The organism is Mesorhizobium sp. L103C119B0 (assembly GCF_000502235.1).
GTDB lineage: Bacteria > Pseudomonadota > Alphaproteobacteria > Rhizobiales > Rhizobiaceae > Mesorhizobium.
In genome coordinates this window covers 1-54,433 of sequence record NZ_AYXE01000017.1, presented here as the reverse complement: position 1 = coordinate 54,433, position 54,433 = coordinate 1, and the positions used below count along the sequence as shown (strand labels likewise).

The window sequence follows — 54,433 nt, the reverse complement described above, 5'->3', positions numbered from 1 at the left end:
CCTCGGCTTGAAGAAACCGCGCCATCCTTCTGGTCGTGACATTGATATGGTGGAATATAGTACCTAACTGGCGACGAAACTGCTCTAGATCGTAGAGGGGACGACCTCCATGCAGCTCGTTGAGTTCCTGGCGCCGCATTTTCAATTTGTTGCCGATCCAACCGCGTGGGTCGCGTTGCTGACGCTGATCGTGCTCGAGGTCGTGCTCGGCATCGATAATCTGATCTTCATCTCGATCCTGACCAACAAATTGCCGGAAGCGCAGCGCGCCCGCGCCCGGCGTCTCGGCATCTCGGCGGCGCTGATCATGCGGCTGGTGCTGCTCGCAACCATCTCCATCATCGTGCAGCTGACGACGCCGGTGTTCACAGCGTTCGGCCATGGCTTTTCCTGGCGCGACCTGATCCTGATTGCCGGCGGCCTGTTCTTGGTCTGGAAGGCGACCAAGGAAATCCACCACACCGTCGATCCCGACGACCACAAGGATACGATGATGGGCGAGACGCTGCAGATCTCGCTTNAAGGAAATCCACCACACCGTCGATCCCGACGACCACAAGGATACGATGATGGGCGAGACGCTGCAGATCTCGCTTGCCGGCGCCATCTTCCAGATCCTGCTGCTCGATCTCGTCTTTTCGATCGATTCGATCATCACCGCCGTCGGCATGACCGACGAGATTGCCATCATGTACATCGCCGTGATCGTGGCCGTGAGCGTGATGATGCTGGCGGCCGGGCCGCTGGCCAACTTCATCGCCAAGAACCCGAGCATCGTCATGCTGGCGCTGGGCTTCCTGCTGATGATCGGCATGACGCTGATCGCCGACGGCATGGGCTATCATGTGCCGAAGGGCTACATCTACGCCGCGATGGGCTTTTCCGCCCTGGTCGAGGGCCTCAACATGCTGGCGCGGCGAAGGAAGAAACCCAGCGGTGGGCATTGAGGCTGGGCGATCGGGGCGATCCTAGCGCCCCGGCACGCCCTTCGGATAACGGTCGCCGATCAGGCCAAGCGACAGGCCCTGTTCCAGCCATGCTTTGGCACCAGCCAACACCAGTGCGAAGCCGTCGGTCGAGCCGACCGCCTGCTTGACCTGCTCGTCGGCGGTGCCGGCGAAGCCGAAATTGCTGACCTCAAGAAAGGTCGCACCGTCAGGCGTTTCGGCGCCGGGCATCTCCGTGAATGTCCAGACCACAGTGGTCGGCGGATCGCTCCATTGCATGACGATCTTCTTGTTCTCGACGATCTCGCTGACATTGACCATCGCCGAGGCGCCGTACATGCGCCACTCCCAGCGAACCTCTTTGCCGCTATCCAGCCGGCCGCTACTGTGGGTAAACCAGAATTTCGTGGTGATGGCCGGGTTGACGATCGCCTCGAAGACCTCGTCGACCGGCCGCCTGATCAGCATGCCGGCTTCGGCAGTCGGCGTTTTGTGAATTTCCATCGATGCTCCTTCTTGTCCGGTTTGCGCTCACCAGGCGTCAGGCTCGCGCACCATGTGAACGATGCTGGCCGGGTTGGCGATCCAGAAGCCGCGAAAGCCTTCGCCCAGGGGCTCGACCGCGTCGCAACGGACGACGCCGGCCTTGGCGAGATGATCCGCAATGGCTGCAGAATCGTCGGTGAAAAGCTCAAGCCAGACTTCGGCCTGGCTCAGCATCGGCGCCTCGTCGATCCACAGACGGTTGGGGCCGAGCTCGAAGCCGATGGCCGGCGCCTTGGCGGTGAATGGATTCAAGCCGACGACGTCGCGATAGAAGGCGATCGTCGCCTCGTACTGATGCGACGGGACTTTCATGGCGATGTTGATTCCACCTGTCATTTTCGCGGTCATTGCGGGCTCCGTTGCGCGGTTCATCTGTTTGTCTCGTTGGCCGGCTCGCCCCTCATCTCGCCGCGGTAGTAGCCGTCGCGCAGGTTGATGCCGTATTCGACATAGGCCTTCATGCAGGCCAGCATCTGCGACCAGCCCTCGCAATTGAGGTAGGATTTCTGCAGGCCGACCACGCCTTCCGGCCAGCCGGATTCAGCAATGGTCACAAGGGTGCCGCCATCGTCCAGCGGCTCGAAGTTCATCTCGATGCGTGTCTTGTAGGCGGGCTTGCCTTCGGCATCGGTGGCATCCCAGCGCAGCACGATATGGCGGTCCTTGATCACCTCATCGACTTCGACGGGCACCTTGCCCCACCAGACCACCCCGGTGCCGGCCTTCAGCGGCGCGCTGGCGCCGCCGATGGTGGTGAAATAGCCACTCAGCTTTTTGGGATTGACGACGGCGTCGAAGACTTCGGCGACCGGTTTGCCGATGCGCCCGGAAACTCTGAATCCAAGAGACATATCCACAGCTCCTCCTTGATTGGCTCGACGATATGTTATAGAAACATAACATGTCAAGCCAAACCCCAGACGATCACGTTTTCAAGGCGTTGGCGCATCCGCGCCGTCGCGAATTGCTGGATCGGCTGAAGGATGCGCCGCAGACGACCGGCATGTTGTGCGAGGCGTTTCCCGACATCGATCGCTGCACCGTCATGCTGCATCTCAAGGTGCTGGAAGAAGCCGAACTGGTGGTGGCAAAGCGCCAAGGGCGAGAGCGCTGGAACCATCTCAACGCGCTGCCGATCAAGCACATCCACGACCGCTGGATCAGCCAGTATGCCGGCCATGCGCTCAGCATTATCGACCGGCTGAAGTCCGATCTGGAGGGCTGAACCGGCGCGGCTGGACGAATTGAGCCGATTTATCTATAAGCCGGCCATTCCGACAGAGAACGCCGTGCATCCATCGCGTTGCACCTTGGACGGCTCTGAAAATTTGAATTCGAGTACCCGGGAGGACGAGGTGAGACCACCTCGCTTCGGGATGCTCTAGCCGAAGACGACAGGGGTGCCATGGCCGGCCATTCACAGTTCAAGAACATCATGCACCGCAAGGGCCGGCAGGACGCGGTGCGGTCGAAAATGTTTTCCAAGCTGGCGCGCGAAATCACCGTCGCCGCCAAGAGCGGAACACCGGATCCGTCGATGAACCCGCGTTTGCGCCTGGCCATTCAGAACGCCAAGGCGGTGTCGATGCCGAAGGACAACATCCAGCGCGCCATCAACAAGGCATCGATGGGCGATGCCGAGAATTACGAAGCGGTGCGCTATGAAGGCTATGGGCCAGGCGGCGTGGCGCTGATCGTCGAGGCGCTGACCGACAACCGCAACCGCTCGGCCTCGAACGTGCGCGCCGCCTTCACCAAAGCCGGGGGTGCGCTTGGTGAAACCGGCTCGGTGTCGTTCATGTGGAACCGCGCCGGCGAGATTTACTATCCGGCATCCGCCGGCAGCGCCGACAAGGTGATGGACGCGGCGATCGAGGCCGGCGCCGATGACGTCGAGTCCGACGAGGAAGGCCACACCATCTACTGTGCGTTCGAGAGTATGGGCGAAGTGTCTAAGGCGCTGGAAGCCTCGCTTGGCGAGGCCGAATCGGTGAAGCCGATCTGGCAGCCGCAGAACAATGTCCCGGTCGACGAAGAGCGGGCGCAATCGCTGATGAAACTGGTGGCAACGCTCGAGGACGATGACGACGTGCAGAGCGTCTACGCCAATTTCGAGGTCGACGACGAGACCATGGCCAAGCTCAGCGCGGCATGATCGACCAGGACATTGGCGGAACTCAATCCGACATGAGCGAGCTGCACATCATCCGCATCACCTATTGCACGCAGTGCCAGTGGCTGTTGCGGGCCGGCTGGATGGCGCAGGAACTGCTCTCCACCTTCGGCACGGATCTTGGTGAAGTGACGCTGGTGCCGGGCACAGGCGGCATCTTCACCGTTTCCTGCAACGATGTGCTGGTCTGGGACCGCAAGCGCGACGGCGGCTTTCCCGATGCCGCCAAGCTCAAGCAGCTGGTGCGCGACGTCATCGATCCGGGCCGCGATCTCGGTCATTCCGACCGCAAGGGTCACACGCAAAAGGACCCCGCTTGAGGCGAGGTCCTTGCGTTTGCGAAGTGTCATTTTTCAGAGCAATGCGAAGATGAAGCAGGCCATCGACACGATGGCGGTGATGGTGCGGATGTGGTTCCACATCACCCATTGATTTAGATGGTTCGCCCACACGGCTGCGCCATTGGCGCTGGCCGGGTCGACGGCGGCGAGCGCATCGTTGAGCGGCACATTGAAGACCATGGTCACGATCGGGTTGCCGATCAAATAGATCACGGCGCCGGCAAGCAGCCAGTATGAACCGGACTGGCTCCAGCCCATGATAACGGCGGCGATAAGCACCAGACAGAGCAGGCCGGTGCCGAACAGCGCCGTCATGAAGGTGGGCGTGATCACCGTGATGTTGATCGAATTCATCGCTGCGATGCCTTGGGGGACCGGCAGCCGGGCAAGCGCCGCCATGATAAAGTTGGAAAAGGCGAAGAACACGCCGCCGACGACGCCCGAGCCGATGGCGGCGATGATGGTGAGGGTGGGAAGAAGCTTGATCATCTCAGTTGCTCCAGATGCCGGTTGCAGCGGTTTCATTTGCGTAGGCGGAAAAGTCTTTCGGCGCGCGGCCGAGCACACGCTGGACGCCGTCGGTCAGCGTCTCGTTGCGGCCGTCAAGCACTTCGGTGAACAGCTCGTTGAGCAGCCAGGCGATTTCGGGCGGCAGTTCGTATGCCGCCGTCGCGGCGGTGAATTCGTCATGCGAGATCTTGATATAGCGGATGTCGCGGCCGGTCGCCTTGGCGATCTCGGCAACCGCGTCGGCGAAGCTTAGCAGCCGCGGCCCGGTCAACTCATAGAGCTGGCCGACATGACCCGGTTCGGTCAGCGCAACGAAGGCAGCATCGGCGATGTCGTCGACATCGACGAAGGGCTCGCCAACAGGGCCGACAGGCAAAGCCACTTCGCCTTGCCGCAAGGACTCGACGAGAAAACCTTCACTGAAATTCTGCGAAAACCAAGCGCAACGCAGGATCGTCCAGTCAGCGCCCGAGGCTTTGACCATCTCTTCGGCGCGCTGGGCTTCGGTCTCGCCGCGGCCGGAGAGCAGCACCATGCGGGTGACGCCATTTGCCACCGCAAGCCTGGCGAAGGCGCCGACGGTCTCGGCGGCGCCCGGCACGGCGATGTCGGGATAGTAACTGATGTAGACGGCGCCCACGCCCTGCATGGCAGGCTCCCAGGTCGCCGGAACCTCCCAGTCGAAGCGGGGGCTGCCGGAACGCGAGCCGATGCGCACGGGAATGCCCTGTGAGGTCAGCCGCCCGGCGAGGCGACGGCCGGTCTTGCCAGTGCCACCGAGAATCAGGACTGGTTTGGTGTCGGTCATGGTGGTTTTCCTTTGTTACAAATATGAATAATCCTCACATTTGCAAAATGTGATAAACCCTCGTATTTTGGGAGTCAAGCCGTTTGTTGGCAGATTTTGTCGAGACCGGAGGCCGTCATGGAAGACACAGCAACGCCCGCATCTGAGGAGCAGGTCGCATCGCCGCGACGGGCGCCCACCCAGCAGCGCAGCCGCGAGCGGGTCGAGCGCATGCTGGCCGCAGCCTCGGCGCTGATTGCCGAGCAAGGCAGCGACGCCATGCGCATGGGCGAGGTAGCGGAACGGGCCGCGGTGTCGATCGGTTCGCTCTACCAGTTCTTTCCCGACAAGCGGGCGATCGTCTGGGCGCTGGCCGAGCGATACACCGCCGAAAGCCAGGCCTGCATCTCCTCGGCGCTCAAGGATGTCGTCGACGCCGAGGGCCTGCGGCAGGCGTTTTCGGAGCTGGTGGATATCTACTATCAGCTGTTCCTGGCCGAGCCGGTGATGCGCGACATCTGGTCGGGCACCCAGGCCGACAAGGCGCTGCGCCAGCTCGAACTCGCCGACAGCCGGGCGAATGCCGAATTCCTGACGATGGTGCTGAAGCGGCTGCATCCCGGCGCCGATCCGGTGGCGCTGGAGACCACAGCGTTTCTGGTCTGGCAGATGGGCGAGGCTGCCGTGCGGCTGGCGATCTCGGTCGACCGGCAGGAGGGCGACAGGCTGGTCGCCGCCTACAAGCGCATGGCGCTGCGGGAATTGGTGGACGGGTAGGCTCGCACCACTCTGGGAAGGGTCGCTTCGAAGCAGCAGGGTGGAGGCGTCGGACCGCACCCGACCCTGGGCGACCTCCCCACAAGCGGGAGGTATCGGCGCGTTAGCTCGAAGCGACTGACTTTGGCGGCAACAAAAAAACCCGCCACAAAGGCGGGTTCTTGATTCAGCGATACAGGTAAACTTTAGAGGCCGAAGCCTTCGAAGCGCTTCTTGAACTTCGACAGGCGGCCGCCGCGGTCGAGCAGGGTCTGCTGGCCGCCGGTCCAGGCCGGGTGCGTGGTCGGGTCGATATCGAGGTTCATCGTATCGCCTTCCTTGCCCCAGGTCGAACGGGTCGAGTATTCGGTGCCATCGGTCATGACGACCTTGATGGTGTGGTAGTCGGGATGGATATCGGCCTTCATTGTCGTGCTTCCTGGCTTGCGGCGCTACAGACGGGCCCGCGGCCTGCGTCGATGCGCCCCTTTTTAAAACTCGAAGCCGCAGCTATTGAAAAGCCACGGCTTCTAAAACGGTCGGCGAGCCTATACATCAGCCGGAATTGAATCACAAGGCCACGGCAGGCGCATATTGAACGCGCCCACCTGGAGCGGCCAGAGGAAACGGTCATGGCGGACATCAGCGGCGAGCAAGACGGGCGCAGGCGCTCGCTCGGGCCGCTCAGGCGCCTATATCCCTACATATTCCGCTACCGCAAACTGGTCATAGGCGCCCTCATTTCGCTCGCCATCGCCGCAGCGACGACGCTGGCGCTGCCGCTGGCCGTGCGGCGCATGATCGACCACGGTTTCAGCGCTTCCGGCACCGTCTTCATCGCCGAATATTTCGCCGCTTTGGTGGCGATGGCAGCCATTCTGGCGGCGGCATCGGCCGGACGCTACTACTTCGTCATCACGCTCGGCGAGCGGGTCGTTGCCGACATCCGCAGCGACGTGTTTTCGCATGTCACGACGCTTTCGCCGTCCTTCTTCGACACCGCCCAGTCGGGCGAGATCGTCTCGCGGCTTGCCGCCGACACCACGCAGGTGAAATCCGCCGTCGGCGCCACCGCCTCCGTGGCGTTGCGCAACGTCATCCTCGGCCTTGGCGCGGTGGCGATGATGGTCGTCACCAGCCCGAAACTGTCGGGCCTGGTGATCGCGGCCATTCCGCTCATCGTGCTGCCGCTGGTCGCGTTCGGCCGTTCGGTGAGGCGCCGGTCACGGCAGGCGCAGGACACGCTGGCGCAAGCGACCGCCTATGCCAGCGAGCAGATCGGCGCGGTGCGCACGCTGCAGGCGTTCACCAACGAGACGCTGGTCACCGGGCGGTTCTCGGCCGCGGTGGAAGCCGCCTTCCAAGCGGCGCGCTCGTCGATCTTCTCCCGCTCGCTGCTCACCTTCTTTGCCATCTTCATGATCTTTTCCTCGGTCGTGGCGGTGTTGTGGTTCGGCTCGCGTGACGTGCTTGCCGGCACGATGTCGCCCGGTACGCTCGGCCAGTTCCTGCTTTACTCCGTGTTTGCCGCAGGCGCGCTGGGCGCACTGTCGGAAGTCTGGGGCGAGCTTGCCCAGGCGGCGGGTGCGGCCGAAAGGCTGACCGAGATACTCGACGAGACGCCGGCGATTCAACCGCCGGCCAATCCGCTGCCGCTGCCCGCCAAGGCGACAGGCGCGATCAGCTTCGACGACGTCTCCTTCTCCTACCCGGCAAGGCCGGACCGTGCCGCCGTCCACGGCTTGAGTTTTCAGGTCAAGCCCGGCGAGACGGTGGCGATCGTCGGCCCGTCGGGCGCCGGAAAGAGCACCGTCTTTTCGCTGATCCTGCGCTTCTACGATCCAGAAACCGGCCGCATCGCCATTGACGGCGTCGACGTGCGCGAAGCCGATCCGGCTGAAGTGCGGGAGCGCATTGCGATCGTGCCGCAGGATGTCACCATCTTTGCGGCAAGCGCGCGCGACAATATCGGCTTTGGCCGGCCGGGCGCGACGAATGCCGAGATCGAGGCCGCCGCCAGGGACGCGCTGGCCGACGAGTTCATCCTCAGGCTCGACAAGGGCTACGACAGCCAGGTCGGCGAGCGCGGCGTCACCTTGTCCGGCGGCCAGCGCCAGCGCGTGGCGATCGCCCGCGCCATCCTGCGCGACGCGCCGATCCTGCTGCTCGACGAGGCCACGTCGGCGCTCGACGCCGAAAGCGAAACGCTGGTGCAGACGGCGCTGGAACGGCTGATGCAGGGCCGCACCACCATCGTCATCGCCCACCGGCTGGCGACCGTGCTGAAGGCCGACCGCATCCTGGTCATGGATGGCGGCCGCATCGTCGAGGAAGGCACGCACCAGAGCCTGGTCGCCAAGGGCGGAATCTATGCAAGGCTGGCCAAGCTGCAGTTCGAAACCGGAGCAAGCGCCTTCAGGGGTGCCGCGGAGTAGCAACCCGCAATCAGGCGGGACCATACCGCTTGCGGAGATGCTCGGTGAAATGCGCGGCATTCAGTTTCTCGCCGGTGGCGCGCTCAAGCAGTTCGGGCGTCGACCAGCGCGATCCCTGCGACCAGATCTTGTCGCGGCGCCAGTCATTGATGGCGGCGAAATTGCCCCTGGCGAGATCGCTGTCGGCTGAAGGATGGTCGCGCGTCAGCGCAGCCCATTGCTGCGCCGCCATCATGGCGCCCAGCGTATAGGACGGGAAATAGCCGAAGGCGGCGCCCGGCCAATGCACGTCCTGCATCGGTCCGTCGGCTGGGTTGTCGATGGTCGAAAGGCCAAGATACTCCCGCATCTTGGCGTCCCACGCTTCGGGCAGGTCGGCCGCCTGCAGCCGCCCCGAGACCAGCTCCTGCTCCAACTCGTAGCGCAGGATGACATGCAGCGGGTAGGTTACCTCGTCCGCGTCAACGCGGATCAGGCCGCGCTCGACCCGGTGCACATGCGGCAGGATGTCGTCGAGCGACCAGGCTTCGCCGAGATGCTTTTCGACCACGGGCAGCGCCCAGCGCCAGAATTCGGGGTTGCGGCCGACCTGTTTCTCGACGAACAGGCTCTGGCTTTCATGCACCGCCATGCCGCGCGCCTTGCCGAGCGGCCAGTGCGCCCAGGCCTTCGGCAGGTTCTGCTCGTAGAGCGCATGGCCGGTCTCGTGCAGCACGCCCATCAAGGCCGACAGGAAGTCGGACGTTTTGTAGCGGGTGGTGATGCGCACGTCGCTCGGCACGCCGCCGCAGAAGGGATGGTGCGATACGGACAGAGAACCGTGGGTGAGGTCGAAGCCGACCGAAGCCATCATGGCGAGACCAAGCTCGCGCTGCCGGTCGATCGCATAGCTGCCGGAGAGCGGCTTCACGGGATGCCTGGCCAGGCGCGCTTCCTGCGCGGCCAGGGCTTCCGGCACGAAGCCCTTCAGGAATGTCTTCAGCTCGGTGAAGACCGGCGTGATGTCGGCGGCGCGGTTGCCAGGATCGTATTGCTCCATCAGTGCGTCGTAGGGATCGAGGCCGAGCGCGTCGGCGCGCAAAGCGGCTTCCTCGCGCACCAGCGCGATGACACCTTCGAGCGCCGGCAGGAAGCCTGCCCAGTCATTCTTGGCGCGCAGGGCGCGCCAGAGCTGCTCGGAGCGCATACGCGCCACCGTCTGGCGCTCGACGAATTCGACCGGCAGGCAGGTCAGGTTGGTGTATTGGCGACGCAGTTCGCGGACCGCCGCCTGCTGCTCCTCGTTCAGCGCCTCCTGTTCGGCGGCGGCGAGCCAGTCGGCGATCTCCGGCGCGGTAGCCCTGATATGCAGCATCCCGGCCAGGGACGACATGGCTTCGGCGCGCTTCTCGCCGCCGCCGACGGCCATGTGGGTCGCCTCGTCGGCGCCGAGGATAGCGAGCGCATGTTCCAGCGCTTCGAGCTTGTGGCCGAGATCATCGAGCTTCTGAAAAGACATGGCAGGTTCCGCGTTTTGGACCGCGGGAAAAGATACCAACGCGCCAGGATTGGCAACCCTCAAAGGTGGCTTTCGCCGATGCAGCTTGCGCCGATGAGCTTGTGCGTGGAATGCTGGCTGGCGGTGGAACACCGCCATGCAGGGGAGACTAAGATGATCGGCAATATCCTGGTCGGGCTGGTGGCCCTGATCCACCTCTACATCGTCTATCTGGAGATGGTGGCGTGGGACACACCGCGCGGGCACAGGGCGTTCAACCTCAAGCCGGACTTCGCCAGCGCATCGAAGGTGCTCGCCGCCCATCAGGGGCTCTACAACGGCTTCCTTGCCGCCGGGCTGATCTGGGGCCTCTATCTCGGCGCAGCCGGATTCCAGATCAAGGTGTTCTTCCTGCTTTGCATCGCCGTCGCCGGCCTCTATGGCGCGGCGACTGCCAGCCGGAAGATCCTCTATATTCAGACCGTGCCGGCGGTGCTGGCCCTCGCTGCGCTGTGGCTGGGCTGGTGACAAAAAAGACGCCCTCGGAGCCAGATCCGGGGGCGTCAGACAGTCCCTTCCTCATTCCTGGAGATATCAGAGCGGATCTCAGCCGTTCGGATAATTTCCGCCGTCGGAGCCATCACCGATCATGAAGCCGCTGCCGGTGTCGGACATCAGCCTCTGATCGACATTGTCGAGGCGGCGCAGCAGATCGTGATATTGCGCGGCCGGGATCCGGCCATGGTCCGAAGCGGCGACCCGTTCGGCGGCCTGGCCGATATGCGCAGCACGCAGATGCAGCCACTGCGCTTCCGAGGTCGAGATGCCCTTCGTCTCGCGCGCATCCGTGATGCCCTGTTCGACGCCCCGCACCTGCTCGATCAGGCCGGTCACGCGCGGACCGGTCATGTCGGTCCGGTCGCTGGCGTCGAGGGCGCCCTTGTGATGTCCGGCGGCATAGGCGCCGGCGAGTGGAACAGTGATCAGAAGTGTCGTGAGGGTTGCGGTCCTGAGAGTCTTCAAAGAGCGCATGATGTGCGTCTCCTCCTGCTATGGAAGGGGCAAGCGCTTTCGCTCCGCCTTCCGGAAGCGGGCCGTCCGGTTCCGTCGCGTCGCGATGGGAGGCATCGCCGGCGGTTCTCGGCCCTGCGCGTCAAAGTAGGAGCCCGGAAACGCGAAGTGTAATTAAAGAAAGATAATGTTTTCAGGCCTTGCCGGCCTGGCGTTTCGCCCTAGAGTTGAGCTGGCAAACAATTTCGCGTGACTGAAAATCACCGTTCGGTGAGCTTCAGTTCAATGCGTCGGTTCTTGTTGCGGGCGTCTTCGGTGTCGGCGGGGTCGAGCGGCTGGAATTCGCCGAAGCCGGCCGCAACCAGCCGGTTGGCGGGCACGCCGTTCTCGATCAGGAACTTGACCACCGAGGTCGAACGCGCCGTCGACAATTCCCAATTGTCGCGATAGCGGCCGGCGCCGGACAGCGGCTTGTTGTCGGTGTGGCCGTCGACGCGCAGCACCCAGTTGATCTCGGGCGGGATTTCCTTTTGCAACTCGATGATGGCGTCGGCGAGCTTCTTCATCTCGACCTTGCCGGCATCGTTGATCACTTCGGAGCCGGTCGGGAACAGAACTTCCGACTGGAAGACGAAGCGGTCGCCGACGATGCGGATGTTCTCGCGATCGGCGAGGATTTCGCGCAGGCGGCCGAAGAAGTCGGAGCGGTACCGGTTCAGTTCCTGCACGCGCTGCGCCAGCGCGACGTTGAGCCGACGGCCGAGATCGGCGATCTTGGTGTTGGAATCGCGGTCGCGCGTTTCGGACACGTTGAGGGCGTCCTCGAGCGCGCCGATCTGCTTGCGCAGTGCCGCGATCTGCTGGTTCAGGATCTCGACCTGGCTCAGCGCCTGCTGGCTGATCTGGCGCTGGCTGTCGAGTTCGCCGCCGAGCTCCGCGGCGCGCTGGTTGGCGGCGTCGCCGGCGCCGGCGCCTTGCGCCAGCAACTGCTCGAGCCGGCTCCTTTCTGCTTCCGCCGCCGACAGCGACGCCTGCAGATTGGCCAGCGAATCGTCCTTGTCCTGCGCGGTCGAGCGCTCCAGCGCCAGCAGCTGCGTCAGTTCGTTGATCTGCGAGTTGAGGCGCGTGAGCGCCGTATCCTTGCCGGAGAGTTCGCGGCCGAGCAGGAACTGCGCCAGCACGAAAACGGTAAGCAGGAACATGATGGCGAGCAGCAGCGTCGACAGCGCGTCGACGAAGCCCGGCCAATAGTCGATCCGGCGATCGGTGCGCCGGCCCCTGGCGAGAGCCATGCTAGTGGACCCCGGGTTTCTTTAGCGCGTCGGCGATCTTTTCCAGCGTGTTGCGCATCGCCTTCTGCTCGTCCGACTGGGCCTCGACCCAGTCGCGCATGATCTGCTGCTCGGAGCGCATGTTCTTGACCAGGCCGGAAATGCCGTCGGCGAGATTGGCCATGGCGGTGGCGACGCGCGGATTGGAGCCGCCGCCGCTTTCCTGCATGCTGCGCAGCCGTTCCGACAGGACCCGGATCTCGTCGGAGGATTCAGTCTTGGCCGGGTCGGCGACGGCGATGTCGGAGGAGAGATCGGTGACCGAGGACAGCCAGTTTTCAAGCTCGGTATAGAATCGGGTCTGGGCGCGGCCGGCCTGCAGGTCGAGGAAGCCTAGCACCAGCGACCCGGAAAGACCGAACAGCGAGGACGAAAAGGCCGTGCCCATGCCGGCCAGCGGCGCCGACAGCCCCTGCTTCAGCGAATCGAGCACGGCGGCGGCGTCGCCGGTGCCGGGATCGAGCGATTCGATGGTTTCGCGGATCGAGCCGATGGTGTTGAGCAGGCCCCAGAAGGTGCCGAGCAGACCGAGGAACACCAGCAACCCGACGAGATAGCGCGAGGTGTCGCGGCTTTCGTCGAGGCGGGTGGCGATCGAATCCAGCATGGTGCGCATCGAAGACGTCGAGAAGGCGACCGTCGAGGAGCGGCCGATCATCGCCTTCATCGGCGCCAGCAGCACCGGCTCGGTGGTTTCGGAACCGGCGCGGAAGGAATTGACCCAGCGCACTTCGCGAAACAGTCGTCCGACCTGGGCGAAGGCGAGCAGGATGCCGACCACAAGGACGCCGACGATGAGGCCATTGAGGCCGGGATTGCTCCCGAAAGCGGTCGAGATCTGGCGGGTGAGGATGGCGGCGATGAAGGCGACGATGACCAGGAAGATGACCATGGTCAGGAGGAAGACCTGCGGGCTCGACAGTTTGTGCGGATCGTACATCAGGACATCAGAACGCCTGCCCACGCCGAAGGATCTGAGAAAAGCCATCCGTGCCCCGTTTCCGATGCTCTATTTGCCTTGACGCAATTCCGAACGGGAAGCCGCTCATACTTCCCTGGAACCGCTCCATTGCCGCCGATCACGTAATTCGCGACTCTAAACGGAATTGTGACCAAATTGAATGGCGCTTGGCAATATTGCCCGACTGTCGGGCCGCACCACGCCGTTCAGAGGCGGTTGACGACCAGGCAGTCGACCATGGCGGCAAGATGCAGCCCGGCGCCGGTGACGACAAAGCCGTGCCAGAGGGCATTGTGGAAGCGCAGGCGTTTCCAGGCGAAGAAGATGACGCCGCAGGAGTACACGACGCCGCCGGCGACAATCAGCGCGATCGAAGTCGTCGGCAACGTCGCCACCAGCGGCTTGACCAGGACGACGCCGCTCCAGCCGATGGCGAGATAGAAGACAATGGCCAGACGATCAAAGCGGCCGGGCAGGAACACTTTCATGGCAATGCCGGTCAAAGCAGCGGTCCAGACAAGGACAATCATCGGCAGCGCCAGCGGCGAGCCGTCGAGCTGGGCCAGAAAGGGCGTGTAGGTCGCGGCGATCAGGAGGTAGATCGCCGCATGATCGAAGCGCCGCAAGATCCACTTCGCCGGCGACGTCACCGGCCACAGATTGTAGGTCAGCGAAATCAACAGCACAGTCAGCAGCGACACCACGAAGAAGGCGGCGGCGATGTATTCGCCGGGACCGGCATGGAAGGCGGCCAGCGCCAGCAAGGCCGAGCCGGCTGCTATCGCCAGCACGATGCCGACCGCATGGACGATGCCATCGGCGATCATCTCCGCACGCGAGTAGTGCCAACGCCCGACAAAAGGGATTTCAATTGGCTGGTCTGGCTGCGCCTCTCGCGAGGATAGTGAAGGTATGCTCGTCATAAAAGATCCTGCGTCCCCTTATCTGGGCGGCCGCCGGGCAGTATTTCAAGCTTTGATTGCGGTTTTGCGACTGCGGCGCTTCAGCACGCCGCGCCGGCATGCCAAGTGATCAGCGCGCCGAAAGCGGCTTCTTCACCGCCTTGAGCAGCGCGCGCTGGATGACCTCGTTGCCGGCGACGAGCGAACCCGCCTCGAGCATATCCTGGCCGCCATCCATGTCGGAGACGAAGCCACCGGCCTCGCGGATCAGCAGCAGGCCGGCGGCAATGTCCCAGGCCGAAAGGCCGGTTTCCCAAAAGCCGTCCATGCGGCCGGCGGCGACATAAGCGAGATCGAGCGCGGCGGAACCCAGGCGGCGCACGCCCGAGACCTCGGCCATCACATTGCGCAACTCGACGAGGAAATTGCCGTGCTGGCCGCGGCCGAGATGCGGCACGCCGCAGCCGATGACGCAGTCGGTGAGCTTGCTGCGGCCGGCAACGCGCAGCCGGCGATCGTTCATGAAGGCGCCGCCGCCGCGCTCGGCGGTGTAGAGCTCATCCATTGCCGGATTGTAGATGACAGCGGCGACCAACTGGCCCTGTCGCTCCAGCGCGATCGAGATGGAAAAGATCGGAATGCCGTGCAGGAAATTGGTGGTGCCGTCGAGCGGGTCGACGATCCAACGGTGCTGGTCGTCGTCCCCTGCGATCATGCCGCGCTCTTCCATCAGGAAGGCATAGCCCGGCCGTGCCTTCGACAGTTCGGCAAACAGAATGTCCTCGGCCTTGCGGTCGGCTTGGCTGACATAGTCGCCCGGTCCCTTCATCGACACCTGCAGGTTCTGCACCTCGCCGAAGTCGCGCGACAGCGAGCGGCCGGCCTTCATGGCGGCCTGGACCATGACATTGAGAAGTGCGGAGCGTGCCATCGTATCTGTTCCTGCCTACGCGTCAGTCTGCGCGGCGCATGTAGGTGAGTTCGTTGGTGTCGACGACGATGCGTTCGCCGGCGCCGATGAATGGCGGCACCAGCACGCGGATGCCGTTTTCCAGCACCGCCGGCTTGTACGAGGACGCGGCCGTCTGGCCCTTCACCACCGGGTCGGCCTCGGTGATGGTCAGCGTCACCTGGTCGGGCAGCGAAATGCCGATCGGCCTGTCCTCATAGAGCTGGACCGTCACCATCATGCCGTCCTGCAGGAAGGCGGCGCGGTCGCCGACGAAATCCTTCGCCAGCTCGAGTTGCTCGTAGCTCTGCGTGTCCATGAACACCAGCGCGTCGTCCTGGGCGTAGAGGAAGGAAAAATCCTTCAGATCGAGCCGGATCTGCTCGACGGTCTCCGCCGAGCGGAAGCGCTCGTTGAGCTTGGTGCCGTTGATCAGGTTCTTCAGTTCGACCTGGTTGTACGCGCCGCCCTTGCCGGGCTTGACGGTGTTGGTCCTGACCGCCACCCAGAGGCCGCCATCGTGTTCGATGACATAGCCGGGACGGATTTCGTTGCCATTGATCTTGGCCATGATGAGATTGATCCGGGATGCTACCAACGGCTTGGCCGTTGGTATGGGGATGGTCGCTGGACAAGCGATTTCGGGCCCCCAAGACCACAAATCGGCAGGAGAGGCAAGGGATGCCAGATCGCCCGACAGCGGCTGGTAGCCTCAAACCTGGGCTGCAATGACTTTGCCGACGGCCTCGACGATGGCATCCGCAGCCTCAGTCAGCCGGTTGAGATGAGGCGAGCGAAGTGCGGCGACCTGTAAGGAAAGGTCGACATCTTCCGTGTTGACGAGCATGAGGCCGTCGGGAAGTCGGCGCCTTGCAAGACGCAACGGCATTAGCCCAAGGCCGTGCCCCCGACGGACCCATTCCATCTGCAAGGCCGGATCCTGTATCTCCGCCGCGATCTCGAAATGACGCCTTCCGCCGACCAGAACGGACGTGAGCTTCTGGCGCGCGTCGCAAGGTGCCGGACTAAGCACCCACGGCATGGGTGTCCGGCCACCGTCTTCCGGATCGGCGACGGTGGACGCAGCTATGACGCCAAGACGTTCAGTGCCAAGCGCTTCCGGACCTGGCTTGTCCGACGATCGCAGAACAATCGTCACATCGAGCTCGCCGCGTTCGAATTGATCGATCAGTTCGGCGCTCCAGCCGGTCTTGAGCCGTAGCGACACTTTCGGGAACGCCGCCGCGGCGTTGGCGATGGCCCCCGCTATGTCGCGGTCCGAGAGGCCATGGGCGAGACCCAGGCGGAACAGTCCTTCCGGCTCGGTCTTTCCGGCGAAGGATTTCAGCGCTTCTACGGAAGCGATGATATCGCGTCCGCGCGCCAGCACTTCCAGCCCCGTCGGCGTCAGTCGCGGCGGCTTTTGCCGGCGGTCGAGCAGCGTCGTGCCAAGCATGTCCTCCAGCCGCTGGATTTGCCGGGTCACAGCCGGCTGCGTCAGCGGCAGGCGCCGGGCGACCTTCTGGATCGAGCCCTCCTCGGCAAACAGGGCGAGCGTGCGCAATTCCTCAAGCATAGCTAGAACCATGTCTCGTAAGCATAATCATTCTGAACATTATGAATTTGAAATCCATCGCCTGGCAAGCAATTTTCCTTTCAAACGAAAGGACGACGACAATGAAGGCAATCGAACTGCAGAAGCCGGGCGGCATCGACAATCTCAAGATGGTCGAACGGCCAATGCCGGAGCCCGGCCGTCAGGAGATGATCGTCCGCGTCAAGGCGACGGCGCTCAACTACCGCGATGTCGAGATCGCGCGCGGCAGCTATCACACGACATTCCCCTTGCCGCTGGTGCCGCTTTCCGACGGCGTCGGCGAGGTCGTTGCGGTTGGCTCCGAGGTCAGCCGCTTCAAGGTCGGCGACCGGGTCTGCGGCACGTTCTGGCAGCGATGGGTCGGCGGCAGCTTCGCCATGGCCGAACCCTCATACCAGCGCGGTGGCCCCATCGACGGTTTGCTGAGCGAATTCGCCCGGCTGGACGAACAGGCGGCTGTCATCGCGCCGGCGCATCTCAGCGACGTAGAGGCGGCGACGTTACCCTGCGCCGCCGTCACCGCTTGGCATGCCTTGTTTACGGAAGGCAACCTCAAGCCGGGCGAGACCGTGCTCAGCCTCGGCACGGGCGGCGTATCGCTGTTTGCCATGCAGTTCGCGAAGGCGGCCGGCGCGCGGGTCGTCGTTACGTCGAGTAGCGATGAGAAACTTGTCCGGGCCAAAGAGCTCGGCGCGCATCACGGCATCAACTACCGCAACAATCCGGACTGGTCGTCGGCCGTGCTGGCGCTGACCGATGGCCGTGGCGCGGACCACATCATCGAAGTCGGTGGTCCCCAGAGTTTCGCGCATTCGCTCAAGGCGTCGGCGCGCGGCGCCCAGATCAACGTCATCGGTTATCTCGGCGGCAGCGAAGGGGTGATCAATCCGCTCGACATCTTCCGACGCCAGGTGAAAGCACGCGGCATACCGGTCGGCTCGCGCGAGTCCTTCGAAGCGATGAACCGGGCGCTCGCCGTCAATCGGCTGCGGCCGGTGATCGACCGGGTCTTCCCATGGGCAGAGGCAGCGCAGGCCTTTCGCCATCTCGAACACGGCTCTCCCTTCGGCAAGGTCGTGCTGGATCATACACAGTGACGTTGCGTGTCAGGGCAGGCGGTTGGCCTTCTGCAAGGCTTGCTTTGTCTGATCGTCGGTCAGCCCTTGCAGGAAATCGTCCATCTCCGGATCGATAAGGCCGGCGCGGCGGGCGACCACATACCAGGCCCCGGCCAGGATCAGGTCGGGGTCAGTTCCGATGCCGCCCATATAGAGCTTTGCCAACCGGTTCTGGGCAGCGACATTGCCGCCTTCAGCTGCCTGCTTCATCCAGTTGAAGCCGGATTTCAGGTCGCGAACACCGCCCCGGCCCTCGATCATCCAGGCGGCAAGATCGATCTGCGCGGTGTCGTAGTTCTGCCTGGCAGCCTGTGCTAGCAAGCTGCGGGCCTTTCCATCGTCGCGGGTTTTGCCGCCGACGCCATTGGCATAAACCTGCGCCATCGCATACTGGGCGTCGGCAAGCCCTGTCGCCGCGGCACGCTCATAATAGGGCACAGCCCGGGCGATGCCGGCATCGCCAGGATCCTGCTGCACGAGCATTTGCGCGAAGTTGAACTGCGCCAGCCGGTTGCCGGCCTCGGCGGCGGCCTGCATCAGCGCGTAGGCTCCCTTTTCGTCCTTCTTGACGTAGCGGCCGTCGAGCAGCATCAGCGCATACTGGAACTGCGATTCAGGAATCCCCTGCTCGGCGGCCTGCGCATACCATTTGGCGGCTTCCGCTGGGTTGAGCGGCACGCCCAACCCGCGCGATAGGATCTCGGCCACCAGCGTTTGCGCCGCCGGGTCGCCATTCTGAGCCCGCACCAACGCCAGATTGTAGGCCGTCTTGTAAAGGCCGCGCTGGAAAGCGCCATAGGCGGGGTCCGCCGGCTTGGCGCCGAAACGTTCGGGGTTGATGGCGTCGGCCGACGGCAGCGGCGCGGTTGTCGCGGGCTGCGGCAGCGGGGTGTCGATCGGCTTGTCGATATGGACGCCGGAATCCGTGGCACCGGCTTTTGGGGCACCCGCATCGGGGGCGACCGCATCCGGCACGCTGAGGGCGGGCGGGCTGGTGTCCGGCCTCGGCTGCGGCAGCGGAACGGTCTCCGCCGCGATCGCTGCCCCGCTCATCAAGGCTGCGACGAGAATCGCGAGAGGAAGTCCAGGTCGGCGCACGTCAGCCCTCGAAGCGCGGCGCGGTTTGGTCGAGCAGCGCATTGGCGGCAGCAATCGCCGCCTTCGGATCGGCGCCTTCGGCGAAGACAGCGCTTGAGACGGCCACGAACTCGGCGCCAGTGGCGGCCACCGCTTCTACCGAAGCGATGGCGGAACCGGCCATGACGACGCAAGGGATCTCGATCACGTCCGCCCACCATTGCCCAAGCGACAGGTTGCGCGGATGCGGTTCCGGCTTGTTGTCGTAGCCGAAGCGGCCGAAGAAGATGTAGTCGGGCCTGGTTTCGCCGAGTTCCAGCGCGTCGTCGCGCGTCTTGGCGCCACCGGCGCCGACCATCATCTTGCCCTGGAAGTGCTCGATGGTCTCGGCCAGCGCGTCCTTGGAAACCTCGACATGAATGCCGTCGGCCTGGACACGGCCGGCAATGCGGGTGTCGCCGGCAATGATGACGGCGATGCCGGCCGCTTGCGCCGCCGGTACGATCTGTTCCGCAAAGGCCTGGAAGGCAGCCTCGTCCATGCCGTTCTCAGGCAGGATCAGCGAAGCGATATCACCGCCGTCGAAGGCAGTCGCAATACGCTCGGCCGGAGCGTCCTTGGGTGCGATCAGCACGATGCGGCAGCGGTTGGGGGGTGTTGCGTCGTTCATGGCTTTCGATCCCGGGTTTCGCCTATGCCGGGCGAAGATGGTTGCATTGCGGCATAGAACAAAGCGCCCGCCTTGAACAGGCGGGCGGGGAACGATGCGCTGGCTTTGGTTTACGATCGCCGGCGAGCAGACGCTCTGCGGCTCATTTGACGGCTTGCGGGCTTTCGGCCGGCGATTTGGCCCTCCACAAAGTCCAGCCGAGATTCATGCCGGCGGCGGCGATCAGGATGGCGGCTGCGCCAACGAGCTGGGCCGGATGCAGCCGGTGGCCGAAGGCCATCACATCGACCAGGATCGCAACGACAGGATAGATGAAGGACAGCGACCCCTGCAGATGCGTCGGCAGTTTCTGGATGGCGGCGTACATCAATATGTACACCAGGCCGGTGTGAACGACGCCAAGCGTGGCCAGCATGGCCCAGCTCCAGGCATCGGCGGGCAAATGCGAGAGGTTGGCGAAGGGCGCCAGCATGACGACGCCGACGCAGACCTGGATCAGCGCGATCAGATGCGGCGGGGTGCCCTTGAGCTTCTTGGCGACGATTGCCGCGACAGCCCAGAAGAAGGCCGCTCCGAGCGCCATGACGATGCCGATGACATAATCTGTGCCGGTTATGCCGGAACCGACACCCGCATCGGGCCCTGTCTGCACGATCAGCAGCATGCCGGCGAAGGCGATGCCGAGCCAGGTCAGCTTGGCCACGGTCAGCCGCTCGCCGAAGAACAGCGCACCGAAGCCGACCAGCATGAAGGGCTGCGTGTTGTAGACCGCCGTGGCAATCGAGATCGAGGCGCGGGAGAAGGCGCTGAACAGCAACAGCCAGTTGATGACGATAGCCGCGCCGCCAAGAGCGGCGATGGCAACAATGCGCAGCGTCAGCCTGCCGCGCAGCAGCCCGAGTGCCGCGCAGGTGATCAGCAGCGCCACCGCTCCGAAAGCGCAGCGCCAGAACACCACGTCCATGACGGGCTGGCCCGACATGACGACAAACCAGCCGATCGTGCCGACGATTGTCATCGCCGCCGTCATCTCGATCGTGCCGCGTACCGTGTTGTCCATGACAATACCTCTATCTGTTGAGGCCATAATCTCATGCCGTCTTGAGGGTTTATATACCCTATGAAAGGTGATAGGGGGGCAGGACCTTATTTAATAAGGCGCGCGCTGCCCTTTTGCGAGGAGATGAAAATGCTGGACGAGTTGGACAGAAAGCTTCTCGACATCCTGATCCTGGATTCGCGGACTTCGTTGAAGGATCTGGCGCAGCAGGTCGGGCTGTCGTCGCCGAGCGTCTCGGAACGGCTGCGGCGGCTCGAGGAACGCGGCGTCATCCGCGCCTTCACCATCGAGATCGACCCGGAGGCGCTGGGGTTTCCGTTGCAGGCGATCGTGCGGGTGCGGCCACTGCCGGGCAAGCTGCATATTGTCCAGAAGCTGATCGAGGAGATCCCGGAATTCGGCGAATGCGACAAGGTCACCGGCGACGACTGTTTCGTGGCCCGGCTCTACGTACGCTCCATCGGCGAGCTCGACAAGCTTCTCGACCGCATCGCCGACAAGGCGGAGACCAGCACCGCCATCATCAAGGCGCAGCCGATCCGGCGCCGTCCGCCGCCACTGAATTAAGCTCCAGCTTGTAGCCGATGTGGCTGGCCTTGAAGCCGAGCCGGTCATAGAAGCGATGCGCGTCCTGGCGGCTCTTGTTGGTGGTCAGCTGGACAATCTTGCAGCCGCGTTCACGGCACTGTTCGACCGCCCATTCCAGCAGGCGCTGTCCCAGCCGTTCGCCGCGGCGGTTTGCGACGACGCGCACAGCCTCGATCTGGCCGCGCAAGGCGCCCTGCAGCGACAGCCCGGCGAGATAGCTGATCTGCAACGTGCCGATGACGCGGCCGCTATCCGTCATCACGGCAAGAAACTGGTTGGGGTCGGCGTCGATGGCGGCAAAGGCGTCGCGATAGGCCTTGGCGAGTGGTTCGGTCGCATCCTCGCGGCTGCGGCCAAGCGGATCGTCGGCGAGCATGACTACGATGGCAGACAGGTCGGCCGCTTCGGCGCGGCGGATGTGGGGTTCGCTCATTGTCAAAAACCTGGGGGTCAAAAACCTGGGGCCAAAACCTGATGCAGCGGGGACGGCGCCCTTATGCATCGGCGACGATCTTGCCGCAAATCCGGAACCGTCGCTTTACGCACAGTTGATCGACACGGCCGGCATTTTCCCGGTCGCGGCGCAAGGGTTTCTGGGCTATTGCAGGGCAACCGTCTTCCCTCCAGCTTTTCCAGTTCATGTCAGGTCTGCTCGCCGATCCGTGGTTTTATGCCGCCGCCATTCCGGCGGTGATACTTGTCGGGCTGTCGAAAGGCGGCTTCGGCGGCGCTGTCGGCTTCGTTGGCGTGCCTTTGATGGCGCTGGCCATGCCGCCGGTGCAGGCGGCGGCCATCCTGCTGCCGATCCTGTGCCTGATGGACATCGTTTCGGTGTGGACGTGGTGGGGCGTCTACGACAGAAAGATGCTGGTCGACATGATGCCGGGCGCGGTGATCGGCATTGGGCTCGGCTGGCTGACGGCAGCGCTCGTAACCGAAGAGATGGTGCGGCTGATCGTCGGCGCTGTCGCGCTGATCTTCGTGCTGCGCTGGCTCTATCTCCAGTTCCGCCACGGTTCCGACCATGCGGCGGCGGCCAACCGCATCGCCGCCGCCTTCTGGGGCACCGTCGCCGGCTTCACCAGCTTCGTCGCCCATGTCGGCGGGCCCCCCTTCCAGGTCTATGCGCTGCCGATCCGGCTCGATCCGAAGGTGCTGTCGGGGACATCGGCGATCTTCTTTGCCGCCACCAACGCGCTGAAGCTGATCCCCTACTTCGCGCTTGGCCAGTTCGACACCGCCAACCTGACGGCGTCGGCCGTGCTGATGCCGCTGGCGCCGCTGGCCACCATCGCCGGCGCCTCGCTGGTGCGGCGCATGCGGCCGGAGATTTTTTATCCCTTCACCTACGCGACCGTGGCCGTGGTCGCGGTCAAGCTGCTTTGGGACGGGATCGCCGGCCTGCTCTAAATCCCGCTCAGGCGGCTGCCGGTTTGGTTCGCGGGGCGCTCGCAAAGGTCAGCGATGCACCACCCATGACCACGACCGCCATTGCGCCGAGAGTGGCGATGTCGTGCGCGGTCGGCTTCAGCACCATGTCGGCGACGACGACGATCATGATGACGAAATCGAACTTGACGATCCGTATCATGCGGCGCCCAAACGCTATGGCAGCCGGGGTCATGCCGTCTGCGGCAAGCATTGTGGCAAGCTTTTCGAACGAAGGCTTCAGCACGAGGATACCGGTCAGAAACGCGGCGGCGTAGCCGCAAAGGCCGATGACGACCCAAAGGTCGGAGAAGCCGGTCCATAGCGAAGTCAGCACCAGGCCAGAAGCCAGGGTCGCGACGGACGCCGGCACGAACAGACGCAAGCCGAGTTTGTCCGTCGTTCTCAGCATGACCATCAGCGTCTCGTCGTCGCCGGCGCGATCGGCGAGTATCGAAACCAGCAGCATGGCGAAACCGCCGCCGAGCCAGAGGATCGCTGCCATGACATGCAGGAATTTGAAGAGAGAATACCAGTCCATTGCCGCTCCTTGTGCATCGTTCCGGGGGTAAACGCTGCTTTCGCGCGTCTGCTTCCGAAGGAGGGCGGATTATCTCCGTACATGTATCCAGAAGATGCCGCGTGGGTGCCGGCTTGTTGCGGTGGCGCCGTCGCCGGATTTTACCGCAGCCCGCACAATACCCGGCATTTGCCGGATGGACGCCGTGTCGGCATTGGCTGGTTTCGCGGCATGATCCTGAAACCTGCGGGGACTAAGCCGCTCGCGACGACGCTCCATTTTGGCCGCGCGCGGTCGGACCAAGTCTGCAACAACCATCGAGGGTATCCCATGCAAGGCGTAGCACGAAATTTCTTCACCCTGGCCGTCATCTATTCCCTGTGCGGCATGGCGCTCGGCCTGCATATGGCGATCTCCAATGACCATGGGCAGATGCCGACCCACGCGCACACCATGGTGGCGGGCTGGCTGATGTCGGCGGTGTTTGCCTTCTTCTACCACCTGTTTCCAGCGGTCGGGCAAAAGACGATTGCCGTCGTGCATTTCTGGCTGACGGCAATCTGCGGCATCGCACTGATGATCGGGCTTTACTTTGAACTTGCCGGCCATCCGGAGATCGAGCCGGTGCTGGCTTCCTCCTCGATGGGGTTTTATGCGGCAATGCTGCTGTTCGCCTTCATTTCCTTGCCGGCTGTGTGGAAGAAGGCATGAACAAGCTGACGATCAGGCTTCGGGGGCCGTTGTGCTGATACGGCACAGAAGGGCAGCGGTCGATCAAGAAATATCCGCGCCGTTAAGGGTTCATTAAGCTTTACAGGTGTTTACTATGTCCATCCAGTGATCTGGATTCTTACCGAGTGGTTGGAGCCACTTCGTTTGACGCCTCCCTGTTAAACTCCTGAGAGCCGCCTTATCCGCGGCTCTTTTTTTGTCTGCTTTTGGTCCGCTTGGCGCCCCTGCGCAGGCGTTAACCGTTTGTTAAACATGTGCTTGCCTTCGCCGGCGGCGAAGCGCATTTTCAGTCATCTAGGGTGCCGGCGTGACGGCGATGAAGCCGAATCAGCCGACGGGGCAGTGCAGGGGCGTATCGATGAACGAGCCTTCGAAGGGCAGCGCGAAAACCATCAAGCTGGCGGAACGCCGGGTTTTCTCCCAATCCTTCAAACCGCTCTACCAGGAAGGCATGGGCCTGGTTGAGCAAGCAGCGGAATATCTCGACGGCAAGGGCCGGGCCGAGGCCAAGAAGCTGTCCAGACTGGCGGCGACGCTCTATGCGGCCGAATCGATGCGGCTGACCACAAGGCTGATGCAGGTCGCCTCCTGGCTGCTTTTGCAGCGGGCGGCAAATTCCGGCGAGATGACCCGCGACCAGGTCGCCTCGGAAAAATCCAAGGTGCGTCTCGACACCGCCTCGGCGCATGACGAAGCGGTCGGCTGGGGCGAACTGCCGAAGGATTTCCTCGACCTCGTCACCCGCTCGCTGCGCCTGCAGGCGCTGGTGCGCCGCATGGACGAAGAGATCTATGGCGGCGCGTTTGCCGAGACGCCGGTAACAGGCCGCCGCGCCAATCCGGTTTCCGACCAGATCACGCTGCTGAATACGGCTTTCGCTCGAGGTTAAACGCTTCCCGTTTCCGGTTTGTTCACATTTCCCTGACATCGCTGTGCGCCGGAGGTAGACTTCGCGCATGAGGGAAGCGATTCGCATTATCGGTATCGATCCGGGGCTGAGGCGCACCGGATGGGGCATCGTCGAGAGCCTCGGCAACTCGCTGCGCTTTATCAGTTCCGGCACTGTACGCTCCGACGACAAGGCGGCGCTGGCGACACGGCTCTGCCAATTGCATGACGGGCTGGCCGAGATCCTGCATGCGGCCATGCCGCAGGAAGCGGCCGTCGAGCAAACCTTCGTCAACAAGGATGCGGTGGCGACACTGAAGCTCGGCCAGGCGCGCGGCATAGCCATGCTGGTGCCGGCGCTCGCCGGCCTTGTCGTCGCCGAATATGCCCCCAATGCCGTCAAAAAGGCGGTGATCGGCGTTGGCCATGGCGACAAGAAGCAAATCCACATGATGGTCAAGGTGCTGTTGCCGAAAGCCGTTTTCGACACCGAACATGCCGCCGACGCGCTAGCTATCGCCATCTGCCACGCGCATCACCGGCAAAGCGTCGCCTACAGGATGGCGCTGGCATGAGGGATCACGCATGATCGGCAAATTGAAAGGCACGCTGGACGAGATCGACGAGGATTTCTGCCTCGTCGATGTGCACGGCGTAGGCTATGTCGCCTATTGCTCGGCGCGCACGCTGGCCGCGCTGCCTTCGCCCGGCGAGGCGGTGGTGCTGTTCATCGAGACCTATGTGCGCGAGGACATGATCCGGCTCTACGGTTTCCAATCGGTGCTTGAGCGCGAATGGTTCCGGCTGTTGATGAGCAATGTGCAAGGCGTCGGCGCCAAGGTGGCGCTGGCCATCCTGTCGACGCTGGCGCCGGCCGACCTCGCCAATGCGATCGCGCTGCGCGACATCGCCATGGTCAGCCGCGCGCCCGGCGTCGGCAAGAAGGTGGCCGAGCGCATCGTCACCGAATTGAAGAACAAGGCGCCGGCCTATGCCGGAACCGCCTCCGGCGCCATCGGCCTGAAGCAGGAACTCGGGGAAGGCGTGGCGCCGGCGCCCATCACCGACGCCGTCTCGGCGCTGGTCAATCTCGGCTATTCGCGCGACACCGCAGCCAATGCTGTCGCGGCGGCGCTGAAGACGGCCGGCGAGGACGCCGATGCCTCGAAGCTCATTCGTTTCGGGCTGAAGGAACTGGCGCGGTGAGTGATTGCTTGTCCGGTCCTTTGCCCTGTGCGAGGAAGGCCGCATGAGCCTTTCACCCCGCCTCATTGCCCCGGAAAAGCGCGGCGAGGATGCTGAGCAGACCTTGCGGCCGCAGACGCTCGCCGATTTCGTCGGCCAGGCCGCGGTGCGGGCCAACCTCAAAGTCTTCATCGAGGCCGCCAAGGGCCGCAGCGAGGCGCTTGACCATGTGCTGTTCGTCGGGCCGCCGGGGCTTGGCAAGACAACGCTGGCGCAGATCATGGCGCGCGAGCTCGGCGTCAATTTCCGCTCGACCTCCGGTCCGGTGATCGCCAAGGCCGGCGATCTCGCCGCACTTCTCACCAATCTGGAAGACCGCGATGTACTGTTCATCGACGAGATCCACCGGCTCAATCCGGCAGTCGAGGAAATCCTCTATCCGGCGATGGAGGATTTCCAGCTCGACCTGATCATCGGCGAAGGTCCGGCGGCACGCTCGGTCAAGATCGATCTTGCCCGCTTCACGCTCGTCGCCGCCACCACCAGGCTCGGCCTTTTGACCAACCCGCTGCGCGACCGTTTCGGCATTCCGGTGCGGCTCAATTTCTATTCTGTCGAGGAACTGGAGCAGATCGTGCGGCGCGGCGCCCGCATCCTGCAAATGCCGCTTGGCGACGATGGCGCGCTGGAGATCGCACGTCGCGCCCGCGGCACGCCGCGCATCGCCGGCCGGCTGCTGCGCCGGGTGCGCGACTTCGCCTCCGTTGCCGGCGACGGTCACGTCGACAAGCAGGTTGCCGACGAAGCCCTGACGCGGCTGGAGGTCGACGCGCTCGGCCTCGACGCGCTCGACCGCCGCTATCTCTCGATGATCGCGCGCAATTTCGGTGGTGGGCCGGTCGGCATCGAAACCATCGCCGCCGGCCTGTCCGAGCCGCGCGACGCCATCGAGGACATTATCGAGCCCTATCTGATCCAGCAGGGTTTCATCCAACGCACGCCACGCGGCCGCGTGCTGACCGCCAATGCCTGGCGCCATCTCGGCCTCGACGCACCGAAGGATCTGGCGCAGCAGCAGATCAACCTGTTCCAGGAAGAGTAACGGAGATTTGTCCTCCGGAACGGGCTGTCTGCGCAGAATTTCCTCAAGCCTGCCAGCGTGAAGGCGCATTCCTGGATGCTATCGGGCGTCGTAGTGTCGGCGCGAACTGCTCCGATCAAGCGTCGGAGCCAGAAAAGTGATCACCAGACGCGGGTTCCTGAAATTCGTCGGGGGTTCGTTCCTCTCGCTGGCGTCGCTCAGTGCCTATGCGGTCGGCATCGAGCCGATGCTGTTGACCCATGTGAAGCGCTACCGGCTGACGCCGCCGCATTGGCCGGCGGGCTTGAAGCTGCGCGTTGTAGCACTTGCCGATATTCACGCCTGCCGCCCCTGGATGACGCCTGAGCGGATCGCTTCGCTCGTCGAGGTGCGAACGTGCTGCAGCCCGATCTGATCGTACTGCTCGGCGACTATATCTCAGGCATGTCCCTGGTGACGAACCGGGTGGAGGCCCATGAATGGGCGCCGGCCTTGTCAGGACTGAAGGCGCCGCTTGGTGTCCTGTCGATCCTCGGCAATCACGACTGGTGGCACGATCCTTTCGCGCAGCAGGCCGGAGCGGGGCCGACTGTGGCGCGCAAGGCATTGGAGGAAGCCGGCATCTCGGTTCTGGAGAACGACGCTGTGCGTCTGGAAAAGAATGGATACGGCTTCTGGATCGCCGGACTCGCCGACCAGCTGGCCCTGTTACCGAACAAGGCCGCCGGCCGCGACAAATTTGAAGGCCTCGACGATCTCGACGGCACGCTGGCCAAGATCACCGACCAGGCACCGATCATCCTGCTTGCGCATGAGCCTGACATTTTCCCGAAAGTGCCGTGGCGGGTTTCGCTGACGCTGTCGGGCCACACACATGGCGGGCAGGTCAGGCTGTTCGGCTATTCACCGGTGGTGCCGTCCCGCTTCGGCAACCGCTTTGCCTATGGCCATGTCGTCGAGAATGACCGCAATTTGATCGTGTCAGGCGGGCTCGGCTTCAGCATCGCGCCGGTGCGCTTTGGCATGCGGCCGGAAATCCTGCAGATCGACCTCGGTTAGGGCATGCCGGTATTCAGGTGATGCCGGCCTGCAAATGAGGTGTTCCTGCGCTTCCGGTAGTCACGGACCAAAGTCCGCTCCCTTCCGGTTCTCGGAACCCCTCATTTCCGACTCGGCCTGACCTGAAATCTCGACATGCCCTAGGACTAATGGAGCGAGCGGATTGCATCCATCACGGCGGGTTCGGCCTTTTCGCCGTTGAAGGCATCGACGATGCCGAAGGCGCCGCCAAAACTCCACACCGACCATGAGAAGCCATGCGCCTCGGCGCGCGCGATCATGTCCTTGACATAGGCCGCGCGGTATTTGGGCGGCATCACATAGGGGTTGCCATACTCCTGGCGGATCATGCCGAACTCGCCCAGCGTGATGTTTTCCGGCTTGATGGCGTTGGCCTTCGCCCAGGCCTCGACCTTTTCGAACGGCGCATCCATGACGCCGAGCAGCTTTTCGTCCGTGTCCATGCTGGCGACTTGTTCATCGAGATAGGCGAGCAGGCCGTTCCGTCTGGTCCATGGCGCCTCGGCTTTTATCTTGGCGCGGATTGCATCCAGCGTCGCATCGAGCTCGGCGCGCGGCACCGCGGTCAGCGGATAGGGCAGGCCGGTGACATAAGGGATGAAATCGCCGGCCCAGGTCGCGCCCTGATGGGTCAGCAGGAACGGGTCGTAGGAGTGGAAGGTCCAGATGATGTTGTCGTCGGGGATCGACTTTGGGTCGATCCTGACCAGCGAAGCCGCATTGGAATAACAGGCGCCGGTCAGGATCAGCGTCAGCCTGGTGGCCGAGGCGCGCGCGGCCGCGAACAGCTTTTGCTGACGCTCCGGCCACAGGTTGGTGCCATCGCTGTCGCAGTCGACGATAGGCTCGTTCATCGGCTCGAAAGCGACCTGCGCCGGGTCCTCGGTGGCCAGCGCGCGCGCCATTTTGCGGATCACCTCGACATAGGCGTCGAAGGTTGCGGGATCGCCCATCACCTGGCCCATGCCGATCTCGCGGCCGCCGCCGGCGGGGATCAGGTGCATGTCGACGATCACTTTCAGACCGGCCCGGTTGATCATGCGCGCCGAGTCCCGCACGCTGGCATAAAGGTCGTCGCGCAGCGCCAGTGTCTGATCAGACATAAACGGCGAGGGATCGACCGGCATTCGCAGAAAGTCGAGACCGGCGGCCTTCAGCGCCTTGAGGTCATCCTCGTTGAGTAACTTGCGCCATTCCGGATAGGGCAGGATGGCTTGTCGGTCGTTCCATTTGTCTTCTCCGACCCAGGTCGTCCACTGGTCGAGGTTGAGGCCGCGCTTTATCGAAAAGCTAGCGGCCTGACCGGGAAGCGCAGACGCCGCCAGCACCAGCAGCGCTGCCATCACGGTCTTGATCATCGCCGTCAACAGTGCCATCCGGTTTGCTGCGCTGGTGATTTTGGCAAGACAGGTGCCCCGCCGGGGGCAAAAAGGAAAGCGCGATGGACGATCATGGTGAATCGGCGGCGCTTGCTGCCGGGCTTTCCGGAGCCTTGACGGAATTCGGCCATCGGCTGATGGCGCGGGTCTACTATGCCGACACCGACTTCTCCGGCGTCGTCTACCACGCGCGCTATCTCGAATTCTTCGAGCGCGGCCGCTCGGACTATCTCAGGCTGGCGGGCGTCCACCACACAGAACTTCACGAAGGCAAGCACGGCGAACGGATCGTCTGGGTGGTGCGGCGGATGGAGATAGATTTCCGCTCGCCTGCCCGCATGGACGACATCCTGACCATCGACACATCAACGCAGGATATTTCCGGCGCCCGCATCGTCATGGCGCAGCAATTGAAACGCGGGACAGAGGTTCTGGTCGAAGCAAAGGTCGAGGCGGCGATCATCGGCGAGAACGGCCGGCCGAAGCGCTTTCCGAAAGAATGGATCGCGGCCTTTCTACCAGGAGCAAGCTGATATCCAGGCCTGCCGGCCGGCAACGAGCGGCCAATCGGCAGCGCATTCGATTGTGGATGGATGGCCCGCGTCGTGCCTTGGCGCGGCAATGCGCCGCGCCATATTTCCTAACCCATCCTTAACCATAACGGTTCATGAAGAGATCGGTGAAGATTGGAAGAATCCGCGCGCCTTCCTTTCACCAATATTTGCCCTGAAAAGGCCGCCAACGGTGCATTTGGGGTTAATCCGGAAGCCAAGCGCGAACGGACCACAAGGGATGCCCATGGGCCAGCCGCCAGCGATGCCCGGAAAATCTTAAGGACTGAAGCATGGAAACTACCGCACTCGCCGATCCGGCAGCGCAATTGTCGATTTGGGCGCTGTTCACACAGGCCAGCTGGGTGGTCAAGCTGGTCATGATCGGTCTGCTCTGCGCCTCGGTCTGGACCTGGGCGATCATCGTCGACAAGCTGGTCAGCTATGCCCGCATGCGTCTGTCGCTCAATCGCTTCGAACAGGTGTTCTGGTCGGGGCAGTCGCTGGAAGAGCTCTATCGCACGCTTGCCGACCGCAAGACCACGGGCATGGGTGCGATCTTCGTTGCGGCCATGCGCGAATGGAAGAAGAGCTTCGAGAAGGGGGCCAAATCGCCGCTCGGCCTGCAGACCCGCATCGACAAGGCGATGGACCTGGCGTTGACGCGCGAGATGGAGAAGCTGGAGGGCCGTCTCGGCTTTCTCGCCACCACTGGTTCGGCCGCACCCTTCATCGGCCTGTTCGGCACCGTCATTGGCATCATGACCTCGTTCCAGGCGATTGCCGGTTCGAAGAACACCAGTCTCGCGGTTGTTGCACCCGGCATTGCCGAAGCGCTGCTGGCGACGGCCATCGGTCTTCTCGCCGCCATACCGGCGGTTATCGCCTACAATAAGCTGTCATCCGACGCGAACAAGATCGCCGTGCGGATGGAAGGGTTCTCGGACGAGTTCTCCGCCATACTCTCGCGCCAAATCGATGAAAAAGTAGCGCCTAAGGGCTGAGGTAAGAAGATGGGTATGTCGGTTGGCATGGCAGGACGCGGCGGACGCGGACACAGGCGACGCGGCCGCCACCATGCATTGATGTCGGAAATCAACGTCACGCCGATGGTCGATGTGATGCTGGTGCTCTTGATCATCTTCATGGTCGCCGCACCTATGTTGACGGTCGGCGTGCCGGTCGACCTGCCGGAGACTAAGGCCAAGGCTATGAACGCCGACACCCAGCCGATCACCGTTTCGATCGACGCGGCCGGCAAGATTTTCCTGCAGGAGACCGAAATCCCAAGGGAAGAGCTGGTCGCCAAGCTGCAGGCGATTTCCAAGACCGGCTACGAAGAGCGCATCTTCATCCGCGGCGACAAGGCGACCAACTATGGCGCCGCGATGGAGGTCATGGCCCTCATCCAGGCCGCCGGCTACAAGAATATCGGCCTGATTTCACTGCAGCAACAGGATCAGTAGACGCACGATGAAGACCGGCCTCACCACATCGGTGATACTGCATACGGTGGCACTGGCTTTCGGCCTGTTCACCCTGTCGGCGCCGGCCGCGCTGCCGTCCACGGATGTCGAGTCAATAGCGGTCGACATCGTTCCCATGGAAGCCATTGCGCAGACGCTGCAGGGCGACAAGAAGGCGGTGATGCACGAAAAGCCGGCGCCGATGCCGACCAAGCGTCCCGACATCGTGCCAGATGGACAGAAAATCGGCGAGAACAGCGTTGATACCGACAAGCCGGTGACGGACGAGCCTAAGCCGAAGCCGGTGGAGAAAACAGCGACGGCTGCTCCGGCGCCGACGCCGACCGAAAAGCCGAAGACCGAGGACACGCCGAAGCCAAAGGAAGCGCCGAAGCCGACACCTGCGACGGAGGTGGCGCCGGAGCCGCAGCCGAAGGAAGAGGTCAAGCCCGAGCCGGTGAAGCAGGTTGAACCGAAGCCGACCCCGGTGAAGGAGCCTGCACCAACACCGCAGCCGGACACGACCGCCGCCATAGAGCCGAAGCCACGCGTGAAGCCCGATGCGGTCGCCGAAGCCATATCGGATCAGCAGCCTCTGGAAGAAGCGCAGCTTCCGACTTCCGCTCCTGCTCCCGAAGCACGGCCGAGGCCGCAGCCGGCGCAGGCCGAAAGCGCGAAGGCACCGGACCGCAAGGACGCTGACAAGCCAGTCAAGGAAGCCTCGTCGAAGCCGAAGTCGGATGACAAGCAGTTCAATGAGGCTGACATCAAGGCTTTGCTCGACAAGCAGAAGCCATCCGGCGGCGGCGCCAAGCGCTCGACCCAGCAGGCATCGCTAGGCGGCGACAAGGATCAAGGCCAGAAGCTGTCGAAGTCCGAGCAAGGGGCATTGGAAGAACAGCTCGGTGGCTGCTGGACCCTCCCGGTTGGGCTTGAGGGTTCTGAGGATTTCACCGTGGTGATCCGTTTCAGCCTGGATGCCTCCGGCAAGCTGGAGGGCCGTCCGACCGTCGAGAAGTCCAGCGGCAACCCCCAATTCGACAGCAGCGCGGTTCGCGCTGTGCAGAAATGCGATGTCGCCGGCCTGCAGGTGCCCGCCGGAAAGCATGACATTTGGTCCGACGTTCGCGTCAACTTCGATCCCAGAGCGATGCTTGGCCTGTAGCCTGAGCACCCAGAAATCAGCAAGAGAAGCGAGAAGACATGAAATCCATCCTCAAGCCGCTCCTGATGGTCGCCGCGATGGCGATGGGCATGAACGCCGTCGTCACCTTGCCTGCTCGAGCAACCCTCGAGCTCAACGTCAACAAAGGCAATGTCGAACCGATGCCGATCGCCATCCCAGATTTCCAGGGAGGGCTCGGCGCGCAGATTTCCGAGATCGTCACCGCCGACTTGAAGCGCTCCGGTCTCTTCGCACCGATAGACAAGAACGCCTTCATCGAGAAGATCGCCAATCCGGATGCGCAGCCCCGTTTCGACGACTGGAAGGTGATCAATGCGCAGGCGCTGGTCACCGGCAGCGTGAGCAAGGAGGCGGACGGCCGAATCCGCGCCCAGTACCGACTATGGGATATTTTTGGCAACCAGCAGATAGCCGGGGAGCAGTTTTTCGCCAACGACGCAAATCAACGCCGTGTCGCCCACATCATCGCCGATGCGATCTATGAGAAGCTCACCGGCGAGAAGGGCTATTTCGACACACGCGTCGTCTTCATCGACGAATCCGGCGCCAAGAATGCGCGCAAGAAGCGGCTCGCCATCATGGACCAGGACGGCGCCAATGTGCGCTATCTCTCCGATGGCCGCTCGATCGTGCTGACGCCGCGTTTCTCGCCGAACCGGCAGGAAATCACTTACATGTCGTACGAAAGCGGCCAGCCGCGGGTCTATCTGCTGCAGATCGAGACCGGACAGCGCGAACTGGTCGGCAACTTTCCCGGCATGACCTTTGCGCCGCGCTTCTCGCCCGACGGCCAGAAGGTGATCATGAGCCTGCTGCGCGATGACGGCAATTCCAACATCTTCGCCATGGATCTGCGAAGCCGCTCGACCACCCGGCTGACCAACTCGACCGCCATCGACACCTCGCCCTCTTATTCGCCCGACGGCAGCAAGGTGGTATTCACTTCCGATCGTGGCGGCCGTGCGCAGATTTATGTGATGGGCGCCGACGGCTCGGGCCAGACCCGCATTTCGTTCGGCGACGGCGTCTATTCGACGCCGGTGTGGTCGCCGCGCGGCGACCTCGTCGCCTTCACCAAGCAGACCGGCGGCGAATTCCAGATCGGCGTCATGAAGACCGACGGTTCGGGCGAGCGCATCCTCTCCTCGGGCTTCCAGCAGGAGGGACCGACCTGGGCGCCCAACGGCCGCGTGCTGATGTTCTTCCGCGACTCCGCCGGCGGCCCAAAACTGGTTTCCGTCGATCTCACCGGCCGCAACGAACAGTCGATCCCGACCGCGAATTTCGCGTCGGATCCCGCCTGGTCGCCGCTGCTGGAGTAGGTTCGGCCGAATTGCCACACCTGCTAAAAAGGGGCCCGTTTGGCCCCTTTTCCATTCATTGGTCGCGTTTCGGCCGCATTTCCGCCTAGGGTCCGCGCCAACTGTGACCGTGGATTTGAAGGTCGTGGACGGACGATCGAAACCAAACATTAACCGTATTTCTTGAATGCCGGTTAACCCAAACGTGGTTACTGGGTGATCAACGAAATCACTCGAAATACGATCACTCGAATACGAAGGAGAGGCGGCATGGGCCGTATCGCAGCACTTACCAGAAACCCGGCGATGATCGCCCTGATCGCGATGCTCGCCATCACCGGTTGCGCCTCGAAGAAAACCCCGAACAACGCTGCCGATCTCGGCCTCAATGGCGCGGGTGCCGCAACGCCGGGCTCGGCGCAGGACTTCACCGTCAACATTGGCGACCGCATCTTCTTCGACACGGACTCGACGGCAATCCGCGCGGATGCGCAGACGACGCTGTCGCGCCAGGCGCAGTGGCTCAACCAGTACAAGCAGTACGCCATCGTCGTCGAAGGCCATGCCGACGAACGTGGCACACGTGAATACAATCTGGCTCTCGGCGCCCGCCGCGCCGCCGCCACTCGCGACTTCCTGGTCGCCAGGGGCGTCTCGGCGAGCCGATTGAAGACGATTTCCTACGGCAAGGAACGTCCGGTCGCGGTCTGCGACGACATCTCCTGCTGGTCGCAGAATCGCCGCGCGGTCACCACGCTCTCCGGCGCCGGCTCCTGATAGGCAAGACGGCGGCGCCTTAGTCGCATAATTGCAACACCTCCATGCGAAAGGCGGCCTTGTGGCCGCCTTTTTCACTTTCGGCCCCGGAAACAAACCCGGAAACAAAATTTGGCCGAAGTCTCGCCTCCTGCTAAGAGCCGAGGGCGTCGTGCCGGTCCCACTTTGATCGGAAGGCGCGAACAGGCTCACGATTTTCACGGCGAGAGGCACATGCATTTCAGATCGGTCTTGAGCGGCACGCTTGCGCTGCTGCTCGTATCAGGCTTCGCGGCTTCTGCGAGCGGCACCGGACAACCCGCGGATAGCGGCTTTTCCTTCCATCTGCCGACGCTCGGCATTTTCGGCAAGAAGGAGAAGCCGGAGCAGCAACAGATCGCGCAGCAGCAGGACGGCACCGCCGCCGCGGGGCTGGAAGATCAGCTCCGGCAGATGAACGGCAAGCTCGAGGAACTCAACTTCCAGATCCTGCAGATGCAGGAGCAGATGCGCAAGCAGCAGGAAGACAACGAGTTCCGCTTCCAGCAGTTGGAAGGCGGCTCCAGCGGGCAGCCGCCGGCCCAGAAGAAATCGGAGGCCGCGCCGCAGGACGGTGGCGCGGGCACCGGCGTCGCCGAGGCCCCGGCAGACCAGGCGCCGGCCGATGCCGGCGCGCAGCCGGATGGCGGCCAGAGCGTCGGCGAGGTCATCGTCGAATCGCAGACCGGCGATCCCGGCAAGGTGATCAACGGCACGCCGCCCAAGACCTTCGGCACCATTACCGTCGACAAGAACGGCAATGTAATCGACGCCGGCGGTAACACGCAGGCAGCGGCGCCGGCGGAAGGTGCGGCCCCCGCCGCCGAGGCGCCGGCTACCGGGGCTAAGACCGGCAAGTCCGACGGCACGGTGGTGGCGGCGCTGCCTGCCACCAACAACCCGGAAGAGATCTACCGCAACTCCTACCAGTTCATCCTGTCGGGCGACTACAGCACCGCCGAGCAGGGTTTTCGCGACCACATCGCCCGGTTCCCGAAGGACGCCAAGGCGGCGGACGCGCATTACTGGCTTGGCGAATCGCTGCTTGGCCAGCAGAAGTATCATGACGCTGCCGAGGTTTTCCTCTCCGCCAGCAAGGACTATCCGAAGGCCAAGAAGGCGCCTGACATGCTCCTGAAGCTTGGCGTGTCGCTGGTCGGCCTCAAGCAGAAGGATGTCGCCTGCGCCACCTTCGGCGAGATCGGCAAGCGCTATCCCGATATTTCGGCCGCGCTCAAGGAACGCGTCAAGCAGGAGAGGGCGCTGGCGGCGTGCTAGTCTTTGCCGTGTTGTCCCAGAACCGGGACCACTTTTGCGCGACATGCATTGATGCTCGATACCGAGCCTGACCTTTCGAATTTTTCGCAGATCGACTTTACCAACGGCGCGCTTGCGGCCGTGTCCGGCGGCAGCGACTCGACCGCCCTCCTTCTTCTCCTCAAGGCTCACCTCGACCGCAGCGCCCCGACAGCCCGGCTGCTGGCGGTGACGATCGACCACGGCCTGCGTCCGGAAGCAGCAGCCGAAGCGCGCAGCGTGGCAAAGCTTTGTGCCGAGCGCGGCATCGCGCACCGGACGCTCAACTGGTCCGGCGCCAAGCCGTCGGCCGGCCTGCCCGCGGCGGCGCGCGAGGCGCGCTACCGGTTGCTGGCCGAGGCAGCGCAGGCGCAAGGCATTGGTGTGATCGTGACCGGCCACACCGCCGACGACCAGGCCGAGACCGTCCTGATGCGAGCCGCGCGGAATGACGGGCGAGAGCTTGCAGGCCGAGGTCTCGCCGGCATGGCGCCTGCCACCCTCTATGACTGGCGGATCTGGATCGCGCGGCCGCTGCTCGGCGCTCGGCGCGCGGCGTTGCGCGCCTTCCTGCAGCGCGAACATGTCGGCTGGGCGGAGGATCCGACCAACATCGACACGAATTTCGAACGCCCGCGCATCCGGGCCGTGCTCGGCGAAGACCGGAGCGGGCAGCGTTTTGCCGAAGCGATCGGCCTGGCCAGGCGGGCCGCCGGCGAGCGCGAACAACTCGGTCGCCGCGCCGCCGCCCTGATCGGTGAATTTGCCAGCCGGCCGGCGAGGGGTCTCATCCGTCTCGATCCCGGTCTTGCCGAAGCTGACGACACGCGAGCCGCGGTCTATGCGCTGCGTGTCCTGCTGGCGGCGACGGGCGGCACCGCCTTGTCGCCGGACCAGGCGCGCAGCGAAGCGCTGTTCGAGCAAATGCGGGCCGGTCGGCTTTGCGCCACATTGTCGCGGGCGGTCGTCGATATCAGGCGAAACGGCATCTTCCTGCGCCGTGAATCGCGCGACCTGCCGCGTTCCGCGCCGGTAGCTGGCGCTCTGCTTTGGGACGGTCGCCGGCGGATCACGCCACACATCGAAGCCGGGGCGATCACATTGGACGACAGTCCGGGTGCATGGTTGATCGCGCCGCTTGGCGCCGCTGCCGCCGCCAAAACGCCGATTGCCGGGGATGGCGCGCCGCCAAGCCTTGTGCGCGCCGCCCTGGCTGCGGAACCGGCGCTGTGGCGCGGCGGCGAATGCCGTGGTTTTGCAGGGGATGTAGCGGCGGCGCCGGCAATCGCCGTCAGCCCGGTCGTTGCGCCCTTTGCCCGTTTCCTGCCGCGCTTCGATCTGGTGTTGGCGCAGGCCGTGGCCGAGTTGATCGGCGCACCGCCTGTCCCGGCTTGCCCTTTGGCCGCCACAGTGCCGGTTGATCATGGCGCGAAAGCTTAACCCAGACGTGCTGTTATGCTTGGCAAGGGGGGGCGCTCTCCCTATGTTAGGCGCAAGTTTCCTCTCATGACGCGTGTCCCAGCGGGCACCAACGGGACAATTGATGAATCCGAATTATCGCAATCTCGCGCTCTGGGCGATCATAGCGGTCCTGCTCATTGCTCTCTTCAATCTGTTCCAGACGCCGCAGACTCGCGGGGCCTCGACCGACGTTCCCTATTCGCAGTTCCTGCAAGAGGTCGCGGCCGGCCGGGTCAAGACGGTGGTCATCGCCGGCGCCCGCATCACGGGCACCTACGCCGACAACGCCAATGGCTTCCAGACCTATTCGCCTGGCGATCCGCAGCTGGTCTCGCGGCTGCAGGACAAGAACGTCACCATCAATGCGCGGCCTGAGTCGGACGGTTCCAACTCGCTGTTCAGCTATCTGATCTCCTACCTGCCGATGATCCTGATCCTGGGCGTGTGGATATTCTTCATGCGCCAGATGCAGTCCGGCTCCGGCCGCGCCATGGGTTTCGGCAAGTCGAAGGCCAAGCTTCTCACTGAGGCGCATGGCCGCGTCACCTTCCAGGATGTCGCCGGCGTCGACGAGGCCAAGGAAGATCTGGAAGAGATCGTCGAGTTCCTGCGCGATCCGCAGAAGTTCCAGCGCCTCGGCGGCAAGATCCCGCGCGGCGTGCTTCTGGTCGGACCTCCCGGCACCGGCAAGACGCTGCTCGCCCGCTCCGTCGCCGGCGAAGCCAATGTGCCGTTCTTCACCATCTCCGGTTCGGACTTCGTCGAGATGTTCGTCGGCGTCGGCGCAAGCCGTGTGCGCGACATGTTCGACCAGGCCAAGAAGAATGCTCCCTGCATCATCTTCATCGACGAAATCGACGCTGTCGGCCGCCATCGCGGCGCCGGCCTCGGCGGTGGCAATGATGAGCGCGAACAGACGCTGAACCAGCTGCTGGTCGAGATGGACGGCTTCGAGTCCAACGAGAGCATCATCCTGATCGCCGCCACCAACCGGCCCGACGTGCTCGACCCGGCGCTGCTGCGTCCGGGCCGTTTCGACCGCCAGGTGGTGGTGCCGAACCCCGACATCGTCGGTCGTGAGAAGATCCTCAAGGTGCATGTGCGCAACGTGCCGCTGGCGCCGAATGTCGACCTCAAGGTGATAGCACGCGGCACGCCGGGCTTCTCGGGCGCCGACCTGATGAACCTGGTCAATGAATCCGCTCTGATGGCGGCGCGCCGCAACAAGCGCCTTGTCACCATGGCCGAGTTCGAGGACGCCAAAGACAAGATCATGATGGGCGCCGAGCGCCGCTCGTCGGCCATGACCCAGGCCGAAAAGGAACTCACGGCCTATCACGAGGCCGGCCACGCCATCCTGGCGCTCAACGTGCCGTCGGCCGATCCGCTGCACAAGGCGACCATCATCCCGCGCGGTCGCGCGCTCGGCATGGTCATGCAGCTGCCGGAAGGCGATCGCTATTCGATGAGCTACAAATACATGATCTCGCGGCTTGCCATCATGATGGGCGGCCGCGTCGCAGAGGAGTTCAAGTTCGGCAAGGAGAACATCACCTCCGGCGCCTCTTCGGACATCGAGCAGGCGACAAAGCTGGCGCGCGCCATGGTCACGCGCTGGGGCTTCTCCGACAAGCTCGGCCATGTCGCCTATGGCGACAACCAGGAAGAGGTTTTCCTCGGCCATTCGGTGGCGCGCACGCAGAACGTCTCGGAAGAGACCGCGCAGATCATCGACGCCGAAGTGCGCCGGCTGATCGACGAGGCCTATGTCACGGCCAAGTCCATTCTGACCAAGAAGAAGAAGGAATGGATCGCTCTGGCGCAGGGCCTGCTCGAATACGAGACGCTTTCGGGCGAAGAGATCAAGCAGCTGATCGCCGGGCAGAAGCCCGCGCGAGATTTGGGGGATGACACCCCCACAAGCCGCGGCTCGGCTGTGCCGAAGTCCGGCCGCCGCAAGAAGGGTCCCGAGCCCGAAGGCGGCATGGAGCCTCAGCCGTCGAGCTGAGCTGACATCACTTGATGCAAGAAAACGCCGCGGCTCAATCCGCGGCGTTTTGCTGTTCAGGGTCTCTCAAATAGCATGCGGGACGGATGCATTTGCTTTGCCGGGGCGCACACCGTCAGTCCGGCCAGCATGTTGCTTGCCCCATCTGGCCAGCGGGATCAGGGCATTGTCCAGCTCGATGCCGAATTCGGTAATCGAGTATTCGACCCTCGGCGGCACCTCGGGAAAGATTTCGCGATGGACGATGCCGTCGGCCTCCATTTCGCGCAGCTGTTGGATCAGCATCTTTTCGCTGATGTCAGGCACCAGCCGCTTCAGCTCACCGAATCGTGCCGGCGCCTTGTGAATCTGCCAGAGCAGTAGCGCCTTCCATTTGCCGCCGATGACCTCCAGCGCCGGCCCCAATCCGCAACTATCTGGCTGTTTCTTTCCCATGTTTCATCCAATTCTGAGCAATCGGTGGGTAGCTTACATTTTTGTCGGTACTTGAGAAAAACCAAGCCGGTCCATAGCTTCAAACCAGCTCGCCGGCATCGGCGAACACCACAACATCATATCGGTACCTCGCTTCGACCTGCAAAGGCCGTCGGCGGCCGGATTTTGTCAAAAACGGATGGATCATGACACGATACGCAAACAAGAAGGCCGTTGTCATCGGCGGGACGCACGGCATGGGGCTCGCCGTTGCCGAAGCCCTGATCGAAAGCGGCGCCGAGGTCCTGGTCACCGGCCGCGACCAGCGCAACATCGAGGCCGCGCGAGCCAAGCTGCTTTCGCGAGCTCATGTCGTGCGGTCCGATATCTCAGACATGGCCGATATCGTCACGCTCGGTGCCGAAGTGGGGCAGAAGCTTGGCCAGATCGACTTCCTTCACGTCAATGCCGGGGTGGCCAATCTCGAACCCGTCGAGCGGGTCACCGAGGACAGTTACGATCGCACCTTCGACATCAACACCAAAGGCGCTTTCTTCACCGCGCAGCGCCTGCTGCCCCTCATCAGGGATGGTGGCGCCATAGTCTTCACCTCGTCGATCGCCGACGAATCCGGCACTGGCGGCATGAGCGTCTATTCCGGATCGAAGGCGGCACTGCGCGCCTTCGCCAAGGTCCTGGCCGCCGAGCTTCTGCCGCGCCGGATCCGCGTGAATGTGGTCAGCCCTGGTTTCATCGATACGCCGACGATGGGTGTGGCCGACGCCTCGGCCGAGGAGCGGGCCGCCTTCATGGCGATCGGTGACGCGGTCACGCCGATGAAGCGCCACGGCACGATGGAGGAGGTGGCGCGCGCAGTGCCGTTCCTGGCGTTCGACGCGACCTTCACCACGGGCGCGCGGCTGACCGTGGACGGTGGCCTTGGCCAGGACCTGACCCCGTCACCGGCGTAACCGCGCAACCAAACCAAGGAGAAGCAGAATGAGCGACATAACAGTAATCGGTCTCGGCGCCATGGGCACTGCGCTTGCCGAAGCCTTTCTGAACCAGGGACATGCGGTGACGGTGTGGAACCGTTCTCCGGCAAAGGCTGAGGCTTTGGCAGCCAAGGGCGCCATTGTGGCCAAGAGTGTCGAGGAAGCCGTCAGATCGAGTCCACTGATCGTGGCGTGCCTGCTTGTCTATGACACCGTTCGTGAGGTGCTCGGCGCAAGCCGAGAGGCGCTGTCGGGCCGCACATTGGTCAATCTCACCAACGGCACGCCCGAGCAGGCGCGGGCGATGTCGGGCTGGGCGGTGAGCCAGGGCGCCAGCTATATCGACGGCGGCATCATGGCGGTGCCGCCGATGATCGGCGGGCCGCACGCCCTGATTCTCTACAGCGGTTCGCGCCAGGCGTTCGATGCCTGTTCGGGGCAGCTCGGAGCGCTCGGCACCAGCAAATTCCTCGGTGAGGATGCTGGGCTCGCGCCGCTCTATGATATCTCGCTTCTGACCGGCATGTACGGCATGTTCGCGGGCGTTCTGCAGGCGTTGGCATTGACGGGCGCAGCAGGGATCCCGGCCGGCGAGTTCATGCCGCTGCTGGCCTCCTGGCTTCAGTCGATGCAAGGCCTGCTGCCGAAATGGGCGGAACAGATCGACAGTGGCGATCACACCAGCAATGTCGTTTCCAACCTGGGCATGCAGGCTGATGCCTACGTCAATCTCATCGATGCCAGCAGGTCGGCTGATGTCAGCACCGAACTCGTCCTGCCGATGCAAAGCCTGATGAAGCGCGGGGTGGCTGCCGGCCAGGCCGATGCCGATCTTACAAGCCTGGTCGCACTGCTCTCGAAACAAGGCGCTTGACGGGGCAAGACCCAAGAGAAGGCCCGCCAACCTTTGCGGTTGGGGGCCTTCGATCTTCAAACGCTGCTGGTCGATCAGCTCTTCAGCTTGGCGTTGCAGAGGCTGTAATAGCCGCCGCCCTTCTGGATCCAGCGAAGGCCGTTCAACGTACCCGCGTCCTTGTTGCCGTGGTAGCCCTGCAGGCAGGTCTTCATCCGCGCCTTCGAGGGCTTCTCGGTCTTGAATTCGGCCGCGAGGGTGGTCGGGAATGTCACGCCCGTCGGCGCTACAGCGGGGGCGACCGCCGCGCTGGTTTCCTTCTGCGGCTGCGGCTCGGTTTTGACCGCATCCGCATTGGCACTCTCCGCAGCTGACGTCGCACACTTCTCGGTGCGGAAAGCGGTCCAATCCATGCCGTTCAGAGTGCCGCCTTCCTTGGCTGTGCGATAGGCCTCGCCGCATTCCTTCATTGTCAGTGCGCTTGCAGGGGTGACGCTCCACGCAATCCATGCCGTCACAGCCAATGCCGCCAATTTCAATCTGGACATAAGACCCTCCTGGTTGACAAAAGTTCGATGTCCTTTTGTATGCCATTTGTTCTGCATATGTTCAATTGAAATCTTTGCGAACCACCGATATGTCTGGGGTGGGCAGTGTGGGCGAATAGATGATGCCGACAGCTCCCGCGATATGTAGACGTCGATCAACGCCGGGTGTGTTCGAGCGCAATAAAAAGGCCCGCGCATGCTGCGATGCGCGGGCCTCTGTCTGGAGAATATGGCTACGCGATCAGCTCTTCAGCTTGGCATTGCAGAGGCTGTAGAAGCCGCCGCCCTTCTGGATCCAGCGCAGGCCATTCAGCGTGTTGGCGTCCTTATTGGCGTAGTAGAGCTCGAGGCAGGTGTGCATGCGGCCCTTGGCCGGCGTCTCGCCGGCGTATTTCTTCGAGATCGCGGCCGGGAACTTCACGCCCTTGGGAGCGGTGACCGATGGCTTCTCGGGCTCGCTGGTATAGGTCGCCTCGCTCGGAGCGGGCACGGTGTCGTCGTCATCTGCGCCTGCGCCGCATTCGGCCTTGCGGAAGTCGTTCCACTTCTTGCCGCCCAGAGTATTGGCAGACTTGGCAGCCTGGTACTTGGCGCTGCAATCGGCCATGCTCAGGCCCTTGCCGCTGCTGTCGGCAGCTGCCTTGGTGGTTCCCTTGGCGGGTGCTGCCGCGGCCGAGGCCCCGGCGGCGCATTCGGTCTTGCGGAAGTCGTTCCACTTTGCGCCATTGAGCGTACCGGCGGCCTTGGCAGCCTGGTATTTAGCGCTGCATTCCTTGGCCGTCAGAGCCTTGGCGCCGTCATCAGCAGCGGCGGCGGCCTTGGTCGTGTCCATCTTGGCCGCAGCGGCCTTCTTGGCCGCCGGCTTTGCGGTCTCGGTGGTGGCCGCCGCGTCGGTGCCGCACTCGGCCTTCCGATACTGATTCCAGGTCTGCCCGTTCAGCGTGCCGGCGTCCTTGGCGGCATTATACTTGGTACTACACTGGGCCATGGTCAGCGCGCTGGCGGGCGCCGCCATGAACAAGGTTGCGACGGCAAGACCCGTCAAAGTTGCAAGTCGGTGGATGAGCATGGCGTTCTCCCGTTGCTGCGCCCATAGGTTGTACCTGTGTCAATCAATAGCTCTCAACGCTAGGCTGCGCCAGATGCTAAACGGCGTTCTCCCGATAAGGTGATGGACCCTTGCGATCTGCCCCTCCAACAGTCCGGCTTACCGGCCCAATCTGCGCAGTGTGGCCCAGTGTGAATGCTATATTGCGGCAACACCGTGTCATGATACGCTGCCAACGCTCCGAACAGCCTGCTACAATGATTTTCTAAGAATTGGTAATATACAATCACACAATGTGATAGTCGGGCTCGGACCAATTGTGGCATTACGAGCCGGCTGAAAACCGACGGGGATTCTGGCAAGCATGGCAGGACGTTATTTTGGCACCGACGGCATTCGCGGGCGCGCCAACAAGTTTCCGATGACGGCTGAGATCGCGATGCGGGTCGGCATGGCCGCCGGCCTGTCGTTCCAGCGCGGCAGCCATCGCCACCGCGTCGTGCTCGGCAAGGACACCAGGCTGTCCGGCTACATGATCGAAAACGCCATGGTGTCCGGCCTGTGCGCGGCCGGCATGGATGTGTTCCTGCTCGGCCCGATCCCGACACCGGCGGTCGCCATGCTGGTGCGCTCGCTGCGCGCCGATATCGGCGTCATGATCTCGGCCTCGCACAACCCTTATTACGACAACGGCATCAAGCTGTTCGGTCCGGATGGCTACAAGCTCTCCGACGAGATCGAGGAGCGCATCGAGAGCATGCTCGACAAGGATATCGAACTGGCGCTCGCCGATTCCGACGGGCTCGGCCGCGCCAAGCGCGTCGACGGCGTGCATGACCGCTACATCGAATTCGCCAAGCGCACGCTGCCGCGCTCGATGTCGCTGTCGGGTCTCAGGATCGTCGTCGATTGCGCCAATGGCGCAGCCTACAAGGTGGCGCCCGCCGCACTTTGGGAACTGGGCGCCGAGGTCATTGCCATCAATGTCGATCCGAACGGTTTCAACATCAACAAGGAATGCGGCTCGACCCATCCGGCCGGCCTGCAGAAGAAGGTGCATGAAGTGCGCGCCGATATCGGCATCGCACTCGACGGCGATGCCGACCGTGTCGTCATCGTCGACGAGAACGGCACCATCGTCGACGGTGACCAGATCATGGCGCTGATCGCCGAGTCCTGGCACCAGAGCGGGCGACTGGCCGGCGGCGGCGTCGTCTCGACGGTGATGTCCAATCTCGGCCTCGAACGCTTCCTTGGCGACATGAAGCTGCAGCTGCATCGCACCAAGGTCGGCGACCGCTATGTCGTTGAGCATATGCGCGCGCACGGGTTGAATGTCGGCGGCGAGCAGTCGGGCCACATTGTGCTGTCCGATTTCTCGACCACTGGCGACGGGCTGGTCTCGGCTCTGCAGGTGCTGGCCTGCATCAAGCGGCAGAACCGGCCGGTCAGCGAATTGTCGAAGAAATTCGAGCCGGTGCCGCAACTGTTGAAGAATGTCCGCATCGCCGGCGGCAAGCCGCTTGAAGAAGCCTTGGTCAAGGCGGCGATCGAAGATGCGCGCAACCGTCTAGGCAAGGCCGGCCGCCTGGTTATCCGGCCCTCGGGCACCGAGCCGCTGATCCGCGTCATGGCCGAGGGCGACGACCCACAGCTGGTCGAGGCCGTGGTCAACGACATCGTCGACATCATCTCGGAAACGCGCAGCGCCGCCTGATTGCGCTGCCTCCGACGGGAGGGGCGAACTGCCGGCTCAAGACTTCAAGCCCGCCTGCAGGCGGGCTTTTTGTTTCGGCCAGGGTTGGTCCCAGCGTCATGCCGGCGGAGGCCGTTTGCTAAAATGTCGAGAATTTGTGGTTAATCGACAGGGTTAAACGCCTTTTAACTTTTGCAATTCATTATCCACAACTGAGGTCAAACAAATTCGAGCGGATTCAAAGTTCCGACGGGTTCTCAGGGGTGACAAACATGTTCAATACAGCAAAAAGGGCTTTCCTTGCCGCGCTGTTCGCAGGCGTGGCCGGGCCAGTATTCGCCGCCGATCTGGCGGAGCCGCCAGTGGTCGAAGAGGCGCCGGCGCCGATCGCCTATGAACAGCCGGCCGATTTCGGCGGCTGGTACATCCGCGGCGATATCGACTATCACTGGTCGAAGTTCCGCGGTGGTGACTACACCACCTACAGCCCGGCACCGCCCCAACTCCCCGGTTCGTTCGCCTCCGGCAAGTTGAAGAGTTCCTTCTCGGCCGGCGCCGGTGTCGGTTACCAGGTCAACCGGTACTTCCGCACCGATCTGACCTTCGACTGGATGGGCAAGTCCAATTTCCGCGGCTCGACCAATGGTTTCTGCGGCGGCGGCATAGCTTGTACCTCCGTCGACACATCGTCCTATTCGGCGATGCTGCTCCTGGCCAATGCCTATGTCGATATCGGCACCTGGCACGGCGTGACGCCCTATGTCGGCGCCGGCATCGGTGGTGCCTGGGTCAAGTGGGATACGCTGCACAATACCGATCTCGATGGCTCCTTCGAGCACAGCGGCGGCAAGGGCTGGCGCTTTGCCTATGCCCTCATGGCCGGCGCCTCCTACTGCCTGACCGACCGGGTCAAGCTCGATCTCGGCTATCGCTACAGCCACATCAATGGTGGCAAGATGTTCAACTACGCCTCCGACAGCGATGTCGGCCCGGGCTTCGATCGCGGCATCAACGTGCACGAAGTGCGCGGCGGCCTGCGCTACCAGTTCGGCCGGTCGGACTGCGCCCCGCCGCCGGAGCCCTACGTTCCCGAACCGGAGCCGGTCTACACCAAGTAGTCGCTTCGAAATCCAGGAATTTGCGAACCGCCCGGCCATGCCGGGCGGTTTTTGTTTGCCGATTGCGGTGCACTTCCAGGCCGCGGCGTGCGGAGAGAAAGCCTATCGAAATCAAATCGGTAACGTCGCGTTATCCTTAACCCGCACTTAACCACTATGGTTAACAATGCCCACTGAAACGGCGCTTGCGATCAAAATGAAGAGCGCCAATTTCAGGAGCCGGGGACCCATGAATTTCAAATTGCTGACAGCGCCGGCACTTGCCGCACTCGCGCTTGCGCTGCTGACGCCGGCGCAAGCCGCGGACTACGATCCGCCGATCTATGTCGATCAGGCGCCGGACTATCAACCGGTCGAGGTCGGCTCGGGCTGGTATCTGCGCGGCGATGTCGGCTACGCGTTCAGCCATCCCTTCGAGCATGAGGAAGCGACAACCGGCCCGCTTAACAGCTTTACCGATGAGAGCAGCCTTTTCACAGGCAGTTTCGGTATGGGGTATCATGTCAACGACTATCTTCGGGTCGAGCTGAACGGCGGGATTCTTCCGACCGACAAATTCGGGGAACACGCCAAGTTGGCAGCCACTTGCGACGGCCATACGCTTGTGGACGACGGTTTTGGCACCATCAATTCCGTCGCGGCTACGCAGGCATGCGATCTTTCCGACAATGCTTCCAACAAAGGCTACAGCATCATGGCCAATGGCTATGTCGATCTCGGCACCTATGTTGGAATCACTCCATATCTTGGCGGAGGGGTCGGTGTCGCATACAATAAATATTACAGGAGCATTGGGGCGAAGGATTGCGTGGAAGTGGCCCCCAATTCGTCCGGCACGGGCGGGTTCTCTTGTGATGATCCGGCCGGTTACGAGGGTGCAACGGATAAGGAGGGCAAATTCAACCTTGCCTATTCGATCGGGGGCGGTCTTTCCTATCAGGTGGCCAAGAACGTGTCGGTTGACCTTGGCTACGAATATTTCTCGGTGCCGGGCGCCAAATACGTCGCTTATGACAGCGGCGCCTTCAACATCCACAAGGGCATCAATTATCAGACGGTCAAGCTCGGGCTGCGCTACGACCTCTGGTAGGCTGGCTGCAGATACGAAACCCGACGGCGGATCTCTTCGATCCGCCGTTTGCGTTTGGGCTCACGACATCCTGATCCCGGACTGCTTCTATCTTGTCAGCGACAAAAACTTTCCTCTTGACGCCTGAGGGCTGAACGCATATCGCCGTCCGTGGGCCACCCCTCCCCAACGAGGGGCCACTATCTGGAAGGATAGACCACGATGACGACGCATACGAAGCCCGGACTCCGTCCGGCAAATCCCAATTTCTCCTCAGGTCCCTGCGCAAAACGCCCCGGCTGGTCGGTCGAGGCGCTGAAGAATGCCGCGCTCGGCCGTTCCCACCGCGCCAAGATCGGCAAGACCAAGCTCGAACAGGCGATCGAGCTGACTCGCGAAATTCTCCAGGTTCCGGCGGATTACCGTATCGGCATCGTGCCGGCGTCGGACACGGGTGCTGTCGAGATGGCGCTGTGGTCGCTGCTCGGTGAACGCGGTGTCGACATGGTGGCATGGGAAAGCTTTGGCTCGGGCTGGGTGACCGATGTCGTCAAGCAGCTGAAGCTCGCCGATATCAGAAGGATCGAGGCAGGCTATGGCGAACTGCCGGATCTCACCAAGATCGATTTCGACCGCGATGTGGTCTTCACCTGGAACGGCACGACCTCAGGCGTGCGCGTGCCGAATGGCGATTTCATACCGGCGGATCGCAAGGGCCTGACCATCTGCGATGCCACCTCAGCGGCATTCGCGCAAAAGCTCGATTTCCAGAAGCTCGATGTCGTCACCTTCTCCTGGCAGAAAGTGCTGGGCGGCGAGGGCGCACACGGCATGCTGATCCTGTCGCCTCGCGCCGTCGAGCGACTGGAAACCTACAAGCCGGCGTGGCCGCTGCCGAAAATCTTCCGCCTGACCTCGGGCGGCAAGCTGATCGAAGGCATCTTCAACGGCGAGACCATCAACACGCCGTCGATGCTGTGCGTCGAGGACTATCTCGATGCGCTTCATTGGGCGAAGTCGATCGGCGGTCTCGATGCGTTGATTGCCAGAGCCGATGCCAATGCCGCCGTGCTCGATGGCTTTGTCGACAAGTCGTCCTGGCTCGGCCATCTCGCGGTCGATGCGGCGACACGGTCCAACACGTCCGTATGTCTGTCCTTCACCGACGCCGATGTCGCGGCGCTCGACGCCGACGGGCAGGCGGCTTTCGCCAAGGCGATCGTCTCTATGCTCGACAAGGAAGGCGTCGCGTACGACATCGGATCCTATCGCGATGCACCTTCCGGCCTGCGCATCTGGTGCGGTGCCACCGTCGAGACATCCGATCTCGAGGCGCTGCTGCCTTGGCTCGACTGGGCCTTCGCCACGCAGAAGGCTTCGCTGAAGGCCGCAGCCTGAGATTTCGTGGTGGCCTGCGGGCCGCCCTTTCCCGACAATCCAGTTCAAGGAGGCCGCCATGGCGCCCCGCGTTCTCGTCTCTGACAAACTCTCCACCACCGCCGTCCAGATATTCAAGGACCGCGGTATCGAGGTCGACTATTTGCCCGATCTCGGCAAGGACAAGGAAAAGCTGCTCGAAGTCATCGACCAGTATGATGGTCTTGCCATCCGCTCGGCGACCAAGGTCACGGAAAAACTGATCAACGCAGCGACAAGACTCAAGGTCGTCGGCCGCGCCGGCATCGGTGTCGACAATGTCGACATCCCCGCGGCGAGCCGCAAGGGCATCATCGTGATGAACACGCCCTTCGGCAATTCGATCACCACGGCCGAACATGCGGTGGCCATGATCTTTGCACTCGCCCGGCAGATCCCGGAGGCCAATGCCTCGACCCATGCCGGCAAATGGGAAAAGAACCGTTTCATGGGCGTCGAGATCACCGGCAAGACGCTGGGTGTCATCGGCTGCGGCAATATCGGCTCGATCGTCGCCACGCGCGGCGTCGGCCTGAAGATGCATGTCGTTGCCTTCGACCCGTTCCTGTCGGACAAGCGCGCCGAGGAACTCGGCGTCGACAAGGTCGAGCTGGACGAGCTTTTCGCCCGCGCCGATTTCATCACGCTGCACACGCCGCTGACCGACAAGACGCGCAACATCATCGACGCGGCGGCGATCGCCAAAATGAAGAACGGCGTGCGCATCATCAATTGCGCGCGTGGCGGGCTCATCGTCGAAGCCGACCTGGTCGCGGCGCTGAAGAGCGGCAAGGTGGCGGGCGCCGGCGTCGATGTGTTCGAGGTCGAACCGGCGGAGAACAACGCGCTGTTCGGCATGGAGAATGTGGTGGCAACGCCGCATCTCGGCGCCTCGACAGCGGAAGCACAGGAAAATGTTGCGCTGCAAGTAGCCGAGCAGATGGCCGACTATCTGATCAAGGGTGCGGTTTCGAATGCCATCAACATGCCCTCGATCACGGCCGAGGAAGCACCGCGGCTAAAGCCGTTCGTCAAGCTCGCCGAAGTGCTCGGCGCCTTTGTCGGCCAGGTCACCGAGGACCCGATCAACGAGGTCGAGATCCTGTTCGACGGCTCGACCGCGACGATGAACACGCGCGCCCTGATCAGTGCGACGCTCGCCGGGCTGATCCGGCCGCAGGTCGCCGACGTCAATATGGTGTCGGCGCCGATCATGGTGAAGGAGCGCGGCATCATCGTCGCCGAGGTCAAGCGCGACAAGTCGGGCGTGTTCGACGGCTACATCAAGCTGACGGTGAAGACCGAGCACATGACGCGCTCGATCGCCGGCACCTGCTTCTCCGACGGCAAGCCGCGCTTCATCCAGATCAAGGGCATCAATCTCGACGCCGAGGTCGGCCAGCACATGCTCTACACAACCAATGCCGATGCGCCCGGCATTATCGGCCTGCTCGGCACGGTGTGCGGCGAGAACGGCGTCAACATCGCCAACTTCCAGCTCGGCCGCAACCGGCCGGGCGGCGACGCGATCGCGCTGCTCTATCTCGACGCGCCGTTCCCGGAGAAAGTGCTGGAACAGGTCAAGGCGCACAAGTCCATCGACTCGGCCAAGCGGCTGCAGTTCGACGTCAACGCAATGTAGTTGACGGCGTGGCGGATGCGGCGGTCCTCCCCCCATCATTGGGGCGGCCGTCGCAGAGGCCGGTTCAGGTCAATTCGTCTGAGCCGTCGGAGACGCCCACGCGATGCCGATAGACCAGTTCCCAGCCCTTCCACCCTGTAAACAGCAGGATCAGAACCACGATCAGCGATAAGATAAAGCCGGTCGGGATCACAGCCGCCGCTCCACCGGCATAACGCGAGTACCAGTTATAAAGCTCGATCAGCACGACGAGCACGTTGCCGCCGGCATGGAGCCATGCCGTCGTGAGATTGCGGATCTGAACATCGCCGAGAACATCCGTCAGGCCGGTAAGAGCGGCCAAGGCGCCCATGATCAGGCCGGCGCCGAGAAGCCAAAGCGATCCGGTGACCCACCCGGGATCGGCTGTTTGCCAGAAAATCAGATCGCAAACGAAGGTGCCGACAAAGAAGGCGATCGGAAACGGAATCAGCATTGGATGAATGGGGTGACCGGCAATGCTTGCTGTGCTGCGAGGGTTATGGCTCATCTTGTTGCCTCCCACGCAAGCAAACTCCGCCAGAGGTAAAATGTTCCAGGTCGGCGCGCGGCAGCAGTTATCGCGACGGCGGCGCAGCGCGGCAGCAGCCAAATGTTATCCGCGGCGGTTCGGTGCCGCCATCTTGCGCCCGCTGTATTCGGCGAGCGAAATGCCGCCCAGCACCAGGACGAGCGCCAGCGCCTGGTAGAGCTGGAATGTCTCGCCGACGATCAGCACTGACAGCAGCGTGCCGAAGATCGGCACCAGATTGATGAACAGCCCGGCACGGTTGGCGCCGATCAGTTCGTTGCCCCGGATGTAAGTGATCTGCGAAATGACCGAAGCGCCGATCGCGGTATAGACGATGACCACCCAGCCGCTGATATCGGGGACGATAACCTTGCCGGCGGCGACCTCCCACAGGAAGAACGGCAGCGAGGTGATGAGGGCAGCGATCGCCAGGGACAACATCAGGCTCTGCCAGCGCATGACCGGCTTCAGCCGCAGCCCGACCGAATAACCGCTGTAGAGGACGACCGCGACCAGCATGATGGCGTCGCCGAAATTGAGTTCCAATGTGAGCAGCCGGCGCGGATCGCCGTGGCAGGCAGTCAAGATGACACCGAAGATGGTCAGCACCACGCCCGCAATCTGAGCCCAGCTCACGCGCAGGCGGAAGAAGAAGAAATTGGCAATGATGATCAAGACCGGCATCGCCGCCTGTTCGATCGAGACATTGATCGCCGTCGTGTAGTTGAGCGCGGTGTAGAAAATGGTGTTGAACAGAGTGAAGCCGCTGGCGCCAAGTGCAGCCAGGACGAACCAGTGTTTGCGCACCACCGGCCAGTCCTCCCTGATCGTGCGCCAGCCGATCGGCAGCAGGATCGCGACGGCCAGCACCCAGCGCAGGAAGACCAGCGTCATCGGCGAGACGTGACCGACCGCCAGCTTGCCGGCGACGGAATTGCCGCCCCACAGCAAGGTGGTCAGCAGCAGGAACAGGTAGGCGCGTCGATGCATGCGGGATTCCGGCCGCCTGGGAAGTTGTGTTTGCCGGCCTATTGCCCCCGCCGACGCAAGTAAATGATGTCAAAGCCGAAAATTGTTGTGCCTCAGGGCATTTTCGACGGCAAAGAAAGGTCGCGCTTGCGAGGTCTTGACGCTATAGAGGCCTGTCGTTTCGAACCATATCCAGGCCGCCAGGGCGGCATCTCAAGGGAAAAGAAACATGGCCAATGTGGTGGTCGTCGGCTCGCAATGGGGCGACGAAGGCAAGGGCAAGATCGTCGACTGGTTGTCGGAGCGCGCCGACGTGGTCGTGCGCTTCCAGGGCGGCCACAATGCCGGCCATACGCTGGTCGTCGATGGCAAGGTCTACAAACTGTCGCTGCTGCCGTCGGGCGTGGTGCGGCAAGGCAAGCTGTCGATCATCGGCAATGGCGTCGTCTTCGACCCGCACGCCTTTGTCGCCGAAGTGGCAAAACTCAAGGCGCAAGGCGTCGAGGTCACGCCGGACCGCCTGAAAATAGCCGAAAACACCGCGCTTATCCTGTCGCTGCACCGGGAGCTGGACGGATTCCGCGAGGACGCCGCCTTCAATTCCGGGACGAAAATTGGCACGACGCGTCGTGGCATCGGCCCAGCCTATGAAGACAAGGTGGGCCGGCGCGCGGTTCGGGTGATGGATCTGGCGGATTTGGAAACGCTGCCCCTCAAGGTCGACAGGCTGCTGACGCATCACAATGCGCTGCGTCGCGGGCTTGGCCATGGCGAAGTCACGCATGAGGCGATCATGACCGAGCTGACCTCGGTCGCCGATGAGATCCTGCCCTATATGGACCGCGTCTGGAAAATCCTCGACGACAAGCGCCGCGCCGGCGAACGCATCCTGTTCGAGGGCGCGCAAGGCACGCTGCTCGACATCGACCACGGCACCTATCCGTTCGTCACCTCGTCCAACACCGTTGCCGGCCAGGCAGCCGCCGGCTCGGGGGTGGGCCCCGGCGCCATCGGCTATGTCCTGGGCATCACCAAGGCCTATACGACGCGTGTCGGCGAAGGCCCGTTCCCGACCGAGCAGAAGAACGAGATCGGCGAATTTCTCGGTACGCGTGGCCACGAATTCGGCGTCGTCACCGGGCGCAAACGCCGTTGCGGCTGGTTCGACGCCGTGCTGGTGCGCCAGGCCGTCGCCGTCAACGGTATCAAGGGCATCGCCCTGACCAAACTCGACGTGCTCGACGGGCTGGATGAGATCAAGGTCTGCACCGGCTACCGTCTCGACGGCGAAACGATCGACTATCTGCCGGCCAGCCAGGGCGCGCAGGCGCGTGTCGAGCCGGTCTACGAGACGCTCGAAGGCTGGAAAGGCACCACAGCCGGCGCGCGCAGCTGGAACGACCTTCCGGCGCAGGCCGTCAAATATGTCCGTTACATCGAGGAGCTGATCGGGGCACCCGTCGCGCTCCTTTCCACCAGCCCGGAACGGGACGACACGATACTTGTGACCGATCCGTTTCAAGACTAGTTTTCTGAAGCCTTTCCGGGCATCGCGGCCGATTTGCGGGGGCCGGCGCGGAAACAAAATACAGGTCGACTGAAGCATGGCAGATTTCGTTGCTATTCTGAAAAAGGCGCTCGACAAGCACGGCGACGAAACGCCCGAAAAGCGTACGCGGATCTATGAAAGCGTTCGTACCATGCTGGCAAAGAAGCTTGCGGAGTATTCGCCGCCGCTGGCCGCCGAAGCCATAAGCACGCAGAAGCGATCCCTGGAAGATGCCATCTCGAGCGTCGAGCGCGACTATGCCAGGGCGGTGCCGGCATCCGATCCGCTGGCGGAGCTGGAGCACATCTTCTCCTCCATAGACCGCAACAAGAACCAGTCCAGTCATGTAAAGCCTTCCGCCACGCCTGCGCCGGCCTGGCAGCCGGCGAAACCCGTGCAGCCGGCGCCGACCGCCAGGACAGAGCCGAGCTGGCAGAGGCCCGCGCCGACACCGCCGTCGCCTGCGGCGCGTGCAGAAACCATCGACAAGCAAGCCGTGGAGCTGGACGCCGACGACGACAGCGCCGATGTGTTCGCCAATGACGAGCAGCCGGTCGCGGACACGTTCCAGCGCCTGCGCCCAGCCGAGCGCAGGCGCAGCTATGGCGGGTTGATCGCGGCTGTCGTCGCGCTTCTGGTGGTCGCCGGCGGCGGCTATGGCATCTGGCTGAACAAGGATGCCTTTGGCTCGATGCTGGGCCTCGGCGGCGACACCAAGACGGTCTCGACCGAACCGCTGGTAAAGCCGGCGCCGGCCAAGCCCGCGGCCGATGCACCGGCACCGGCCGCTGCCGGCGAGGGAACGAAGTTCACCCAGCGCCTGTCGCCCGAAGGCGGTGAAACCGACCCCGGTCCCGCGGCCGGTCAAAGCGGCATCGGCGAGGGCGAGTCCGTCGCCGCGCTGACCACACCGCCACCCCCGGCTCCAGCGCCACCTGCGGCTCCAGCGCCTGCGACCCCGCCGGCCGGCGAC

At 63.2% G+C, this 54,433-nt stretch carries 56 protein-coding genes and 4 pseudogenes (1 of these 60 cut by a window edge); 35 read left to right on the top strand and 25 right to left on the bottom strand.

Translation table 11 applies throughout. The features are described 5' to 3' along the window. A protein-coding gene (locus X728_RS142555; RefSeq protein WP_023832604.1) for a YmdB family metallophosphoesterase crosses the window boundary here: on the top strand, nucleotides 1–39 show its end. It extends 786 nt beyond the left edge of the window; only the last 39 of its 825 coding nucleotides appear in the window; its start codon lies off the left edge, out of view; it ends in the stop codon at nucleotides 37–39. 70 nt (nucleotides 40–109) lie between these two features. Then, nucleotides 110–947: pseudogene (locus tag X728_RS01000000167140) on the top strand (TerC family protein). Nucleotides 948–968: 21 nt separating this feature from the next. Here X728_RS01000000167140 and X728_RS142560 read toward each other — a convergent pair. The 3 genes from X728_RS142560 to X728_RS142570 are packed head-to-tail and all read right to left on the bottom strand — an operon-like array spanning nucleotide 969 to nucleotide 2,344. Continuing rightward, complete coding sequence (locus tag X728_RS142560; RefSeq protein WP_023832603.1) at nucleotides 969–1,451, bottom strand: SRPBCC family protein; 483 nt, start codon at nucleotides 1,449–1,451, stop codon at nucleotides 969–971. A gap of 27 nt (nucleotides 1,452–1,478) precedes the next feature. Further along, nucleotides 1,479–1,841: a glyoxalase/bleomycin resistance/dioxygenase family protein gene (locus X728_RS142565; protein WP_023728642.1), complete on the bottom strand. Its 363-nt coding sequence runs from the start codon at nucleotides 1,839–1,841 to the stop codon at nucleotides 1,479–1,481. 20 nt (nucleotides 1,842–1,861) lie between these two features. Beyond that, entirely contained in the window at nucleotides 1,862–2,344 is a 483-nt protein-coding gene (locus X728_RS142570) for an SRPBCC domain-containing protein (protein ID WP_023668738.1), read from the bottom strand. Nucleotides 2,345–2,394: 50 nt separating this feature from the next. Here X728_RS142570 and X728_RS142575 point away from each other — a divergent pair, with 50 nt between their 5' ends. The 3 genes from X728_RS142575 (at nucleotide 2,395) to X728_RS142585 (ending at nucleotide 3,986) form a co-directional block, all read left to right on the top strand. After that, nucleotides 2,395–2,718, top strand: coding sequence for a helix-turn-helix domain-containing protein (locus X728_RS142575; protein ID WP_023832602.1), 324 nt, complete (start codon nucleotides 2,395–2,397; stop codon nucleotides 2,716–2,718). A gap of 180 nt (nucleotides 2,719–2,898) precedes the next feature. Then, complete coding sequence (locus tag X728_RS142580) at nucleotides 2,899–3,648, top strand: YebC/PmpR family DNA-binding transcriptional regulator (protein WP_023668740.1); 750 nt, start codon at nucleotides 2,899–2,901, stop codon at nucleotides 3,646–3,648. A 32-nt stretch (nucleotides 3,649–3,680) separates the two neighbouring features. Then, nucleotides 3,681–3,986: a SelT/SelW/SelH family protein gene (locus X728_RS142585; RefSeq protein ID WP_031195794.1), complete on the top strand. Its 306-nt coding sequence runs from the start codon at nucleotides 3,681–3,683 to the stop codon at nucleotides 3,984–3,986. 33 nt (nucleotides 3,987–4,019) lie between these two features. Here the strand turns inward: X728_RS142585 and X728_RS142590 are convergent, their stop codons facing one another. Together X728_RS142590 and X728_RS142595 are read right to left on the bottom strand one after the other, a co-directional pair. Beyond that, complete coding sequence (locus X728_RS142590) at nucleotides 4,020–4,496, bottom strand: DUF1772 domain-containing protein (RefSeq protein WP_023711991.1); 477 nt, start codon at nucleotides 4,494–4,496, stop codon at nucleotides 4,020–4,022. 1 nt (nucleotide 4,497) lies between these two features. After that, nucleotides 4,498–5,325: an NAD(P)H-binding protein gene (locus tag X728_RS142595; RefSeq protein WP_023668744.1), complete on the bottom strand. Its 828-nt coding sequence runs from the start codon at nucleotides 5,323–5,325 to the stop codon at nucleotides 4,498–4,500. A gap of 117 nt (nucleotides 5,326–5,442) precedes the next feature. Between X728_RS142595 and X728_RS142600 the strand changes: the two genes are divergently transcribed. After that, on the top strand, nucleotides 5,443–6,081 hold the full coding sequence (locus X728_RS142600) for a TetR/AcrR family transcriptional regulator (RefSeq protein ID WP_023829284.1): 639 nt from the start codon (nucleotides 5,443–5,445) through the stop codon (nucleotides 6,079–6,081). 185 nt (nucleotides 6,082–6,266) lie between these two features. Here X728_RS142600 and rpmE read toward each other — a convergent pair whose 3' ends face one another. Beyond that, entirely contained in the window at nucleotides 6,267–6,488 is a 222-nt protein-coding gene (rpmE, locus tag X728_RS142605) for a 50S ribosomal protein L31 (RefSeq protein ID WP_023668748.1), read from the bottom strand. A gap of 204 nt (nucleotides 6,489–6,692) precedes the next feature. Between rpmE and X728_RS142610 the strand changes: the two genes are divergently transcribed. Then, on the top strand, nucleotides 6,693–8,495 hold the full coding sequence (locus X728_RS142610; RefSeq protein ID WP_023668749.1) for an ABC transporter transmembrane domain-containing protein: 1,803 nt from the start codon (nucleotides 6,693–6,695) through the stop codon (nucleotides 8,493–8,495). Nucleotides 8,496–8,505: 10 nt separating this feature from the next. On the opposite strand, the gene X728_RS142615 is transcribed toward X728_RS142610, so the two are convergent. After that, complete coding sequence (locus X728_RS142615) at nucleotides 8,506–9,993, bottom strand: carboxypeptidase M32 (protein WP_023716062.1); 1,488 nt, start codon at nucleotides 9,991–9,993, stop codon at nucleotides 8,506–8,508. Nucleotides 9,994–10,146: 153 nt separating this feature from the next. Here X728_RS142615 and X728_RS142620 point away from each other — a divergent pair, with 153 nt between their 5' ends. Next, the gene (locus tag X728_RS142620) at nucleotides 10,147–10,500 is read left to right on the top strand and encodes a DUF1304 domain-containing protein (RefSeq protein WP_023716063.1); all 354 of its coding nucleotides are present in this window, start codon (nucleotides 10,147–10,149) and stop codon (nucleotides 10,498–10,500) included. 78 nt (nucleotides 10,501–10,578) lie between these two features. Here the strand turns inward: X728_RS142620 and X728_RS142625 are convergent, their stop codons facing one another. The 7 genes from X728_RS142625 to X728_RS142655 form a co-directional block, all read right to left on the bottom strand. Then, nucleotides 10,579–11,004 (bottom strand): hypothetical protein, encoded by a 426-nt coding sequence (locus tag X728_RS142625; protein WP_023832600.1) that lies wholly within the window; start codon nucleotides 11,002–11,004, stop codon nucleotides 10,579–10,581. Between the two features lie 239 nt (nucleotides 11,005–11,243). Continuing rightward, nucleotides 11,244–12,275 (bottom strand): peptidoglycan -binding protein, encoded by a 1,032-nt coding sequence (locus X728_RS142630; RefSeq protein ID WP_023716065.1) that lies wholly within the window; start codon nucleotides 12,273–12,275, stop codon nucleotides 11,244–11,246. A gap of 1 nt (nucleotide 12,276) precedes the next feature. Then, the gene (locus X728_RS142635) at nucleotides 12,277–13,302 is read right to left on the bottom strand and encodes a MotA/TolQ/ExbB proton channel family protein (RefSeq protein WP_023668754.1); all 1,026 of its coding nucleotides are present in this window, start codon (nucleotides 13,300–13,302) and stop codon (nucleotides 12,277–12,279) included. Nucleotides 13,303–13,481: 179 nt separating this feature from the next. Beyond that, nucleotides 13,482–14,102, bottom strand: a complete 621-nt coding sequence (locus X728_RS142640) for a hemolysin III family protein (RefSeq protein WP_023716066.1) — start codon at nucleotides 14,100–14,102, stop codon at nucleotides 13,482–13,484. Between the two features lie 205 nt (nucleotides 14,103–14,307). Then, nucleotides 14,308–15,108, bottom strand: coding sequence for an inositol monophosphatase family protein (locus X728_RS142645; protein WP_023684166.1), 801 nt, complete (start codon nucleotides 15,106–15,108; stop codon nucleotides 14,308–14,310). Nucleotides 15,109–15,130: 22 nt separating this feature from the next. Beyond that, the gene (efp, locus tag X728_RS142650) at nucleotides 15,131–15,697 is read right to left on the bottom strand and encodes an elongation factor P (RefSeq protein ID WP_023668757.1); all 567 of its coding nucleotides are present in this window, start codon (nucleotides 15,695–15,697) and stop codon (nucleotides 15,131–15,133) included. 141 nt (nucleotides 15,698–15,838) lie between these two features. After that, the gene (locus tag X728_RS142655) at nucleotides 15,839–16,702 is read right to left on the bottom strand and encodes a LysR family transcriptional regulator (RefSeq protein WP_023716067.1); all 864 of its coding nucleotides are present in this window, start codon (nucleotides 16,700–16,702) and stop codon (nucleotides 15,839–15,841) included. A gap of 101 nt (nucleotides 16,703–16,803) precedes the next feature. On the opposite strand from X728_RS142655, the gene X728_RS142660 reads away from it, so the two are divergent. Beyond that, nucleotides 16,804–17,820: an NAD(P)-dependent alcohol dehydrogenase gene (locus X728_RS142660; RefSeq protein ID WP_023832599.1), complete on the top strand. Its 1,017-nt coding sequence runs from the start codon at nucleotides 16,804–16,806 to the stop codon at nucleotides 17,818–17,820. A gap of 9 nt (nucleotides 17,821–17,829) precedes the next feature. On the opposite strand, the gene X728_RS142665 is transcribed toward X728_RS142660, so the two are convergent. The 3 genes from X728_RS142665 to X728_RS142675 all read right to left on the bottom strand — a co-directional run bounded on the left by X728_RS142665 (nucleotide 17,830) and on the right by X728_RS142675 (nucleotide 20,648). Then, on the bottom strand, nucleotides 17,830–18,894 hold the full coding sequence (locus X728_RS142665) for a tetratricopeptide repeat protein (RefSeq protein WP_196815102.1): 1,065 nt from the start codon (nucleotides 18,892–18,894) through the stop codon (nucleotides 17,830–17,832). A gap of 46 nt (nucleotides 18,895–18,940) precedes the next feature. Next, entirely contained in the window at nucleotides 18,941–19,588 is a 648-nt protein-coding gene (locus X728_RS142670; RefSeq protein WP_023832597.1) for a thiamine phosphate synthase, read from the bottom strand. Between the two features lie 142 nt (nucleotides 19,589–19,730). Next, on the bottom strand, nucleotides 19,731–20,648 hold the full coding sequence (locus X728_RS142675; RefSeq protein WP_023832596.1) for a DMT family transporter: 918 nt from the start codon (nucleotides 20,646–20,648) through the stop codon (nucleotides 19,731–19,733). 129 nt (nucleotides 20,649–20,777) lie between these two features. Between X728_RS142675 and X728_RS0135975 the strand changes: the two genes are divergently transcribed. Next, a complete protein-coding gene (locus X728_RS0135975; RefSeq protein ID WP_023704892.1) occupies nucleotides 20,778–21,215 on the top strand; it encodes an Lrp/AsnC family transcriptional regulator in 438 nt (145 codons plus the stop codon). Here the strand turns inward: X728_RS0135975 and X728_RS142680 are convergent. Continuing rightward, entirely contained in the window at nucleotides 21,172–21,669 is a 498-nt protein-coding gene (locus tag X728_RS142680; RefSeq protein WP_023832595.1) for a GNAT family N-acetyltransferase, read from the bottom strand. The genes X728_RS0135975 and X728_RS142680 overlap by 44 nt on opposite strands. Before the next feature lie 206 nt (nucleotides 21,670–21,875). Between X728_RS142680 and X728_RS142685 the strand changes: the two genes are divergently transcribed. Further along, nucleotides 21,876–22,646: a sulfite exporter TauE/SafE family protein gene (locus X728_RS142685; protein WP_023832594.1), complete on the top strand. Its 771-nt coding sequence runs from the start codon at nucleotides 21,876–21,878 to the stop codon at nucleotides 22,644–22,646. A gap of 7 nt (nucleotides 22,647–22,653) precedes the next feature. Here the strand turns inward: X728_RS142685 and X728_RS142690 are convergent, their stop codons facing one another. Further along, on the bottom strand, nucleotides 22,654–23,205 hold the full coding sequence (locus X728_RS142690; protein ID WP_023832593.1) for a DUF2269 family protein: 552 nt from the start codon (nucleotides 23,203–23,205) through the stop codon (nucleotides 22,654–22,656). Nucleotides 23,206–23,514: 309 nt separating this feature from the next. Here X728_RS142690 and X728_RS142695 point away from each other — a divergent pair, with 309 nt between their 5' ends. From X728_RS142695 to X728_RS01000000167135, 6 genes and pseudogenes are all read left to right on the top strand, one after another. Then, nucleotides 23,515–23,895, top strand: a complete 381-nt coding sequence (locus X728_RS142695) for a hypothetical protein (RefSeq protein ID WP_023668767.1) — start codon at nucleotides 23,515–23,517, stop codon at nucleotides 23,893–23,895. Between the two features lie 379 nt (nucleotides 23,896–24,274). Continuing rightward, entirely contained in the window at nucleotides 24,275–24,805 is a 531-nt protein-coding gene (locus tag X728_RS142700; protein ID WP_023688956.1) for a DUF1465 family protein, read from the top strand. A 67-nt stretch (nucleotides 24,806–24,872) separates the two neighbouring features. Beyond that, nucleotides 24,873–25,379, top strand: coding sequence for a crossover junction endodeoxyribonuclease RuvC (gene ruvC / locus X728_RS142705; protein WP_023688957.1), 507 nt, complete (start codon nucleotides 24,873–24,875; stop codon nucleotides 25,377–25,379). Between the two features lie 10 nt (nucleotides 25,380–25,389). Further along, nucleotides 25,390–26,010 (top strand): Holliday junction branch migration protein RuvA, encoded by a 621-nt coding sequence (gene ruvA / locus X728_RS142710; RefSeq protein ID WP_023684176.1) that lies wholly within the window; start codon nucleotides 25,390–25,392, stop codon nucleotides 26,008–26,010. 43 nt (nucleotides 26,011–26,053) lie between these two features. Beyond that, a complete protein-coding gene (ruvB, locus tag X728_RS142715) occupies nucleotides 26,054–27,091 on the top strand; it encodes a Holliday junction branch migration DNA helicase RuvB (protein ID WP_023688958.1) in 1,038 nt (345 codons plus the stop codon). Nucleotides 27,092–27,227: 136 nt separating this feature from the next. Further along, a pseudogene (locus tag X728_RS01000000167135) lies at nucleotides 27,228–28,129 on the top strand (metallophosphoesterase). 146 nt (nucleotides 28,130–28,275) lie between these two features. Here X728_RS01000000167135 and X728_RS142720 read toward each other — a convergent pair. After that, nucleotides 28,276–29,526, bottom strand: a complete 1,251-nt coding sequence (locus tag X728_RS142720; protein WP_023832592.1) for a cellulase family glycosylhydrolase — start codon at nucleotides 29,524–29,526, stop codon at nucleotides 28,276–28,278. Nucleotides 29,527–29,591: 65 nt separating this feature from the next. Between X728_RS142720 and ybgC the strand changes: the two genes are divergently transcribed. The 9 genes from ybgC (at nucleotide 29,592) to ftsH (ending at nucleotide 39,593) form a co-directional block, all read left to right on the top strand. After that, nucleotides 29,592–30,062, top strand: coding sequence for a tol-pal system-associated acyl-CoA thioesterase (gene ybgC, locus X728_RS142725; protein WP_023700290.1), 471 nt, complete (start codon nucleotides 29,592–29,594; stop codon nucleotides 30,060–30,062). A gap of 311 nt (nucleotides 30,063–30,373) precedes the next feature. Continuing rightward, a complete protein-coding gene (gene tolQ, locus X728_RS142730; protein ID WP_023673844.1) occupies nucleotides 30,374–31,084 on the top strand; it encodes a protein TolQ in 711 nt (236 codons plus the stop codon). Nucleotides 31,085–31,093: 9 nt separating this feature from the next. Continuing rightward, nucleotides 31,094–31,546 (top strand): protein TolR, encoded by a 453-nt coding sequence (tolR, locus tag X728_RS142735; RefSeq protein WP_023673843.1) that lies wholly within the window; start codon nucleotides 31,094–31,096, stop codon nucleotides 31,544–31,546. Between the two features lie 7 nt (nucleotides 31,547–31,553). Then, nucleotides 31,554–32,711: an energy transducer TonB gene (locus tag X728_RS142740; RefSeq protein WP_023832591.1), complete on the top strand. Its 1,158-nt coding sequence runs from the start codon at nucleotides 31,554–31,556 to the stop codon at nucleotides 32,709–32,711. Between the two features lie 38 nt (nucleotides 32,712–32,749). Further along, nucleotides 32,750–34,054 (top strand): Tol-Pal system beta propeller repeat protein TolB, encoded by a 1,305-nt coding sequence (tolB, locus tag X728_RS142745; RefSeq protein WP_023673841.1) that lies wholly within the window; start codon nucleotides 32,750–32,752, stop codon nucleotides 34,052–34,054. Between the two features lie 249 nt (nucleotides 34,055–34,303). Beyond that, nucleotides 34,304–34,810: a peptidoglycan-associated lipoprotein Pal gene (gene pal, locus X728_RS142750; RefSeq protein ID WP_023684182.1), complete on the top strand. Its 507-nt coding sequence runs from the start codon at nucleotides 34,304–34,306 to the stop codon at nucleotides 34,808–34,810. Nucleotides 34,811–35,023: 213 nt separating this feature from the next. Further along, entirely contained in the window at nucleotides 35,024–36,106 is a 1,083-nt protein-coding gene (gene ybgF / locus X728_RS142755) for a tol-pal system protein YbgF (RefSeq protein WP_023737859.1), read from the top strand. A gap of 51 nt (nucleotides 36,107–36,157) precedes the next feature. Continuing rightward, nucleotides 36,158–37,564 (top strand): tRNA lysidine(34) synthetase TilS, encoded by a 1,407-nt coding sequence (gene tilS, locus X728_RS142760; protein WP_023832590.1) that lies wholly within the window; start codon nucleotides 36,158–36,160, stop codon nucleotides 37,562–37,564. A gap of 103 nt (nucleotides 37,565–37,667) precedes the next feature. After that, complete coding sequence (gene ftsH, locus X728_RS142765; RefSeq protein ID WP_023673598.1) at nucleotides 37,668–39,593, top strand: ATP-dependent zinc metalloprotease FtsH; 1,926 nt, start codon at nucleotides 37,668–37,670, stop codon at nucleotides 39,591–39,593. Between the two features lie 66 nt (nucleotides 39,594–39,659). Here the strand turns inward: ftsH and X728_RS142770 are convergent, their stop codons facing one another. Continuing rightward, the gene (locus X728_RS142770) at nucleotides 39,660–39,998 is read right to left on the bottom strand and encodes a helix-turn-helix domain-containing protein (RefSeq protein ID WP_348625642.1); all 339 of its coding nucleotides are present in this window, start codon (nucleotides 39,996–39,998) and stop codon (nucleotides 39,660–39,662) included. Nucleotides 39,999–40,213: 215 nt separating this feature from the next. On the opposite strand from X728_RS142770, the gene X728_RS142775 reads away from it, so the two are divergent. Then, the gene (locus tag X728_RS142775) at nucleotides 40,214–40,978 is read left to right on the top strand and encodes an SDR family oxidoreductase (protein WP_023832588.1); all 765 of its coding nucleotides are present in this window, start codon (nucleotides 40,214–40,216) and stop codon (nucleotides 40,976–40,978) included. A 19-nt stretch (nucleotides 40,979–40,997) separates the two neighbouring features. Beyond that, nucleotides 40,998–41,876: pseudogene (locus tag X728_RS142780) on the top strand (NAD(P)-binding domain-containing protein); the annotation flags it as partial. Between the two features lie 74 nt (nucleotides 41,877–41,950). On the opposite strand, the gene X728_RS142785 reads toward X728_RS142780, so the two are convergent. Beyond that, complete coding sequence (locus tag X728_RS142785) at nucleotides 41,951–42,403, bottom strand: hypothetical protein (protein WP_023744990.1); 453 nt, start codon at nucleotides 42,401–42,403, stop codon at nucleotides 41,951–41,953. A 241-nt stretch (nucleotides 42,404–42,644) separates the two neighbouring features. Next, the gene (locus X728_RS142790; protein WP_023832586.1) at nucleotides 42,645–43,472 is read right to left on the bottom strand and encodes a hypothetical protein; all 828 of its coding nucleotides are present in this window, start codon (nucleotides 43,470–43,472) and stop codon (nucleotides 42,645–42,647) included. A 343-nt stretch (nucleotides 43,473–43,815) separates the two neighbouring features. Between X728_RS142790 and glmM the strand changes: the two genes are divergently transcribed. The 5 genes from glmM (at nucleotide 43,816) to serA (ending at nucleotide 50,392) form a co-directional block, all read left to right on the top strand. Next, on the top strand, nucleotides 43,816–45,168 hold the full coding sequence (gene glmM, locus X728_RS142795) for a phosphoglucosamine mutase (RefSeq protein ID WP_023704880.1): 1,353 nt from the start codon (nucleotides 43,816–43,818) through the stop codon (nucleotides 45,166–45,168). Nucleotides 45,169–45,419: 251 nt separating this feature from the next. Continuing rightward, the gene (locus X728_RS142800; protein ID WP_023711972.1) at nucleotides 45,420–46,265 is read left to right on the top strand and encodes an outer membrane protein; all 846 of its coding nucleotides are present in this window, start codon (nucleotides 45,420–45,422) and stop codon (nucleotides 46,263–46,265) included. 229 nt (nucleotides 46,266–46,494) lie between these two features. Beyond that, on the top strand, nucleotides 46,495–47,355 hold the full coding sequence (locus X728_RS142805) for an outer membrane beta-barrel protein (RefSeq protein ID WP_023694608.1): 861 nt from the start codon (nucleotides 46,495–46,497) through the stop codon (nucleotides 47,353–47,355). Between the two features lie 201 nt (nucleotides 47,356–47,556). Next, complete coding sequence (locus tag X728_RS142810; protein ID WP_023726191.1) at nucleotides 47,557–48,732, top strand: phosphoserine transaminase; 1,176 nt, start codon at nucleotides 47,557–47,559, stop codon at nucleotides 48,730–48,732. Nucleotides 48,733–48,790: 58 nt separating this feature from the next. After that, nucleotides 48,791–50,392: a phosphoglycerate dehydrogenase gene (gene serA / locus X728_RS142815; protein WP_023726192.1), complete on the top strand. Its 1,602-nt coding sequence runs from the start codon at nucleotides 48,791–48,793 to the stop codon at nucleotides 50,390–50,392. Nucleotides 50,393–50,456: 64 nt separating this feature from the next. Here serA and X728_RS142820 read toward each other — a convergent pair whose 3' ends face one another. After that, a complete protein-coding gene (locus X728_RS142820) occupies nucleotides 50,457–50,921 on the bottom strand; it encodes a DUF2231 domain-containing protein (protein ID WP_023726193.1) in 465 nt (154 codons plus the stop codon). Nucleotides 50,922–51,026: 105 nt separating this feature from the next. Then, the gene (locus tag X728_RS142825; protein ID WP_023699181.1) at nucleotides 51,027–51,932 is read right to left on the bottom strand and encodes a DMT family transporter; all 906 of its coding nucleotides are present in this window, start codon (nucleotides 51,930–51,932) and stop codon (nucleotides 51,027–51,029) included. 208 nt (nucleotides 51,933–52,140) lie between these two features. Here X728_RS142825 and X728_RS142830 point away from each other — a divergent pair, with 208 nt between their 5' ends. Together X728_RS142830 and X728_RS142835 are read left to right on the top strand one after the other, a co-directional pair. Further along, nucleotides 52,141–53,439 carry an adenylosuccinate synthase gene (locus X728_RS142830; protein WP_023832585.1) on the top strand — a complete coding sequence of 433 codons (1,299 nt, stop codon included), beginning with the start codon at nucleotides 52,141–52,143 and terminating at the stop codon, nucleotides 53,437–53,439. Between the two features lie 76 nt (nucleotides 53,440–53,515). Continuing rightward, a pseudogene (locus X728_RS142835) lies at nucleotides 53,516–54,433 on the top strand (hypothetical protein); the annotation flags it as partial.

Excerpts from the sequence above, each read along its gene's own strand:
- X728_RS142625 (WP_023832600.1), bottom strand. The coding sequence starts at position 11,004 with ATGCGCTCTTTGAAGACTCTCAGGACCGCAACCCTCACGACACTTCTG.
- X728_RS142580 (WP_023668740.1), top strand. The coding sequence starts at position 2,899 with ATGGCCGGCCATTCACAGTTCAAGAACATCATGCACCGCAAGGGCCGG.
- X728_RS142825 (WP_023699181.1), bottom strand. The coding sequence starts at position 51,932 with ATGCATCGACGCGCCTACCTGTTCCTGCTGCTGACCACCTTGCTGTGG.
- ruvC (WP_023688957.1), top strand. The coding sequence starts at position 24,873 with ATGAGGGAAGCGATTCGCATTATCGGTATCGATCCGGGGCTGAGGCGC.
- X728_RS142680 (WP_023832595.1), bottom strand. The coding sequence starts at position 21,669 with ATGAGCGAACCCCACATCCGCCGCGCCGAAGCGGCCGACCTGTCTGCC.
- X728_RS142615 (WP_023716062.1), bottom strand. The coding sequence starts at position 9,993 with ATGTCTTTTCAGAAGCTCGATGATCTCGGCCACAAGCTCGAAGCGCTG.
- X728_RS142570 (WP_023668738.1), bottom strand. The coding sequence starts at position 2,344 with ATGTCTCTTGGATTCAGAGTTTCCGGGCGCATCGGCAAACCGGTCGCC.
- glmM (WP_023704880.1), top strand. The coding sequence starts at position 43,816 with ATGGCAGGACGTTATTTTGGCACCGACGGCATTCGCGGGCGCGCCAAC.
- X728_RS142800 (WP_023711972.1), top strand. The coding sequence starts at position 45,420 with ATGTTCAATACAGCAAAAAGGGCTTTCCTTGCCGCGCTGTTCGCAGGC.
- X728_RS142740 (WP_023832591.1), top strand. The coding sequence starts at position 31,554 with ATGAAGACCGGCCTCACCACATCGGTGATACTGCATACGGTGGCACTG.
- X728_RS142660 (WP_023832599.1), top strand. The coding sequence starts at position 16,804 with ATGAAGGCAATCGAACTGCAGAAGCCGGGCGGCATCGACAATCTCAAG.
- X728_RS142600 (WP_023829284.1), top strand. The coding sequence starts at position 5,443 with ATGGAAGACACAGCAACGCCCGCATCTGAGGAGCAGGTCGCATCGCCG.
- X728_RS142790 (WP_023832586.1), bottom strand. The coding sequence starts at position 43,472 with ATGCTCATCCACCGACTTGCAACTTTGACGGGTCTTGCCGTCGCAACC.
- X728_RS142820 (WP_023726193.1), bottom strand. The coding sequence starts at position 50,921 with ATGAGCCATAACCCTCGCAGCACAGCAAGCATTGCCGGTCACCCCATT.
- X728_RS142620 (WP_023716063.1), top strand. The coding sequence starts at position 10,147 with ATGATCGGCAATATCCTGGTCGGGCTGGTGGCCCTGATCCACCTCTAC.
- X728_RS142690 (WP_023832593.1), bottom strand. The coding sequence starts at position 23,205 with ATGGACTGGTATTCTCTCTTCAAATTCCTGCATGTCATGGCAGCGATC.
- efp (WP_023668757.1), bottom strand. The coding sequence starts at position 15,697 with ATGGCCAAGATCAATGGCAACGAAATCCGTCCCGGCTATGTCATCGAA.
- tolB (WP_023673841.1), top strand. The coding sequence starts at position 32,750 with ATGAAATCCATCCTCAAGCCGCTCCTGATGGTCGCCGCGATGGCGATG.
- X728_RS142720 (WP_023832592.1), bottom strand. The coding sequence starts at position 29,526 with ATGGCACTGTTGACGGCGATGATCAAGACCGTGATGGCAGCGCTGCTG.
- X728_RS142590 (WP_023711991.1), bottom strand. The coding sequence starts at position 4,496 with ATGATCAAGCTTCTTCCCACCCTCACCATCATCGCCGCCATCGGCTCG.
- X728_RS142585 (WP_031195794.1), top strand. The coding sequence starts at position 3,681 with ATGAGCGAGCTGCACATCATCCGCATCACCTATTGCACGCAGTGCCAG.
- X728_RS142560 (WP_023832603.1), bottom strand. The coding sequence starts at position 1,451 with ATGGAAATTCACAAAACGCCGACTGCCGAAGCCGGCATGCTGATCAGG.
- X728_RS142595 (WP_023668744.1), bottom strand. The coding sequence starts at position 5,325 with ATGACCGACACCAAACCAGTCCTGATTCTCGGTGGCACTGGCAAGACC.
- X728_RS142695 (WP_023668767.1), top strand. The coding sequence starts at position 23,515 with ATGCAAGGCGTAGCACGAAATTTCTTCACCCTGGCCGTCATCTATTCC.
- X728_RS142665 (WP_196815102.1), bottom strand. The coding sequence starts at position 18,894 with ATGAGCGGGGCAGCGATCGCGGCGGAGACCGTTCCGCTGCCGCAGCCG.
- X728_RS142785 (WP_023744990.1), bottom strand. The coding sequence starts at position 42,403 with ATGTCCAGATTGAAATTGGCGGCATTGGCTGTGACGGCATGGATTGCG.
- X728_RS142675 (WP_023832596.1), bottom strand. The coding sequence starts at position 20,648 with ATGGACAACACGGTACGCGGCACGATCGAGATGACGGCGGCGATGACA.
- X728_RS0135975 (WP_023704892.1), top strand. The coding sequence starts at position 20,778 with ATGCTGGACGAGTTGGACAGAAAGCTTCTCGACATCCTGATCCTGGAT.
- X728_RS142685 (WP_023832594.1), top strand. The coding sequence starts at position 21,876 with ATGTCAGGTCTGCTCGCCGATCCGTGGTTTTATGCCGCCGCCATTCCG.
- ruvA (WP_023684176.1), top strand. The coding sequence starts at position 25,390 with ATGATCGGCAAATTGAAAGGCACGCTGGACGAGATCGACGAGGATTTC.
- X728_RS142640 (WP_023716066.1), bottom strand. The coding sequence starts at position 14,102 with ATGATCGCCGATGGCATCGTCCATGCGGTCGGCATCGTGCTGGCGATA.
- X728_RS142610 (WP_023668749.1), top strand. The coding sequence starts at position 6,693 with ATGGCGGACATCAGCGGCGAGCAAGACGGGCGCAGGCGCTCGCTCGGG.
- tilS (WP_023832590.1), top strand. The coding sequence starts at position 36,158 with ATGCTCGATACCGAGCCTGACCTTTCGAATTTTTCGCAGATCGACTTT.
- X728_RS142565 (WP_023728642.1), bottom strand. The coding sequence starts at position 1,841 with ATGACCGCGAAAATGACAGGTGGAATCAACATCGCCATGAAAGTCCCG.
- X728_RS142670 (WP_023832597.1), bottom strand. The coding sequence starts at position 19,588 with ATGAACGACGCAACACCCCCCAACCGCTGCCGCATCGTGCTGATCGCA.
- X728_RS142700 (WP_023688956.1), top strand. The coding sequence starts at position 24,275 with ATGAACGAGCCTTCGAAGGGCAGCGCGAAAACCATCAAGCTGGCGGAA.
- X728_RS142830 (WP_023832585.1), top strand. The coding sequence starts at position 52,141 with ATGGCCAATGTGGTGGTCGTCGGCTCGCAATGGGGCGACGAAGGCAAG.
- X728_RS142630 (WP_023716065.1), bottom strand. The coding sequence starts at position 12,275 with ATGGCTCTCGCCAGGGGCCGGCGCACCGATCGCCGGATCGACTATTGG.
- pal (WP_023684182.1), top strand. The coding sequence starts at position 34,304 with ATGGGCCGTATCGCAGCACTTACCAGAAACCCGGCGATGATCGCCCTG.
- X728_RS142575 (WP_023832602.1), top strand. The coding sequence starts at position 2,395 with ATGTCAAGCCAAACCCCAGACGATCACGTTTTCAAGGCGTTGGCGCAT.
- X728_RS142775 (WP_023832588.1), top strand. The coding sequence starts at position 40,214 with ATGACACGATACGCAAACAAGAAGGCCGTTGTCATCGGCGGGACGCAC.
- X728_RS142805 (WP_023694608.1), top strand. The coding sequence starts at position 46,495 with ATGAATTTCAAATTGCTGACAGCGCCGGCACTTGCCGCACTCGCGCTT.
- ybgF (WP_023737859.1), top strand. The coding sequence starts at position 35,024 with ATGCATTTCAGATCGGTCTTGAGCGGCACGCTTGCGCTGCTGCTCGTA.
- rpmE (WP_023668748.1), bottom strand. The coding sequence starts at position 6,488 with ATGAAGGCCGATATCCATCCCGACTACCACACCATCAAGGTCGTCATG.
- X728_RS142655 (WP_023716067.1), bottom strand. The coding sequence starts at position 16,702 with ATGCTTGAGGAATTGCGCACGCTCGCCCTGTTTGCCGAGGAGGGCTCG.
- ruvB (WP_023688958.1), top strand. The coding sequence starts at position 26,054 with ATGAGCCTTTCACCCCGCCTCATTGCCCCGGAAAAGCGCGGCGAGGAT.
- tolR (WP_023673843.1), top strand. The coding sequence starts at position 31,094 with ATGGGTATGTCGGTTGGCATGGCAGGACGCGGCGGACGCGGACACAGG.
- tolQ (WP_023673844.1), top strand. The coding sequence starts at position 30,374 with ATGGAAACTACCGCACTCGCCGATCCGGCAGCGCAATTGTCGATTTGG.
- X728_RS142635 (WP_023668754.1), bottom strand. The coding sequence starts at position 13,302 with ATGGCTTTTCTCAGATCCTTCGGCGTGGGCAGGCGTTCTGATGTCCTG.
- X728_RS142645 (WP_023684166.1), bottom strand. The coding sequence starts at position 15,108 with ATGGCACGCTCCGCACTTCTCAATGTCATGGTCCAGGCCGCCATGAAG.
- ftsH (WP_023673598.1), top strand. The coding sequence starts at position 37,668 with ATGAATCCGAATTATCGCAATCTCGCGCTCTGGGCGATCATAGCGGTC.
- serA (WP_023726192.1), top strand. The coding sequence starts at position 48,791 with ATGGCGCCCCGCGTTCTCGTCTCTGACAAACTCTCCACCACCGCCGTC.
- ybgC (WP_023700290.1), top strand. The coding sequence starts at position 29,592 with ATGGACGATCATGGTGAATCGGCGGCGCTTGCTGCCGGGCTTTCCGGA.
- X728_RS142810 (WP_023726191.1), top strand. The coding sequence starts at position 47,557 with ATGACGACGCATACGAAGCCCGGACTCCGTCCGGCAAATCCCAATTTC.